At 46.3% G+C, this 57,671-nt stretch carries 50 protein-coding genes and 1 tRNA gene (1 of these 51 running past the window's edge); 23 read left to right on the top strand and 28 right to left on the bottom strand.

Annotated features, from left to right (window positions below; all coding sequences use genetic code 11):
- Positions 1 to 1,688 carry the 5' portion of a glycoside hydrolase family 9 protein gene (locus tag I3X05_RS22590; protein WP_337971292.1) on the bottom strand. The gene continues 760 nt to the left of window position 1, outside the view, so 1,688 of the gene's 2,448 nt are visible here — the first part of the coding sequence; its start codon is at positions 1,686 to 1,688; its stop codon lies off the left edge, out of view.
- A gap of 282 nt (positions 1,689 to 1,970) precedes the next feature.
- On the opposite strand from I3X05_RS22590, the gene I3X05_RS22595 reads away from it, so the two are divergent.
- From I3X05_RS22595 to I3X05_RS22610, 4 genes are all read left to right on the top strand, one after another.
- Entirely contained in the window at positions 1,971 to 2,669 is a 699-nt protein-coding gene (locus I3X05_RS22595) for a family 16 glycosylhydrolase (protein WP_082069543.1), read from the top strand.
- 41 nt (positions 2,670 to 2,710) lie between these two features.
- Entirely contained in the window at positions 2,711 to 3,931 is a 1,221-nt protein-coding gene (locus I3X05_RS22600; RefSeq protein ID WP_193251667.1) for a putative glycoside hydrolase, read from the top strand.
- Positions 3,932 to 4,111: 180 nt separating this feature from the next.
- Positions 4,112 to 5,302 carry a carbohydrate porin gene (locus I3X05_RS22605; protein ID WP_193157601.1) on the top strand — a complete coding sequence of 397 codons (1,191 nt, stop codon included), beginning with the start codon at positions 4,112 to 4,114 and terminating at the stop codon, positions 5,300 to 5,302.
- A 363-nt stretch (positions 5,303 to 5,665) separates the two neighbouring features.
- On the top strand, positions 5,666 to 7,372 hold the full coding sequence (locus I3X05_RS22610) for a methyl-accepting chemotaxis protein (RefSeq protein WP_193157600.1): 1,707 nt from the start codon (positions 5,666 to 5,668) through the stop codon (positions 7,370 to 7,372).
- A 119-nt stretch (positions 7,373 to 7,491) separates the two neighbouring features.
- Here I3X05_RS22610 and I3X05_RS22615 read toward each other — a convergent pair whose 3' ends face one another.
- Positions 7,492 to 8,577, bottom strand: a complete 1,086-nt coding sequence (locus I3X05_RS22615; protein WP_193157599.1) for an ABC transporter substrate-binding protein — start codon at positions 8,575 to 8,577, stop codon at positions 7,492 to 7,494.
- 368 nt (positions 8,578 to 8,945) lie between these two features.
- On the opposite strand from I3X05_RS22615, the gene I3X05_RS22620 reads away from it, so the two are divergent.
- Positions 8,946 to 9,998: a FecCD family ABC transporter permease gene (locus tag I3X05_RS22620; RefSeq protein ID WP_045569153.1), complete on the top strand. Its 1,053-nt coding sequence runs from the start codon at positions 8,946 to 8,948 to the stop codon at positions 9,996 to 9,998.
- Between the two features lies 1 nt (position 9,999).
- Positions 10,000 to 10,779: an ABC transporter ATP-binding protein gene (locus I3X05_RS22625; RefSeq protein ID WP_045569154.1), complete on the top strand. Its 780-nt coding sequence runs from the start codon at positions 10,000 to 10,002 to the stop codon at positions 10,777 to 10,779.
- Between the two features lie 46 nt (positions 10,780 to 10,825).
- Here I3X05_RS22625 and I3X05_RS22630 read toward each other — a convergent pair whose 3' ends face one another.
- The 7 genes from I3X05_RS22630 to I3X05_RS22660 form a co-directional block, all read right to left on the bottom strand.
- On the bottom strand, positions 10,826 to 11,086 hold the full coding sequence (locus tag I3X05_RS22630; RefSeq protein WP_039427339.1) for a DUF3012 domain-containing protein: 261 nt from the start codon (positions 11,084 to 11,086) through the stop codon (positions 10,826 to 10,828).
- A 194-nt stretch (positions 11,087 to 11,280) separates the two neighbouring features.
- Complete coding sequence (locus I3X05_RS22635) at positions 11,281 to 11,898, bottom strand: glutathione S-transferase family protein (RefSeq protein ID WP_337971447.1); 618 nt, start codon at positions 11,896 to 11,898, stop codon at positions 11,281 to 11,283.
- A 9-nt stretch (positions 11,899 to 11,907) separates the two neighbouring features.
- Positions 11,908 to 12,939 carry an NADP-dependent oxidoreductase gene (locus tag I3X05_RS22640; protein WP_337971293.1) on the bottom strand — a complete coding sequence of 344 codons (1,032 nt, stop codon included), beginning with the start codon at positions 12,937 to 12,939 and terminating at the stop codon, positions 11,908 to 11,910.
- Between the two features lie 86 nt (positions 12,940 to 13,025).
- Entirely contained in the window at positions 13,026 to 13,616 is a 591-nt protein-coding gene (locus I3X05_RS22645; protein ID WP_337971294.1) for a TetR/AcrR family transcriptional regulator, read from the bottom strand.
- A 144-nt stretch (positions 13,617 to 13,760) separates the two neighbouring features.
- Positions 13,761 to 15,137, bottom strand: a complete 1,377-nt coding sequence (dbpA, locus tag I3X05_RS22650; protein WP_193166897.1) for an ATP-dependent RNA helicase DbpA — start codon at positions 15,135 to 15,137, stop codon at positions 13,761 to 13,763.
- A 162-nt stretch (positions 15,138 to 15,299) separates the two neighbouring features.
- Positions 15,300 to 16,148 carry a universal stress protein gene (locus I3X05_RS22655; protein WP_337971295.1) on the bottom strand — a complete coding sequence of 283 codons (849 nt, stop codon included), beginning with the start codon at positions 16,146 to 16,148 and terminating at the stop codon, positions 15,300 to 15,302.
- A gap of 10 nt (positions 16,149 to 16,158) precedes the next feature.
- The gene (locus I3X05_RS22660) at positions 16,159 to 17,649 is read right to left on the bottom strand and encodes a SulP family inorganic anion transporter (protein WP_193157596.1); all 1,491 of its coding nucleotides are present in this window, start codon (positions 17,647 to 17,649) and stop codon (positions 16,159 to 16,161) included.
- Between the two features lie 508 nt (positions 17,650 to 18,157).
- Here I3X05_RS22660 and I3X05_RS22665 point away from each other — a divergent pair.
- The 4 genes from I3X05_RS22665 to vctC are packed head-to-tail and all read left to right on the top strand — an operon-like array spanning position 18,158 to position 21,731.
- Positions 18,158 to 19,066 carry a siderophore ABC transporter substrate-binding protein gene (locus I3X05_RS22665; RefSeq protein WP_193157595.1) on the top strand — a complete coding sequence of 303 codons (909 nt, stop codon included), beginning with the start codon at positions 18,158 to 18,160 and terminating at the stop codon, positions 19,064 to 19,066.
- 22 nt (positions 19,067 to 19,088) lie between these two features.
- Complete coding sequence (gene vctD / locus I3X05_RS22670; protein ID WP_158136097.1) at positions 19,089 to 20,024, top strand: iron chelate uptake ABC transporter permease subunit VctD; 936 nt, start codon at positions 19,089 to 19,091, stop codon at positions 20,022 to 20,024.
- Positions 20,017 to 20,967 (top strand): iron chelate uptake ABC transporter family permease subunit, encoded by a 951-nt coding sequence (locus I3X05_RS22675; protein WP_045569163.1) that lies wholly within the window; start codon positions 20,017 to 20,019, stop codon positions 20,965 to 20,967. The genes vctD and I3X05_RS22675 overlap by 8 nt, the downstream gene beginning before the upstream one ends.
- Positions 20,968 to 20,975: 8 nt before the next feature.
- Positions 20,976 to 21,731, top strand: coding sequence for an iron chelate ABC transporter ATP-binding protein VctC (gene vctC, locus I3X05_RS22680; protein ID WP_045569164.1), 756 nt, complete (start codon positions 20,976 to 20,978; stop codon positions 21,729 to 21,731).
- Positions 21,732 to 21,783: 52 nt separating this feature from the next.
- On the opposite strand, the gene cueR is transcribed toward vctC, so the two are convergent.
- Together cueR and I3X05_RS22690 are read right to left on the bottom strand one after the other, a co-directional pair.
- Positions 21,784 to 22,170, bottom strand: a complete 387-nt coding sequence (cueR, locus tag I3X05_RS22685) for a Cu(I)-responsive transcriptional regulator (RefSeq protein ID WP_039427353.1) — start codon at positions 22,168 to 22,170, stop codon at positions 21,784 to 21,786.
- Positions 22,171 to 22,177: 7 nt separating this feature from the next.
- Entirely contained in the window at positions 22,178 to 23,182 is a 1,005-nt protein-coding gene (locus tag I3X05_RS22690) for a helix-turn-helix domain-containing protein (protein WP_193166898.1), read from the bottom strand.
- A gap of 128 nt (positions 23,183 to 23,310) precedes the next feature.
- Between I3X05_RS22690 and I3X05_RS22695 the strand changes: the two genes are divergently transcribed.
- On the top strand, positions 23,311 to 25,314 hold the full coding sequence (locus I3X05_RS22695; protein WP_045569166.1) for a TonB-dependent siderophore receptor: 2,004 nt from the start codon (positions 23,311 to 23,313) through the stop codon (positions 25,312 to 25,314).
- Between the two features lie 59 nt (positions 25,315 to 25,373).
- Entirely contained in the window at positions 25,374 to 25,664 is a 291-nt protein-coding gene (locus tag I3X05_RS22700; protein ID WP_045569167.1) for a DUF2218 domain-containing protein, read from the top strand.
- Between the two features lie 105 nt (positions 25,665 to 25,769).
- On the opposite strand, the gene I3X05_RS22705 is transcribed toward I3X05_RS22700, so the two are convergent.
- From I3X05_RS22705 to yccS, 4 genes are all read right to left on the bottom strand, one after another.
- Complete coding sequence (locus I3X05_RS22705) at positions 25,770 to 26,018, bottom strand: YgjV family protein (protein WP_039427357.1); 249 nt, start codon at positions 26,016 to 26,018, stop codon at positions 25,770 to 25,772.
- A 615-nt stretch (positions 26,019 to 26,633) separates the two neighbouring features.
- On the bottom strand, positions 26,634 to 26,948 hold the full coding sequence (locus I3X05_RS22710) for a hypothetical protein (RefSeq protein WP_045569990.1): 315 nt from the start codon (positions 26,946 to 26,948) through the stop codon (positions 26,634 to 26,636).
- Between the two features lie 94 nt (positions 26,949 to 27,042).
- Complete coding sequence (locus I3X05_RS22715; RefSeq protein ID WP_167520827.1) at positions 27,043 to 27,204, bottom strand: hypothetical protein; 162 nt, start codon at positions 27,202 to 27,204, stop codon at positions 27,043 to 27,045.
- Between the two features lie 153 nt (positions 27,205 to 27,357).
- A complete protein-coding gene (gene yccS, locus I3X05_RS22720) occupies positions 27,358 to 29,514 on the bottom strand; it encodes a YccS family putative transporter (protein WP_139046302.1) in 2,157 nt (718 codons plus the stop codon).
- Between the two features lie 215 nt (positions 29,515 to 29,729).
- Here yccS and helD point away from each other — a divergent pair, with 215 nt between their 5' ends.
- The gene (gene helD / locus I3X05_RS22725) at positions 29,730 to 31,799 is read left to right on the top strand and encodes a DNA helicase IV (RefSeq protein ID WP_045569992.1); all 2,070 of its coding nucleotides are present in this window, start codon (positions 29,730 to 29,732) and stop codon (positions 31,797 to 31,799) included.
- 9 nt (positions 31,800 to 31,808) lie between these two features.
- Here the strand turns inward: helD and I3X05_RS22730 are convergent, their stop codons facing one another.
- From I3X05_RS22730 to torT, 3 genes are all read right to left on the bottom strand, one after another.
- Positions 31,809 to 32,264, bottom strand: a complete 456-nt coding sequence (locus I3X05_RS22730) for a methylglyoxal synthase (protein WP_045569993.1) — start codon at positions 32,262 to 32,264, stop codon at positions 31,809 to 31,811.
- Between the two features lie 215 nt (positions 32,265 to 32,479).
- On the bottom strand, positions 32,480 to 32,935 hold the full coding sequence (locus tag I3X05_RS22735) for a methylglyoxal synthase (RefSeq protein ID WP_045569994.1): 456 nt from the start codon (positions 32,933 to 32,935) through the stop codon (positions 32,480 to 32,482).
- A 52-nt stretch (positions 32,936 to 32,987) separates the two neighbouring features.
- Positions 32,988 to 34,001, bottom strand: a complete 1,014-nt coding sequence (gene torT / locus I3X05_RS22740; RefSeq protein WP_045569995.1) for a TMAO reductase system periplasmic protein TorT — start codon at positions 33,999 to 34,001, stop codon at positions 32,988 to 32,990.
- 96 nt (positions 34,002 to 34,097) lie between these two features.
- Here torT and torS point away from each other — a divergent pair, with 96 nt between their 5' ends.
- Entirely contained in the window at positions 34,098 to 36,998 is a 2,901-nt protein-coding gene (gene torS, locus I3X05_RS22745) for a TMAO reductase system sensor histidine kinase/response regulator TorS (protein ID WP_337971448.1), read from the top strand.
- Between the two features lie 47 nt (positions 36,999 to 37,045).
- On the opposite strand, the gene I3X05_RS22750 is transcribed toward torS, so the two are convergent.
- Together I3X05_RS22750 and I3X05_RS22755 are read right to left on the bottom strand one after the other, a co-directional pair.
- Positions 37,046 to 37,234, bottom strand: coding sequence for a hypothetical protein (locus I3X05_RS22750; RefSeq protein WP_039442820.1), 189 nt, complete (start codon positions 37,232 to 37,234; stop codon positions 37,046 to 37,048).
- A 24-nt stretch (positions 37,235 to 37,258) separates the two neighbouring features.
- The gene (locus I3X05_RS22755) at positions 37,259 to 39,613 is read right to left on the bottom strand and encodes a fatty acid cis/trans isomerase (RefSeq protein WP_337971296.1); all 2,355 of its coding nucleotides are present in this window, start codon (positions 39,611 to 39,613) and stop codon (positions 37,259 to 37,261) included.
- Positions 39,614 to 40,177: 564 nt separating this feature from the next.
- On the opposite strand from I3X05_RS22755, the gene I3X05_RS22760 reads away from it, so the two are divergent.
- On the top strand, positions 40,178 to 41,281 hold the full coding sequence (locus tag I3X05_RS22760) for a PEGA domain-containing protein (RefSeq protein ID WP_045569998.1): 1,104 nt from the start codon (positions 40,178 to 40,180) through the stop codon (positions 41,279 to 41,281).
- Between the two features lie 79 nt (positions 41,282 to 41,360).
- On the top strand, positions 41,361 to 43,178 hold the full coding sequence (locus I3X05_RS22765; protein ID WP_337971297.1) for a formylglycine-generating enzyme family protein: 1,818 nt from the start codon (positions 41,361 to 41,363) through the stop codon (positions 43,176 to 43,178).
- Positions 43,179 to 43,215: 37 nt separating this feature from the next.
- Here the strand turns inward: I3X05_RS22765 and I3X05_RS22770 are convergent, their stop codons facing one another.
- Positions 43,216 to 44,826, bottom strand: a complete 1,611-nt coding sequence (locus I3X05_RS22770) for a VRR-NUC domain-containing protein (protein ID WP_337971298.1) — start codon at positions 44,824 to 44,826, stop codon at positions 43,216 to 43,218.
- Between the two features lie 66 nt (positions 44,827 to 44,892).
- The gene (locus tag I3X05_RS22775) at positions 44,893 to 46,128 is read right to left on the bottom strand and encodes an L-lactate MFS transporter (RefSeq protein WP_045570854.1); all 1,236 of its coding nucleotides are present in this window, start codon (positions 46,126 to 46,128) and stop codon (positions 44,893 to 44,895) included.
- Positions 46,129 to 46,704: 576 nt separating this feature from the next.
- On the opposite strand from I3X05_RS22775, the gene I3X05_RS22780 reads away from it, so the two are divergent.
- The gene (locus I3X05_RS22780; protein WP_045570855.1) at positions 46,705 to 47,061 is read left to right on the top strand and encodes a hypothetical protein; all 357 of its coding nucleotides are present in this window, start codon (positions 46,705 to 46,707) and stop codon (positions 47,059 to 47,061) included.
- A gap of 71 nt (positions 47,062 to 47,132) precedes the next feature.
- Here I3X05_RS22780 and dcuC read toward each other — a convergent pair whose 3' ends face one another.
- Together dcuC and I3X05_RS22790 are read right to left on the bottom strand one after the other, a co-directional pair.
- A complete protein-coding gene (gene dcuC, locus I3X05_RS22785; protein ID WP_193185662.1) occupies positions 47,133 to 48,500 on the bottom strand; it encodes an anaerobic C4-dicarboxylate transporter DcuC in 1,368 nt (455 codons plus the stop codon).
- Positions 48,501 to 48,750: 250 nt separating this feature from the next.
- Complete coding sequence (locus tag I3X05_RS22790; RefSeq protein WP_045570857.1) at positions 48,751 to 49,539, bottom strand: substrate-binding periplasmic protein; 789 nt, start codon at positions 49,537 to 49,539, stop codon at positions 48,751 to 48,753.
- A gap of 187 nt (positions 49,540 to 49,726) precedes the next feature.
- Here I3X05_RS22790 and I3X05_RS22795 point away from each other — a divergent pair, with 187 nt between their 5' ends.
- The 4 genes from I3X05_RS22795 (at position 49,727) to I3X05_RS22810 (ending at position 54,784) form a co-directional block, all read left to right on the top strand.
- Complete coding sequence (locus I3X05_RS22795; protein WP_045570858.1) at positions 49,727 to 50,449, top strand: sulfite exporter TauE/SafE family protein; 723 nt, start codon at positions 49,727 to 49,729, stop codon at positions 50,447 to 50,449.
- A gap of 190 nt (positions 50,450 to 50,639) precedes the next feature.
- Positions 50,640 to 52,550, top strand: a complete 1,911-nt coding sequence (locus I3X05_RS22800; protein WP_045570859.1) for a methyl-accepting chemotaxis protein — start codon at positions 50,640 to 50,642, stop codon at positions 52,548 to 52,550.
- Between the two features lie 50 nt (positions 52,551 to 52,600).
- A complete protein-coding gene (locus I3X05_RS22805; protein WP_193166908.1) occupies positions 52,601 to 54,274 on the top strand; it encodes a pyridoxal phosphate-dependent decarboxylase family protein in 1,674 nt (557 codons plus the stop codon).
- Positions 54,275 to 54,397: 123 nt separating this feature from the next.
- Positions 54,398 to 54,784 (top strand): MAPEG family protein, encoded by a 387-nt coding sequence (locus tag I3X05_RS22810; protein ID WP_193166909.1) that lies wholly within the window; start codon positions 54,398 to 54,400, stop codon positions 54,782 to 54,784.
- Positions 54,785 to 54,795: 11 nt separating this feature from the next.
- Here the strand turns inward: I3X05_RS22810 and I3X05_RS22815 are convergent, their stop codons facing one another.
- Positions 54,796 to 55,401: an START domain-containing protein gene (locus I3X05_RS22815; protein ID WP_226978012.1), complete on the bottom strand. Its 606-nt coding sequence runs from the start codon at positions 55,399 to 55,401 to the stop codon at positions 54,796 to 54,798.
- 172 nt (positions 55,402 to 55,573) lie between these two features.
- On the opposite strand from I3X05_RS22815, the gene yqfB reads away from it, so the two are divergent.
- Positions 55,574 to 55,888, top strand: coding sequence for a N(4)-acetylcytidine aminohydrolase (gene yqfB / locus I3X05_RS22820; RefSeq protein ID WP_045570863.1), 315 nt, complete (start codon positions 55,574 to 55,576; stop codon positions 55,886 to 55,888).
- Positions 55,889 to 56,186: 298 nt separating this feature from the next.
- On the opposite strand, the gene I3X05_RS22825 is transcribed toward yqfB, so the two are convergent.
- The 3 genes from I3X05_RS22825 to parS are packed head-to-tail and all read right to left on the bottom strand — an operon-like array spanning position 56,187 to position 57,273.
- A complete protein-coding gene (locus I3X05_RS22825; protein WP_171816733.1) occupies positions 56,187 to 56,348 on the bottom strand; it encodes a hypothetical protein in 162 nt (53 codons plus the stop codon).
- A gap of 2 nt (positions 56,349 to 56,350) precedes the next feature.
- Complete coding sequence (locus tag I3X05_RS22830) at positions 56,351 to 56,821, bottom strand: RES family NAD+ phosphorylase (RefSeq protein ID WP_045570864.1); 471 nt, start codon at positions 56,819 to 56,821, stop codon at positions 56,351 to 56,353.
- On the bottom strand, positions 56,821 to 57,273 hold the full coding sequence (gene parS, locus I3X05_RS22835; protein WP_045570865.1) for a type II RES/Xre toxin-antitoxin system antitoxin: 453 nt from the start codon (positions 57,271 to 57,273) through the stop codon (positions 56,821 to 56,823). Before parS ends, I3X05_RS22830 begins: the two co-directional genes overlap by 1 nt.
- A gap of 224 nt (positions 57,274 to 57,497) precedes the next feature.
- Between parS and I3X05_RS22840 the strand changes: the two genes are divergently transcribed.
- Positions 57,498 to 57,571: transfer RNA gene (locus tag I3X05_RS22840), tRNA-Cys, on the top strand.
- Positions 57,572 to 57,671: the final 100 nt, after the last annotated feature.

Here is a 57,671-nt window from a genome sequence, read left to right on the forward strand (position 1 = left end):
AAGTTGTCATACGCATAAACATGGTTGTTCACTTTGGCGGCTTGCCAGGCTTTTTCGGCGGCTAACAGGCAACGCTCAGCGTATTTATCATCCAGATCTCTCCATACACGTGCACATTGTGCCGCTGTTGCTGCTAGGTTCAGCGTCGCTGCCGTCGTTGGATAACTCAAATAACGCTCTTTGGGATCTTTGTGAGGAGGCAAAGGCATTCCAGTCCAAGAATCATCTGCGATCTTATGGAAAACCATGCCATTCGCATTTATGGCTGTGAGTTTGAGGTTGGTTAGTTGCTCAGATTGATCGCCGACTGGTACCCAAATCTGACGATTGTCTTGCACTTGCATGGCCAGCATAAAATCCATCATCCAACGAGACTCATCCAACAGATCATTGAATTGGTTGCTGTTCTCTGGAATCTTGACTTTGCCATCAGCGAACGCGCTTTGGCCATTTTTCTTGGTAAGTTTCTCTCTTTCGTAAAAATTCATCAGAGTCCAGAGCGAAATTCCGCCGTTAACCACATACTTTCCATGGTCGCCAGCATCGTACCAGCCTCCTGAAACATCGAGCGACAGATCGCAACCGGGCCAGTTATTGCCTTTTGCGTCTTTTTTGTTGAAACACGTGGCAATTTCCGGTTTGTGACCCGCTGGTCGAGCTAAGTCGGCCCGTTGTACATATTGCTCTTCAATATCAATGCCGCTTCGCTGCTGATAAAAGAAGGAAAGCGCATCGTACTTCATATCACGGTAAATACTGTCATCAAGATCAAATGGGTGGCTTCGCTCACCGTTGACTTCGAGTACTACGCCTTTTGCCGAGGATTTGACATGGCTGAAATCAACAAGCTGAACCTGCTCGCCAGAAGCACTGTTAAGTCCAAATGGCAGCGTTTTTCCTTCGGCAATCACCGCCTCTTTCGCATCCAATAATGCCCACGTTAAGGGGGACTTTTCTTCGGTTGCTACCGTTGCATACTTTTGCGCGCTGGTAAAATAGCCAACTTGATTCACTCGCACTTTGGCCAGATCGACTTTCTTTTCGTAAACAGGGCCGGTTAGCGAAAGCTGCTTAACGCAAACGGTGGTCGGTGCCTGAGTGCCGATCTGAAAATGCAATTGCACTTTGTCATCGTTATCCGAAGGTTTAAAAGAAAAATGAAACGATTTGAACTCGTTGGCAAGTGGAACGTCTTGGACAAGATAGCTGGTGTAGGGCGCGCCATCATGTTGGACAATGGTTTTTACACTAATGGCCTTTTGTGCCATGGCATCGAAGCGGAGGGTATAATTTTCACCTTGTTTAAGAGCTAGACCAGATTGACCTAAAATAACATCCCAAGGGTTACTTCCACTCGCTGTAAAAGATATGCAACCGATATTATCTACCGCTTTTAGCGAGCCTCCCGCTGCCCACCAGCCGTCAATACCTTGCGAGAAATCGCTATTGGCCAGAAGGTTGATAGTCTTTGTGTTATTAGAACTAGATGTGGATGTTTCGGCAGTACAACCCGTAAGCGCAATTAAACCGCAGCTAAATAAATTTAGCACAAGTAACCGTTTTTTAATCATTTTAACCTCTTTAAAATTAAGAAGATAGAAAGCATAAAGTGCCGTGCTATATAAATAAACAAATAGACAGAGCAATTTGGTATCTATCTTATAACAGCCTATACGATGAGAACTCAATCGTACAATCAATAATATGTGAGTGTTGCTATCTTTTTAATACCTATGATGAAAGTCCATCGATTTATTTCAAATCACTCCAAGAAAGTTTTTCATGGATATCGTTTGAACGTGATCAAGACCAAAATTGAGATCAAAGATATTATTGTTGCTGACAAATACGAGCCTCAAATCTAGACAAAAAAAATTTATAACCACTAAAGTTGGCAACACTGTAATACAAGAAATTATTTCAAAGAGTGGTAGTGATAAAAATGCTTTAAATTAGAATTATTGGAGACGATGATGATGCTGATTAGACTGTTTATTTTTACTGTTTTGACCAGCACTGCTTTTTTTAACAGTGCGTTTGCAATGGACTGGAGTGGTTTTCAGTGGTCTGTTTCTGATGGTTGGAAGAATCAAGGAAGCGAATTCGACTGTACTTGGAGATCTGGAAATATCTGGAAAGAAAACGATCTGCTCATACTTCATGCGAAACACGACAATGGGTTTAAAACCTGTGCAGAGATGCGTACATACGCATATATGCGCAAGGGTCGTTATGAAGTTGAAATGCAAGCGGGTTCAGTTCCAGGAACGATCAGTTCGTTCTTTACGTATGTTGGCGAATCAGGAAGGGAAAGCCATTACGAAGTTGATATCGAATTGATGGGAGGAACCAACCTCTTGCATACCAATATATGGATTAAGGGGCAGCAATCTCCTGTTGATATTGATTTAGGACGTTATGGACTATCTATTTGGAACATGGAGAAATACGCATTTTCAATTGATGAATATGGTGTGACTTGGGAAGTTTTTAACCGAGATAGCAATAGCTGGATTCAAGTTCGGCGTGCAAATGCCAAGGTGAGCAGTTATATGCAGCTATTTATAAATAACTGGATCAGTGCCAATCGCCATTTTCCTCCCAGCTCTTATAATTGGCTTCCAGTTTATGCAAAGTATCGCAATGTTAAGGTTACACCCTGGGAATAATCCCAGTTGTTTTAAATTATATTTTTTATAGAGTAGAAATCATGAAATTATGTAATGGCAAAGTTATTATTCTATCTATTTTGTCTACCTCGATGGTTGGTTGTAACTTTGATAAAGAGATTAAAAATCTAGAAGTAAAACAAAGCGAAGAACTGATCTTATTAGGAACGTCAGCAAATGAGAGCTTTACTTCCTGGATACAATCTGAAAAAGATAATTGGAATCTTATGCAGGTTAATGGTGCACAGGTTTCAATGAACAGTATCGGTGCAGTGCTCATTAACAATAATGGTGAAAAAGACACCGCTGATGTCCAAGTTTCCGGAAATGGCAGTGGTATGTATATGATTAAATCAGATAGCCCACTTAATCTGGAGAAATACAGTTCAGGTTACATAGCGTTTAAAATCCGCCCGAAAAGCGCCTTTCCGTCATCATTCTCAGTCTCAATCGACAATGAATGGCCTAATAGAAGCAGCTTGCAACTGTCAAATATTCTTACGGAGTCAGGCAAGTGGGCAAGCGTAACCATTCCAGTAAACTGCATGAAACCAGTCGATGGAGCGACAGCGATAAATCTAAAAAGCGTCGCTACGCCTTTTCACCTAGATGTGAAAGAGAAATTTGATTATGAGATTACTGACATTATCTATAAGTTAAAAGAAGAAAAGCCGACCATTGATCCTATTTCGTGTAACGTTGCTAAAGATAACGATACTCCTACTGAGGTTATTCCGAGTTTACAAACCGATGAAGTTGCTTTGTATTACTTCGGAAATAAAAATGGATCACAAGATTTGAGCGAAATGTATCCAGTAAACAGTTTCGGAGCAAATGTAGAAAATACCAACCAGACTGTTCACGCTACATTTTCCCAAAATGGAGGTGTTTTCTTAGGCAAAGATGATTCAAATAGCGATCTATCGACGTATTCAGAGAATCTCTTAGCCATTGATCTGAATGTTTCAAGCTACGGTGATTCAGATAACATCCAACTTCGTATGGATGGCAGTAGTGTCGATTTTGGCCGATTTATGACTATCGAAAAATCTCTTATCCCAGAGGGCTCGGCATGGTATCGATGCCATTTTCCGATTTCATCATTGATACCGACAGAGAATCTATCTTCTGTCAATAAAGCCGTTTATCTATCGGGTGTTTGGGATAGCATGAATGGGCTGGAATTTAGTTTTACTAATGTTGCCATAAAGAAAATCCCTAGTGGTTATGACTCATCTCAAGCCTGTGAGGAAATAAAATAATTCTGTCGGAGTTATTTATTTCAGATTGGTTTATTTAACTATTGGTTTATTTAACTATAGATGAAACAGTGTATTAAATAAAATTGTTATTTAATTATGCTCAGAATTAAAAATATCTTATTACCTAGTAAAAGTAATAAATTTCACGATTAGTTTAAGCAAAATATTAAGGATAATGAAATGAAAGCAATAAAATTCATCCCTACTTGTGTTGCCGTGAGTCTTCCTCTTTTTTCAGCGTCTATTTATGCTGCCGATGTCGAAGGATTTAATTTTTCTGGTTACGCTCGTTATGGTGCAGCATTTCAAGGCAGCGATGAAAAAAATGTGAACACAGCTGGGGCATTGAATGGCAACGCAACAGGCAGGCTCGGGAACGAGAATAACGGCGGCGAGTTTAGCTTAAGCAGAACATTCACCGGTGAACAAGGCGCGAAATGGGATATTGTTGTGATGTTCGATCACTACTCTGACTCTTCGTGGGCAACAACGGGAGGGGTTAAACTCAAGAAAACTTATGCTAGTGTTACTAACTTCGTCTCTTCACAGCCGAAGTTAAGAGTGTGGGCTGGCCGCGATTTTCATCAACGGGCGCAGACTGATCTTAACGACTATTTTTGGATGATGCACGACGGGCAGGGTGGTGGCTTCTATAACCTAAACTTAGCCGGAGTGAAGCTCGATATGAGTGTTGTCGGTCAGGTAGAAGGCGATATGGTTGGCGACAGCGGAAAATATGCGCTCACCACTAAACTGCATGATATGAAAATATTTGGTCTAGCGGATCTTGCTCTGTACGCTAACTACGGTTTTGCTTCGAAAAAAGCGAAGGAACAACCTTATTACGATATCGATTCTTACCAAGTAGGTGGAGAGATTTCTGCTGGTAAGCACAAATTGGTTGTACGTTATTCTGACAATGCTAAAGACAGTGTTTTCGATATGACCGAAGATCAGAAAGCACTATTATTCAGCTTTAACGGTGAGCAGGAAGTCTCCAATGACTTAGGTGTTCAATACTTGGCAGCCTATCAGTCCTTAGACGTCGCTGACTTTAATGACAGAGTAAACTACAACGTAATTGTTCGACCTACTTATGCTTGGGATAATATGAATTCAACATGGTTGGACGCTGGCTTCAGTTTGGTTGATTACAAGCATGTTGATGCGAAAAATAGCTCTTGGAAAGTAACACTTTCACAAAATATTGCTATTAGCTCAAAAACTTGGGCACGTCCTATGTTGCGTTTCTATGCGACAATCGGCAAGGCAGACAATGAGTACATTGGCTTTGACTCATCGACAGGCCAAATGAAATCAAGCAATTTAGATACTGCGACTTTCGGCGCAATGTTCGAAGCTTGGTGGTAAGAGTTTTTTAACCAATCAGTGATGTTGCAAAAAATAATGGGTATCTAGAATACCCATTATAAAACGTTTAGGTTGCCAATGATGTCATCTCTTGTTTCAAAAATTTATGCTGGATTTTTATTTATTATACTATTCATGATAGTATCTTCTGCTATTTCTATAGTCAGTAATGAGAGGCTAATTTCCAACTTTGAATTTCTAACGAGGACATCAACCCCACTTATGATGGAATCGTCAAATTTAAATGTCAAACTGCTAGACATTAATCGTGCACTTACCCCTTTCTTTTCTTCACAATATGTTGATGAACTTCCTGGCTTTGAATCTAAAATTGAGGAAAAAATAGATTAATATAGAGATCAATTGAAAAAGGTAGAAACATTATCCTCAGATGATGAACAGTTCAGAGATAGAATAGAAGAAGGTGTTATCTATAGTGATCTATTGATTGACAAACTGCGATCTTTACTAAGTTCGTTTAAAATATATCTAACAGATAAAAATGATAATATTACTCAACAGATAGATTTCAGAGTTTTTTTGTCAGAACTTTATAACAATTTAAATGAAAGTTATAATTTTTCTTCAAAAAGAAATGTCAAAGAGTCCATTTCTGGCTTACTCCATCAAGTCAGATTCATCTCCAGTGAAGTTGACTACCTTTTCTACTTACGTGATTCGTTAGAATTCAGTTCAATCGAGCACAGATTAAATAATAGAAAAAGGTTGTTAGCTGAAGCGATTGATAAGCTCAAGTTAGATGAAATTTCACTCTACAGGGATAATGAAAAGCTATTATCAACACTTGAAGAGCAACTTTTTGATGATACTGGTGTTGTCAAAGAGCACATGAGGTTAGTCAGGCAGAGTGAAGATCTATTTGAATCGAGAAATCTGATAGAAGTAATGCTTGATAAGCAAGTTACTATCATCAATTCTCTTTTGGAGTATTCCCAAGATCTTTCACGCGTTCATTATGATAAGTCACTCAGCAGTTATCAATATTCGCTTATTTATATCATACTTATTACCATTTTTTCTGTGGTTATTTCTACTTTAATTGGTGTAAGCATTGCTCGTATGATATCAAAAGCCAGTAAAGCTGTTAACTCAACACTGAGTAACATAGAAGAAAAAGATCTATCAGTTAGAGTAAGTTACTCGCAGAACGATGAATTTGGTGCCATATCAAATAAAATTAATTCTGTTATCGATCATCTCGCCATTATGATTGCCCAGATACGAGAATCAGCAAACGATTTGAATCACGCATCGGTTGAAAATCAAGACATCAGTAAATCACTTAATTATTCTGTATTGGAACAAACGAAGCAGACTCAAATCGTCGTGGATGTAATGACTGAAATTGAAAACTCTGTAGAAGAGATTACCACTTTCGCTAGGCAAACTCTGTTAACCGTTCAAGATGCCGTTGAGAGTTCGCATTCTGGTCAGGACACGATGGCGAAGAATCTCCAATTTTTGCAGGAGTTATCTGAGAATATGCTGTTATTTATCGAGACTATTATTCAACTTGATTCTGAAAGCCGAAATATAGAAACCATTTTGCACTCGATAACTGGTATCTCAGAACAAACGAACTTGCTTGCACTAAATGCGGCCATTGAAGCAGCTCGTGCTGGTGAACAGGGAAGAGGCTTTTCTGTTGTTGCGGATGAAGTTCGCTTGTTGGCTTCTCAGTCTGCAGAGTCAGCAAACTACATTCAAAAGATAGTTAGGCAGTTTCAATCTAAATCCCAACAAGCGGTGGCACTTATTAATCACTCTAATGCTGCAATGGAAAGCTGTAAAAATCAAACCTTAGAGGTAGGGAATGTGTTATCAAAGATCCATCACATGTTGAGTGTTGTAGAAGCCAATAGCCATCAGGTTGTTATCAAAACCGATGTTCATAATAAGTTGACTTCTCTTGTAGCAAGTAATATTGAAAGTATACAAAGCTTGTCCAGTAAAAACGCTCAGTTCTCAAGAAAATTGGCTGAATCGGCAGTTAATCTGGAAGCAATGGCTGATGGTCAATCAAAACTAACCTCCAGTTTTTCATTATAGTTTTTCTCTAGCCGTATTTGAGTGAGTTCAAAAGAGAAAAACCTCATACGGCATGGATGCAGTATGAGGTGAAAAGAAAATTTTATCCGGAAAGCTTCGCTTTATCGAGACATGGCAAGTTAGCGAAGCTGAGTGACAAAGGTTCCTTCAGGCAAGACGGGAAGATACTTCTGGTAAAACTCGTGATAAGCCCGGCTAGGATTGAGATCGGCAAACAGCTCTGGATAGAGCGCCTTGGCATAAAATTGAATCATGGCGCCATCCATGATGGTGCGACAGGCACCGTGATAAGCGGCATACATGCGGTTGTTTTTCACCGCAGAGAGCGTGGACCAGCCAAGACGTTGTTTGAAGCCTTGCAACGCTGCTTGTGCTTTTTCTTCAGCAACTCCTTGACCAATAATCATTGAACTATCAGAGCTTCCAGATTCGTAACCAGTAATGACGATGACGTCTGGGTTGCTGGCAATTATTTGTTCTGGGTTCATTTGGCCCCACCATTCAACATAAGGGGTGGCAATGTTGTCTCCCCACGCTGTGGTTGCGATGGCTCCCCACATGTTTTTACCGAATGTATAGCCGATGTCATTGATGCCGCTAGCGCCGAACTCTGTGTAGATCTTGGGTTTTGGCAGGTTGGCTTTCTCTAGGCGCTCAGTGATCATGGCTGCATTTTGCGCATAGTCTTGAGCAATTTTTTCGGCTCTCTCTGTTTGCCCAGTAATAACACCAATTAGTTGGGTACTTTTGACATGTCGCTCAATGGTCTGAGCATTATAGTCAACCACAAGCACTGGAATCCCCATTTCTTCCAATCGAGTCACTTCGTTAGAGAGTGCCTTATATTGCCAATCAGCGAGCATAATCAAATCAGGGCTTAAACTGATCACTTTTTCTAGTGAAAAGGCGTTAGTGTCTACTCGGCCAATCTCAGGAATTTTGTCTAAAGAAGGGCGGTGTTTAACGTACATCTCCCAATTTGTTGGCCGAGCTTGCCAAATGTACTTTGACATTCCAACGACCTTATCAAATGCCGCTTCTGTACCAATCGCCATGTAATCCTCAGGGTAAAATCCGACGATCACGCGTTGCGCTGGCGCGTCGAAAGTAACTTCGCGCCCCAGAATATCAGTCACAGTGGTCACAGCAGAGAACGCTGCGGAGCTAAACACAAGCGAAGCGATCATCAATAGTTTTTGATGCATATACAATCCTATTCATTTATGAGTTCGTTTTTTTTAAGAGACCTGTGGTGAAGGCTTGGCATTATAAGAATACGTGCAATTAATATGCAAACTATTCTCATTTTGATTCACGTTTTTAATGATTATTGATAAACCTGATGTTACAATTTTCGGGGTACAGATAAGTTTGATTGGATGTTTTTCAAAACAATAGGTTATTGAATAAATGGTAAGTGAAAGTAAAAGCCTTAATCGCTTTTTTCGCCATCAACTCGGCATCCGTTCAGCCCTAATGGCCGATTGGGGCGTGAAAAATGAGCTACGTGAAAGTGTTTTGAGCCGCTTCTTTTGAGTAAAGCGCGGTTTGTTTTGATTGGTAGGTTGTAAACATGTCTTTAGAAATGGTCCAGCAAATCGTACTGGCACAACGTAATAGCGAGCGCCGTCGTAGCGTCATGCTGATCGTCTTTGGTCTCTTGCTGTTGAGCTCTTTTGTGCTTGATTTGATGACAGGCCCTTCGCTTATTGATGTCACTTCAGTGTTACATACGCTTTTTGAGTGGGTTGGGCTGCCATTCCAAGTCGAACCTTCTACGCAAGTTATTGTAAAAAACTTGCGTTTGCCCATCGCCCTAATGGCCATTTTTGTTGGTGGTTCGCTTGGTGTGGGTGGGGCAGAGATGCAAACGCTGCTGAACAACTCCATGGCTAGCCCCTATACCTTAGGGATGGCCGCAGCCGCTGGTTTTGGAGCGGCATTAGTGCTCTATTTGGGGTCATTAGGCATCGATAGCCATTTTGCGGTGCCGCTTGGGGCTTTTATTTTTTGTATGATTTCGGCTTGTTTTCTTTTTGCTTTAGCCTCGGTTCGCCATGTAGGGACTGGGCAGTTGATATTAGCGGGAATAGCTTTACTGTTTTTATTTCAGTCATTGCTTTCGTTGGTACAGTTCATCTCCTCGCCAGAGTTAAGTCAGCAAATTTTATTTTGGCTATTTGGCAGCTTATCCAAAGCAACTTGGCAAAATTTGACCATCACGGCTTTGGTCGTCAGCATAAGCTTTTTAATATTGCTAAAGGATGCATGGAAGTTGACGGCGCTTCGTTTAGGTGAAGAACGAGCCAAAAGTTTAGGCGTGAATATCACTCACTTACGCCTAAAAACGCTGTTCATCGTCGCTGTCATGACCGCTACTGTAACGAGTTTTGTTGGTATTATTGGCTTTGTTGGAATTGTTGCTCCGAATATCGCCAAAATATTGGTTGGAGAGGACCAACGTTTCTATCTGCCGCTCTCCTTTCTCGTGGGTGCGTTTCTACTCTCAAGCGCGTCGGTATTGTCCAAAGTCATCGTCCCGGGTGCACTTTTTCCGATCGGCATAGTTACGGCGATTATTGGTGTTCCTTTCTTTTTCTGGTTGATCATTGGGAGGCAGCGCTAAGATGATTGAAGTCAAGAATCTCCACGTGCGCTTTGGCGAGTTAACGTTAGCAAAAGAAGTCAGTTTCACTCTCAAACCGGGTCAAGTGACGGCGATACTCGGCCCGAACGGAACGGGAAAAAGTACCTTGCTAAAAACACTCTTTGGTGATGTCAACGTAGAGCAAGGCGAAATCCTCTTTAACCAGCATTCGTTATGCAAGAAGCAACTTAGCAGTTGGCGCGCTCGATTTGGTTACATGCCACAAGACATTCATCTGGATGTCAATTTGACGGTCATTGAAGTGATCTTGTTAGGACGTCTTGATGCGTTAAGCATGCGTATTGATGATGCCATGCTTCATGATGGCATTGCCATTTTGGGCAGTTTGGGCATTGAGCATTTAGCTCACCGTGATGTAAGAACCTTGAGTGGAGGACAGTGTCAGATGGTGCTGTTTGCCCAGGCGTTAATGCGTCAGCCCGAAATTGTTATGCTCGATGAACCTGTTAGCGCTTTAGACCTGCATCACCAGCATGTTTTACTTCAACATTTGGTCAAGCAGACAAAACTAAAAAACTACATCAGTATCATGGTATTACATGATTTAAACTTGGCTGCACAGTATGCAGACAACTTATTGGTGATGAAGCAAGGTGAGTTGGTCGCTCAAGGCCACCCGAGCAAGCTGTTAACATCTGAACTTATCCATCAGTTGTATCAGGTTGAATCGGATGTTCTCTTTGATGAACAAGGTGTTCCATTTATCCGCACACGGCGACCAGCCGAGACTGCACATTGACGGTGACTGAGCGCTCAGTGCCGAGATGGTGCTGAGCGCGATAATCTTAGAGCACACAATACTTGGCGTAAGAGGTCGCTTCTTTCGCTGTCCAGTCACCTTTGGATTTTTCATCCATATCTTCGCACCAACTTTGGCTGCCAACTTCATTGTTGAGTAAGCAGTGCTTGGCGAAATCCAATGTGTTTTGCGTATTCCACTCGCTTTTGGGTTTTTCGCGCATCTCATCACACCAACTTTTGCTACCAACTTCCGTACAGGCAGAAAGGGTTAGTAGACTTAAAAGGGCCAGTAGTGTTGTTTTCATTGCTTCCTCTTATGGAGTTCATATTTACCGACGCTACTATACCGAATGCTTTGAGAACTGTGTTAAATCAACGCGAAAAGATCCGTTGCTCTGCTTGAGCGAGAGGCATAAAAAAGCCAGCCGTGCTACCAGCTGGCAAAGGCAGTATATGTTTAGCTACTGAGTATATGTTTAGCTACTGAGTATGTGTTTAGCTACTGGTATTGCAGCTCAAGCGCTTGCGCTTTTTGAAAGCAAGGATGGGCGGCGAGCGTTTCGCCGTAGCGCGCCAGATTCGAGTAGTGTGCCAGCAAACCAAACTGTGCGGTGATCTCAACAATGAACGACATCATGATGTCAGCGCCAGTCAGCTTATCGGCCACAAGGTAGGTTTTGCCTTGGAGGCTTTGCTCTACGTAGCTCAATATCTTGCTGATTTCACTGTCTGCATACGGTGCTAAGAACTTAGTTTCTGCCCCGTCTTTGAGGAGAAACACTTTCAGTAGCAAGGGCAACATACCGGAGCTTTCGGCAAAGTGTAACCATTGCAGGTACTCGATGTACTCCTTGCTCTCTTTGGCTGGTGCTAAACGCTCGGCGGCGTATTTACCAATCAGATATTCCGTGATGGCGCCGGACTCGGCGATCGCTTGACCATCCTCTTCAAGCACCGGCGATTTACCCAGTGGGTGGATCGCTTTAAGCTCGGGTGGCGCTAAAAAAGTGACACTATCACGTTGATACGGGACGATTTGATACTCAACGCCCAGCTCTTCCAGCAGCCAAATAATGCGTTTAGAGCGGGATTTATTCAGGTGATGTAAGGTGATCATCATCGTCTCCTAGCGTGGTTGATTGGTTTGCACAACCAGCTTGCCGAAGTTCTTTCCTTCAAGCAGGCCAATAAAGGCGTCGGCGGCATTTTCTAAACCTTGCACTAAATGCTCACGATAATGAATCTTACCTTCGGCCAACCACTGTGACATATCCGCGGCAAATTCGCCGTAGCGATGGGCGTAATCATCAAAAATAATAAAGCCTTGCATCTTGATGCGCTTGATCAGCAGTTGCGCCATCAACATCGACATGCGATCCGGGCCTTCAGGCAGTGAGGTTGCATTGTATTGTGAAATGAGTCCACAAAGAGGCACGCGCGCACCGCTATTGAGCAGCGGCAAGACGGCATCAAACACTTTACCGCCGACATTTTCAAAATAGATATCAATGCCTTTATCACACACGCGAGCGAGCTGCTCGGCAAAATCTGCGGCTTTGTGGTCCAAACAGTCGTCAAACCCTAAGGTCTGTTTGGCAAACTGGCATTTCTCCTCGCCGCCAGCAATACCAATCACGCGGCAGCCTTTGAGTTTGCCAATCTGCCCAACCATAGAGCCAACCGCGCCTGTTGCAGCTGCCACCACTAGTGTGTCGCCCGCTTTGGGCTGACCGATGTCCAATAAACCCATGTAGGCAGTAAAGCCGGGCATACCCATGACGCCCAGCGCGTAAGAGGGATGGGCTGGTGTTTTGCCGAGTTTAATCAAGCCTTCACCGTTGGAAAGGGCGTAATCTTGCCAACCGGTGTACGCCAACACCCATTCACCCACTTCGAATTCGGCATGCTGTGAGGCCTCGACTTGGCAGACGGTACCGCCGACCATCACTTGATCAATCGCCACTGGCTCGGCGTACGACTTAGCGTCGCTCATGCGGCCGCGCATGTAAGGATCGAGTGACAGATACACCGATCGAAGTAAGATTTCTCCGGCCGCAGGCGAGGGGATATTGCTTTCAACTAAGCGAAAGTTTTCCGCGTTCGGTGCGCCCACTGGGCGTGAAGCGAGGACGATTTGACGATTTGTAGAGAGAGCCATGTCTTTTCCTTTTCTTTTATTAGACCAGTCGTCTAGTGTTGGTTGCAAAAAATCCCGTCCACAGTGGGACGGGTTAAATGAATTGGTTACGCCTGACGGCGCAGTATCTGTTTGGTGGAGGCCAAACAGTGTTCTAAATGGTGTTGGTCTTGCATTAATTTATTGAGCAAGCTTGCTCCAAGCCATTGCTGATAGAGCTGCTGCGCGGTGGCTGCGGCATCCGCAACCTCAATGGAGCCATCCTCGATACCACGCTGAATGGCCTCGGCCAAGGTGGCGATCACACGCTGTGCGCCAACAGACAATGCATGGCGCATGCTGTCTGAGAGATCAGACACTTCACCACTGAGTTTTACCACCAGACAACGGTTGGCGTTGCAAACTCCTTCTTCAACCGTTAACCAGCGAGAAAAGTAATCAAGCAAACTCTGGTAGCCTGATTGTGCGCGGTTGCCGACAATCGCTTCTAACTGTGCAAGATAATGTTGGAAGTAGCTTTCAATTAGAGCCTGACCAAACTGTTCTTTCGATTTGAAATAGTGATAAAACGAGCCTTTGGGTACGCCCGCTTCTTTGAGCAACAGGGAAAGGCCAACGGCGGTGAAGCCTTGGTTAACGACGAGTTGATAGCCAATATTGAGGATCTGCTGGCGAGTATCGGAAGTTTTGCTGTTCATGTTGTGCACTATAGATGAAATTAGACCAGTCGTCTAGTTTTGTATTTAAACAAAGTTGGCCAAAGCCACAAGCAAAAACAAACACCGCCGAAAGGTTCGGCGGTGATGGAAATCAAAACATGGCGCAAAAAGTCGTTCAGACCACTACTTCATGATGCGGGCTCTAAAATTACGCCCTTTCATTTTGCCATTTTGCAGTTGTTGTTCGGCCTGCTTAACCACGGAATTGTCGACCGCCACATAAGAGACCATCGGCAGGATATTGATTTTTCCGATCAATTTTCCATCGATGCCCGCTTCTTTGGTCAATGAACCGAGAATATCCCCAGCGCGCACTTTCTCTTTTTTGCCGCCAAGGATCTGAATAGTACGCATCGCTGGATAATAGGGTTTGTGATTTTCAGGTTGCGGCAATTTAGCCGGGTGCACATCAATACCCATGTATTCTTCAATGCGTTCAATGCGATACAGCTCTTTCTCACTGTAAAAGCTGATGGCAATCCCTTTCGAACCGGCGCGACCAGTACGGCCGATACGGTGCACATGCACTTCTGGATCGCGTGACAGCTCGAAGTTGATCACCGCATCGAGGTTATCGACATCCAGTCCACGCGCCGCCACATCGGTGGCGACCAGAATCGAAACACTCTTATTGGCGAACATGGTCAGCGCACGTTCGCGTTCGCGCTGCTCCATATCACCGTGTAGCTCGATCACGCTGAATTTACGGTTGTGCAACTCATCCGTCACGTTTTGCACTTCTTTCTTGGTATTACAAAAGACCACACAAGATTCTGGACGATGGGTAAGAAGCAGCGCTTCCAGCGCATTGTCACGTTCTTCGGTGCTTTCTAGTTGATAGAAACGTTGCTCGATAGTCGATTGCTGATGAGTCGATTCGACTTTGACCCATTTCGGCTGTTTCATCACTTTGGCGGCGATGGTTTCGATCTCGCTCGGGAAGGTAGCGCTGAACAGCAAGGTTTGGCGCTGGCTGGGCGCGGCATCGATGATGGCGTCGATGGCATCTTGGAAACCCATTTCCAGCATGCGATCAGCTTCGTCCAATACCAGCGTATTGAGCTCGTCTAAGTTGATGCGTCCTTTGGACATGTGATCCAAAATGCGCCCCGGAGTGCCAACTAAAATATGGGCGCCATGTTCGAGCGAACCGATTTGCGGCCCCATTGGCAAGCCGCCGCACAGCGTTAGCACTTTGATGTTGTGAATACCACGCGCCAGCGTACGAATTTCAGTGGCGACTTGGTCGGCGAGTTCTCGCGTTGGGCACAGTACCAAGGATTGGACGCGAAAGCGCTGCACATTGAGGTTGCTCAACAGGCCCAAGGCAAATGTTGCGGTTTTGCCCGAGCCGGTTTTGCCCTGACCGATCACATCTTCTCCTGCCAAGACCGACGGCAGGCTTTGCGCTTGAATTGGCGTCATCTCGGAGTAGCCCAAAGAATCGAGCGTTGCTAGCAGTTCATCTTTGAGTGGTAAGGTAGAAAAAGGAGTCGTCACGTTGCAAACCTCGCGTGGAAAAAGTGCGTCTTGGGGCGCGTACTATACCGAGTTCTGATGAAATAAAAACAAAAAACGCGTTACAGAACGCATTTTAGTTATTTGGAGAAAAGCGCACGAGAAAAAGAACAAAGCCCTGTCAGAGGACAAGGCTTTGGGGCATCAACGAATCAACAACATAGGCACGTGAGATTCGGCCAGTAGCCGAGTGGTATTGCTGCCTAAGAAAAACTGGCGCAATTTCGAGTGGCCGTAAGCGCCCATCACAATCATGCCCAGTTGATGCTGTTGCTGATAATCTAAGATGGCGCGATGCACGTCGCCTTGCAAAGTGGCTTGCGTGACCTCAATGCCGCTTTCACGCAATGTCGCGGCGGCTTGGTTAAACGCTTGCGCTTTACCGTTGGCATCTTCCACCATGATCAAATGGCAAGCCATTCCTGCGAGTAGTGGCGTTTTGAGCGCTTTTTCGACTAATTTCTGGCTTATTTCGCTACCGTCAAACGCCAGTAAGTAGCTGGTTGGCTGCACAAACTGGTCTGTTGCCACTAGGATATGGGCTTTGATTGAACGAACCACGCTTTCGAGTTGTGAACCGATCGCTAAGGTATCGTTTTTATGCAAATTGCCTGACTTGCCCACCACTAAAACGCGAGTGTCAGCTTCCAAATCCAGTAAGGTTTCCAACAAATGGCCATGTTTTTGCAGCTTAGTCACATCGTGCAAACCCGAGCTGTGCAGTTGCTCTTGCAGATCATTCAGCAGCGCTTTGCCATGCTGAAGGGCGACTTTGGCGCGCTTTTCATCTAACTCAATCAGCTCTTGCAGCAGGTGCTCACGGCTGCCAAGGCCGATGTTGCCCGACAGCTCGCTTGTCGTTTCTTGCTCAGATTTGTCGAGTACATGCAGTAAGGTGAGCGGGGCGTTAAGGCTTTTCGCCGTCCAAGCGCCAAGTTCAGCGACAGACTGCGAGTAAGTTGAACCATCGATACAGGCGATAATATGGGTCATGATGTGCTCCTTAATGTCCGCCCATGAGTTTTTCTACTTCTTCTGGTTTATCGTGAATGCCAAATTTATCCACGATGGTCGCGGTGGCTTCGTTCATGCCGATGAGATTCACTTGGGTGCCTTCGCGGCGGAACTTAATCACCACACGATCTAAAGACGAAACCGACGTAATGTCCCAGAAATGCGCCGCTGAGAGATCGATAGTGACACGCTCCAGCGCCTCTTTGAAGTCGAACGATTGCAAAAATTGATCTGAAGAGGCAAAAAAGACTTGTCCAACAATCTGATAAGTACGCTCTTCGCCATTTTCAGCCAGTTGGCTTTTCACCACCATGAAACGGCCAATTTTATTGGCAAAGAACAGAGAGGCGAGTAGTACGCCGACAAACACACCAATGGCTAGGTTGTGCGTCACGACCACGACAGCGACGGTAGCGATCATCACAATATTGGTCGACAGTGGGTGGGTTTTCAGCTCTTTGACTGAGCTCCATGAGAAGGTACCAATCGAAACCATGATCATCACGGCAACCAGCGCAGCCATTGGGATCTGCTTGAGCCAATCACTCAAAAACACCACAAAGATGATGAGGAACAGGCCCGCGCAAAAGGTCGACAGACGGCCACGGCCACCCGATTTCACGTTAATAATGGATTGGCCGATCATGGCACAGCCGCCCATACCGCCAATAAAACCGGTTGCGATGTTGGCGATACCTTGGCCTTTACACTCGCGGTTCTTGTCGCTGCTGGTGTCGGTCAAGTCATCGACAATCGTTGCGGTCATCATCGATTCGAGCAGGCCAACAATCGCCAGTGCAAAGGAATAAGGCAAAATGATCATCAGTGTTTCGAGTGTCATCGGCACATCGGGCCAGAGGAAAATTGGCAGGGTGTCGGGCAGTTCGCCCATATCGCCAACGGTGCGCACATCAATACCAAACGTGATGGCCACTGCCGTTAAGGAGATGATGCACACCAAAGGCGAGGGGAGCAGTTTGCCGATATAAGGTACGTATGGGAACAGATAAATAATCCCGAGGCCAGCGGCGGTCATGGCGTAAACGTGCCAAGTGACGTTGGTCAGTTCTGGCAATTGCGCCATAAAAATCAAAATAGCCAGCGCGTTAACAAACCCCGTGACGACGGAACGGGAAACAAAACGCATCAGATCACCCAGTCGCAGGTAGCCAGCGATGATTTGAATCACACCCGTTAAGACGGTGGCTGCGAGCAAATATTGCAAGCCGTGTTCTTTGACTAAGGTCACCATAACGAGCGCCATGGCTCCGGTCGCCGCTGAGATCATACCCGGACGTCCGCCAACAAACGCGATGATCACCGCAATACTAAAAGAGGCATAAAGGCCGACTTTCGGATCGACGCCTGCAATGATCGAAAACGCAATGGCTTCCGGCACGAGTGCTAGGGCCACCACGAGGCCCGCCAGCAAATCGCCTCGCACATTGGAAAACCAATCGCGCTTGATGGTATGTAACATGTTCATTCTCTATAAAAGGTTGCAATAAAAAGTGGAGCACAAAGCCATTTGCAAAAGTAATAAAGCAGAGTCAATCGCTGAGTTTACGGCTTCTCTTTTGCTGTGCTTTGTTAAAAGTGTGATCTTAATCATTGCTCACCGATAGGTCAACCTAATGTCAGAATGGTGTCAGCGATGAAGTTTAATTCGTGTGCTATTTGCTCTTTATGGCTTTTATTGGTGTGACAAGAATGGGTGGGGCTTTAAAAAGCAATCAGGCAAGCATAATGCATATGGTTATTTTCGCGAGCACTTCTGGATATTCTGCTCTTTCCCTCGCTGATCAAGCACATGGTGGCATCAAGGAACAATCAAGGAGCGTAGCTGAGCGACAGCCGCTCCTTTTGTTTACTTTCCAGAGTGGTAAACCGCACCGTTTTCCTGAATGGCAAGAGATGAGTTGAATATCCGTGTGACAATCTGTATATTGCCAACGCGCATGATAATCGGTCTCATTAAGGTTTATGATATGAAAAACTACTTAGGTTTGGTTTTGGTCACTGGGCTCTTTTCTACAACGGTTTTAGCAAACCAAGTCACCATTGAGCATCAAATGGGTAAAACCACTTTGTCCCAAGTACCACAGCGGGTTGTGGTGATCGGCAACGGTGCACTGGACGCAGTTGATTACTTCGGTATTGAGCCGATTGCTGTGGCGAAAGCGTCGGTCATTCCGAATTACTTGAGCAAATATCAACAAGCGAAATTTGTTTCTGCCGGCAGTTTTTTTGAGCCGGATTTTGAAACCATTTACATGCAAAAACCGGATCTGATTATTGTTGGCCCTCGTGCGGCGACTAAGTACAAAGAGTTGTCGGAAATTGCGCCTACGGTGGTATTTGCAATCGATCAACAACAAGGTTACTGGAAAAGTACGCAGCAGCAGTGGCGTAATCTCGGCCAAGTGTTTGCTATTAGCGACAAAGTTGAGCAAAAAATTGAGCAGCTTGACCAGCAGTTTAAAGCGCTACACGCCTATAACGAGCAGCATCAGAGTGACGCTCTGACAGTGATGAGCTCAGGTGGCAACATCACGGCATTCGGTTCTGAGTCACGCTTTGAAGCGATTTACAAAGATTTTGGTTTCAAAGAGACGGTGGCGGGGCTAAAAACGGGCAGTCATGGTGATCTGGTTTCCTATGAATTTATCAGTAAAGCGAACCCGAGCACGCTGTTGATCATTGACCGAGACAAGTTAGTCAACAAAGGCGAAAGCAAAACAGCTCAGGAGTTTGACAACGCCCTCATCAAGTCCACTAAAGCTTTTCAGGACAAACGCATGACCTATTTGGATCTCGATGCGTGGTACCTTTCGATTGCTGGTGTGACGGCGACCGAGCAAATGATCGCTGACATCAAGAAATCCGTGAATCTTTAATCCACACAGGCAGAGGTTAACTTTGAAAAAGTTATTGCTTGTTGTGTTTTTTTGCGCTTTAGCGTCAATGTTTGTTGGAGTGGGCGATGTCTCACTCCAAAAGCTGCTCGCTGGCGATGAAGAAGCCCTCAACTTATTGTTTACCAGTCGAATCCCTCGTTTGCTCGCCATTCTGCTTTCTGGTGCAGGGCTGAGCATCGCTGGCCTAATCATGCAGCAGATAAGTCAAAACCGTTTTGCTGCGCCATCCACCTCTGGCACGATTGAATGCACTATGTTCGGCTATGTGCTCAGTTTGGTTCTTTTTGGCCATGGCAACAGTTGGCTGATGGTGTTTGGTAGCGCCATGGTTGGCACCTTGATGTTTGTCTCTTTCATCCAGCACATTCAGTTTAAGAACGCCGTGTTCGTTCCGTTGGTGGGCATCATTTTCGGCAATGTTATGGAATCGGCAGCCCACTTTATCGCCTACAAATATGATGCAATGCAGAATCTATCCGGTTGGTCTGTCGCGAACTTTGCCAACCTGTTACAGGGCGACTACGAGTTGCTGTATATCGCTGTGCCTGTTGCCATTTTCAGTTATCTCTATGCCACGCGCATTTCTGCCGTTGGCCTTGGAAAAGAGTTTGCCATCAATCTAGGACTCAACTATCAGCAAGTGGTGGTGATCGGTGTGCTGCTGGTGTCGGTGATGACCGCAAGTGTGGTGATGATTGTCGGGCAACTGCCGTTTTTGGGCTTGATCGTACCAAATCTAGTCAGCCATTTTTATGGCGACAATCTGCGCCGCAACATTCCGCTTACCGCCTTGTATGGCGCTTTGATCGTCCTGTGCTGCGATATTATTGGACGCCTGATTATCTTCCCATATGAAATACCAATTTCGATGGTGATTGCCATTCTTGGTGGCGGCGTGTTTATTTATCTGTTACTCGGAGGTAAGCAGCGTGTCTGACCGTAGTAAGCTTTTGGTGATGCTATTCATCGCACTGGTTTTCGCTGTGCTGTTTCTTGGTAAAGGGTTAACGGTTGATAATTATCACTATTTCCTTTCACGCCGTTTCCCTAAAGTGCTAGCGATGATCTTAGCGGGGATTGCGGTTGCGCAAGCCTCCTTGGTATTTCAAACCGTCACACACAACCGCATTCTGACGCCGAGCATCTTAGGCTTCGATAATCTGTACTTGCTCACTCAAACGCTGATTGTGGTCGGTTTTGGCACCGTTAGCCATCTCGTTCTCAATGTGTATTTGAACTTCACGCTCTCCGCCGTGGTGATGGTGCTGTTTTCCATCGCGTTGTTTGGCTTTTATTTTCAACGCGGTGAACGCAACTTGATCACGTTGTTGCTGGTCGGCTTGATCCTTGGTCAGCTATTTGCCAACGTGGCCGCCTTTTTCATGATGATCATGGACCCGAACGATTTTGCCACTGTGCAAGCAAGCATGTTTGCCAGCTTTAACCATGTTGATGGTGGTTTGGTATTGTTTGTCACGCCGATGTTGTTGCTTGCGACCTTCTTGCTGCTGAGAATGAGCCGCGTGTTGGATGTTTTTTGGCTCGATAGAGACAACGCGGTGAGCCTAGGTATCGATGTAGACCGTGTCACCAAGCGCGTGCTGCTCTACAGTGCGCTGTTGGTTGCTATCTCCACTGCGCTGGTTGGCCCAATCATGTTTTTTGGTTTGTTGGTGACGAACTTAGCGAGGGAGATTTTCCGTACCTATCGCCATACGATTTTGCTTCCAGGGTGCGCGCTCTTTGCTGTGTGTGCGCTGCTCGTTGGTCAATGGATGGTGGAGAACGTGCTGGCGTTTCAAACCACCTTGAGTGTGATCATCAATTTTATCGGTGGCGTGTACTTTATTTCCATGCTGCTGCGTAACCGTATTGTTTAAGAAAGCTTATGATTACTTTAGAAAAAATCACCAAACATTTTGGTAAACAAACCGTTGTGGATAAGGCCAGTGCGCAGTTTGAAAAAGGCAAAGTTACCTCGATTATTGGCCCCAATGGCGCAGGTAAAAGTACATTGCTTTCAATGGCTTCTAGGCTGACACAGCGCGATGGCGGTTCAGTGTTCATTGATTGCAAAGAGTTGAGTGACTGGGACACCAAAGCGCTGGCAAAAAAATTGGCGGTGTTACGTCAGGCCAACAGCATTACCATGCGTTTTACCATTCGCGAAATGGTCGCTTTTGGCCGTTTTCCCCACTGTGGCGGGCGTTTAACCGCCCAAGATGAACAGGAGATCGATCAAGCGGTCGCCTATCTTGATCTGCAAGAAATTCAGCACAAGTATTTGGATGAGCTCAGCGGTGGCCAGCGTCAGCTCGCGTTTATCGCCATGGTAATTGCGCAAGATACCGATTATGTGTTTCTCGATGAGCCACTCAACAACCTCGATATTCGGCATTCGCTGCAAATCATGCGAACGATTGGTCAGTTAGCCAGAGAGATGAACAAAGCGGTGGTGGTGGTTATCCATGATATTAACTTTGCTTCCTGTTATTCCGACAACATCATCGCGCTCAAACAGGGCAAGATTGTGGCAAATGGTCCGGTTGATGAGGTGATCCAAGCGCAGGTTCTCGAACAGATTTACGAAACGCCCTTTCACGTCATTGAGCAGCATGGCAAACGGATGTGCACCTACTACTAATTCCTGTCCGTGGGTTCAACGCGTTTGAACCCACTCGAATTGAACGCCTAGCTTAGCGCGTCAAATCGTCTAAAATCGGGCAGTGGCTGTCGGTATTTCCCGGACAAGCGGTGATCCAACTCTCCAGTTGCTGCTTGATTTCCTGTAAATGGGCGATTTTCTGTTCCACTTCAGCCAGTTTTTCTTTGGTTCTTGCTTTGACTTCGCTGCTCTTTCGCTCAGGATTCTCGGCCAATTGCACAAACTCTTTGCATTCTTGCAGCGAAAACCCTGCCTGTTTAGCACGAGAAATGAGGTTGAGTTCCTGAATGTGCTTTGCCCCATATTCGCGATAGCCTGAATCGCTGCGCAGCGGCGGCGATATCAGCCCCTTCTCTTCATACATGCGGATCGATTTGCTGGATAATCCGGTTAACTTTGCAATTGCACCAATATTCATCGTTACCTCAGGCTGCGCTGTTTCCCTTGATTGTACTGAGTAGTGGCTTTTGTGCAATCTCATTGGGAGTGATGCCGAATGTACGCTTAAAGGCATTGGTGAAATTGGATGGATGATGGTAGCCCGCCTCATACGCTGCTTCGGTGACGCTGATCAATCCACGTTCAAGCTGAATTTTGGCGATGTTCAAACGGCGATGACGAATATAGCCGCTGATGGTCAAGTTGAGCGCCTGTTTAAAGTGGCGTTGTAAATTGGACACGCTCATGGAAAAGCGCTTGGCCAAGTGAGTCAGGTCGAGCGGCTGGTGCAAATTTGCATCAATGTAAGAGAGGATCTGTTCGATTTTGTGATAGTCATGATGTGGCTCTGAAGTAGGGCGCTCGAAGTTTTGCTCATTCAGTAAATTTAAGGACTGTGCGATCAACAAATGAGACTGGCACTCCAGTTGTAGCTTTTGCTGTAAAGAGCCGCAGACCGACATAGCGAGGATGGCGCTGATGGCTTTTGCCATGTTTTCTGCAAAAGGCAGTTCGCAGCAGGCCAAATGATGCGAAAGAAAGTGAGCAATCGGTTCGTCGCCGCTTAAACGGTGCTTTAACCAATCGGGATGAATAGCAATATTGAGCTTTTTGATCTGATTGTTGGCGAGCAGAGTGCGTCTGAACGTGGTCGGTTGGGCTAGATTGATCACCATCGCTTTTGGCTGTTCAGCAGCACAGAGCTCAAACTCGCGGTTATCAAAACCAAATTTTACTTTGCCGCTAATCAAAAACACCAAGTTCAGGCATGGCTGCGCGGTTGAGACGATTTCGCTCTCTTTGAGTTCGGTGCTGATACTGCCTTGCAAGGCAATTGAATCTGCGTAGCGGTAGTTGAGAAACTGGCCTTCAACCAGTACCGTATTGGCAGAGTTCCCCTTGGTAATAATTTGTTGTTGACCTGGTTCTCCAATTTGCTCGGTTAGGGCAATTTTTCTTCTTCTTTCTCGATTTCTTACCACTCGCGCCATTTTGACCTTTCCTCATAACTCAAAGGCGATTTTGCATAAGCAAATCCGCTTCCTGTTCATAGAAATGAAACTTATCATAACTGCGAATTATTATCATTATCACACTATTTTAAATTGGAATCTTTTAAATGGAAAAACGTCATAATCGTCAGTTCCGACCTTCTGCTCTTTGTCTTGCAATCGGTCTGATTATGTCAGGACACAGTTTTGCTCAAGAAAATGCAAGTGATGAACGCGTCGTTGTTTGGGGAACGCACGTTTCCAGCAACACAGAATCGATGGTGTCGGACGACATCTCACTTAAGCAAGCGGATCATATGTCGGATCTGCTGCGCGAGATCCCGGGCGTGGATGTTGGTGGAACGCACTCCGTGAACCAGCGCATCACAATTCGTGGTCTTGGGGAAACGGATCTGGATATTCGTTTGGACGGTGCATCACAACATGCCAACATGTTTCACCACGTCGGTAACTTAACGCTCAACCCAGACATCTTAAAAGCGGCGGAGATTCAAGTGGGGAACAACTCTGTTGCCCAAAACGGGCTAGGAGGCTCAGTCTATTTTGAAACCAAAGATGCTCGCGATTTGCTGCGCTATGACGAGTCGTTTGGCGTTCGTGTGTATGGCGGCTACGCCAGCAATGACAGCCAGCAGAGATCACTGACACTTTACGGCCTGCTCGGTGAGCCGCTTGATTACATGCTGTATGCCAACTATGTGACCCGTGATGATTTCAAAGACGGAAATGGCGACACCACGTTTGGTAGTGCGGGTGATGTTTACAATATTCTCGGTAAGTTAGGCTATGAGATCAGCAATCTGCATCGCTTGGAACTGAGCTACGATTTGTATCGTGATGAGGGCGATTACAGCCCAAGACCTGATATGTCGGGCGGTGCAAACCAAGGCTTGTCTCAGGATAAGTTGATTCCGACGGAGTACAACCGTGACACGGTGACGTTGGGTTATGAACTGCGCGGTGACAAACATCAAGGCAAAGTGACGCTCTACACCACTAAAACCAAAATTACGCGTGATGAATCTGTCATGGCAGGACAATGGCAACTTAACCGAGTTGGCAAAAACTCGGCGGAAAACCAAAACGATGGTGTAAATGCGAAGTTTGTATCGAATTTTGACCTGGCTGAGCGCAGAAATGCGCTGACATACGGTTTTGATTACATGGATAAAACCTCGTCATCAACCTATGTTGGTAAGCAATTTATGAAAGAAAGTGCCAAGTCTTTCGCCCTGTTTGTGGAGGATCAAGTTTGGTTGACGGAGCGTTTCTCCATCACCGCAGGTCTGCGCTCAGACGACTATAAACGCGAAGCAACAACAGGAACTCATAAGTTTGATGATGTGACTTGGGCTCTAGCTACCGAGTGGCAAGCAAGCGACACTTGGAGCGTATTTGCCAGCACTCGCTCCTTGTTCAAAGGCCCTGAACTGATGGAAACCTTTGTCGCTTTTCAAGACGTTGCTTACCTCGCCGATGATATTAAAGCGGAAACCGGGCAAAACACGCAAGGGGGTGTGAAATTTAATCAGCGTGTCGATAAACACGCGTTTGGCGCCAATCTGACGCTGTTTAAAACCGATATTGATGACTATATAGCCGAAGCGTACGATAAGGCTACAGAGTCATACCTTTACTACAACATGGCTGATGTGGAGATCAAAGGTTTCGAAGCGGCCGTTTCATACGGTTATGACGCTTTCAACGGTAAGCTTTCCTACGCCAAATCTGATATCAAGAACAAACAGACAGGTGGTGTAGTATTAGCGCCAAATCTACGCAGTATGGATGTGGGTGATAGTATCGCACTTAACCTAGATTACTATGCAGCGTCATGGGATGTGCTATTGGGGTGGAGCTCAATGTTGGTACTTGAGGAAGACAACGTCTCGGCTGGCGCACCAGTGAAAGAAGCGTACAACACTCACAATCTCTACGCGCAGTGGATCCCGCAGAAAGTCGATGGTTTGACCGTGACCTTTGGTATCGACAATCTGTTTGATGAGACCTACACCTCGCACGCGTCTCGCTCTGGGGTTGCCAGAGGATTTACCTTAGACGACTACGAACCGGGCCGAAACATCAAACTTTCTGCGGCCTACCAATTCTAACAACCTAAATAACCAACGCAGCTGGGGCAATTCGTTTTGTCCCAGCCAGTGAGCAAAGCATGCTAAAACAACAAACGCGTATTTTCTCTAAGCACGCAGGCAAATATCTGGTGACTCTTTGTCGTCATTTTGCGCGAAAAGTCCCCGCCCAATGGGATGAATTTCAAGGTGAAGTGAATTTCCCTGTGGGCACGTCGTTGATGCAAGTGGACGAAGTGACATCGAGCTTAACCATTATTTGTTGTGCGGAAGATGAAGAAAAACTGGAGAGGCAAAAAGCGACGATCGCCTCGCACGTACAGATGTTTTCTCGCCGCGAAGAGATAGAGCTTATCTGGCAAGATTGCTAAATCAACGAGTTATCGAGCAACAGCAATATCACTAACAACCATGGCTGGAAACAAAAAGCCCCTGAACGTGTGTCAGGGGCTTTTCTAATTCGCTTGCCGTGGCAATTAGGCTTTCTCAGGCGTCAGAGTTTTTTTTTCCTGTTGCATTTTCGCAAGAAAGTACACGTTGACACATGCAATAAAGCCGTTGGTTACAACCACTGGCCATGCATCGATCATCAGACCGTAAGCAGTAAACAGTCCACAGCCGATAAAGTTAAGGACGCGAAGACGCACAATGTCTTTCATCGTTAGCGAAATCGCCACCATGATTGAAGCCGCGTAGCCTAGAATTTCAACCATATTCATTTCCATAATTTGACCCTCTTAAATCTTGCCGAATATGTCGGTACCAATTCTTCTCTTCTTGAGATAAGTGAGGAAGCTCCGTGCCTCGAATGGTCTAATCTTGTTTTGTCTACATTGACTATATCAATGGAAATTCCGTGATGAAAGCCTCAAATCAAGGTTAAGAGAAGGTTAGCGATTACGCAAACGTTTAGAAAGAAGATACTCAATAACAGGGTTAAATTCGTTTGATCATAATTTGAGGGAATGGATAAGCCGATGCCTATTAAATCGATAGCTAGACAGAGCACTAGTCACGCGTATAATTCATTTAACGATAATTATTCTCATTTGGTGCGTTATGTTTTTGCTGATAGCTGCTTTATTTTCGATCTTATTGGCTTTGAAGCTCAAGATTCGTAAAAAGAATATATTGATCCATTTTTTGCTTAACGTTTTCTTTCTGTTTTGGCTGGGAGAACGCTACGCAATCTTCTATCTACTTTTCATGTTCTTCACCAGTCCTATGCTGATTTCACTGAAACGAAGATGGGGGTTTACACAGCAGCTGTACACCTTTGTCCCTATGCTGTTTGCTTGCGTTTTGTGGATTATCTGATGGGTGGAGTGGAATAAAAAATACTAGACTTGGATATCAAGCAAAGAGCCGATAACGTCGTTGTTGCGTTCGATAACCGTCGCGCCGACACGATTATAACGTGCAGCTTGGTTGAGCTTCATCAACGCATCTGTGTGATCACCAGAAAAGTTTGCTTTGTCTATTTTTCCCTCGGCGGGTTTGGTTTCTGCATCTACCCGATTAAAAGCAAGGGGATCCGAAGAAGAGGAAGCAGAAGAAGGTAGGCTATTTTTGTTGAGATCAACAGCAGCGTCTTCAGCCATCCGGTTGGATTGCTGAATCATTTGATATCCTGAGTGAATCCCTGAAATCGCCATTGTGCACCTGACTAAAAACTAATCTGTTAATACAAGGGTAGTGCGATTTGACAAATCTGGCAACTATACTTTGGTCTCTTTAGCGTAGGTCTCTTTATGCAAAAAGCCTAGCCAGTGCATCACGCTCTTCTCGGCTTAGAATATCAGTATTGCGTTTTACTAGTGCCAGTTGAATCTCTCCTTGCAAACGTTTTAGCTGCAAAGGAGACAGTTTTTTCAACGCATCGCGAAGTTTTTCAAAATCAGTGCTACTCATGTGTTAACCCTCCGTTTTTCAACGTCCTTTCGGGTAATTGCGCTTTAAGCTAAAGGTATGAGTAGCACTATAATTATTGAACGATGTTTTATTGTCCGAAAAATGTCAGAAAGCGTTTAGGTGAGAGTGAAATTTTTTGCTTTGATTTTCGCCTCACTTTTCGACTCGGATGGCAAATTTATTCGCCAAAGAGTGCAGCTCTGACATCATTCGATAAATAAGGTGAAGCTGTTGCAGTACCATACGCACACTGTTCTCGTCATCCTCACGCCATTCGCTCAGGCGTTTATCGAGCTCTGCTTCATCATTGATGTCCAATTCGCAGGATTCGCTATGGTGGTAAAGTTGTGCTTGCAGTGCATCCAAATGTTGATGAATGACGCGATGCGCATCTAGAACCAGTTGATGTGTGGTTTCATCATCTAAACGCGTGCGATGCGCCCCCAATGCTGAAATGTAGTTGAGCATGGCGTGATTAAGGGTGAGAAAACGAAAACTCTCATCGACCGACGTTTGGTACTTGCCCGGCTCGACCAGCATATTACTGATTGCTGAAGATAAATTTGCATCGCTGTTATGTGCGTTGCGTCTTGCTATCCGATAGGCCAAGCTGTCTTTTTTGCCGATTCGGTATTGACCAATAATTTGCAGCAGATACTGTTTATTCGCTTCCACAGCATCCGCCATCACTTTGTGTAAGCGGCGTGATTGCCAATCGGGTAGAATCCAAACCACAGCCGCAACCGCCAGTGCGCAGCCAATTAGTGTATCAGCAAGTCGTGGGAGAACCACGGCATAACCTTCGCCGAGTTGGTTGAAGCAAAACAGAACCAAGAGGGTGATAAAACCGGTGGCAAACCCATAGTTGTTGATGCGAAATGCAAAAAACAGCACTCCAGATACCACGATAAATACCAGTTGGCTCTCTTGCGAAGGGAAAAAAGTAAGCAAGGGTACGCCAATGAGCAAACCAGCAAACGTGCCTGCCACACGAGCTGTCAGCTTCTGTTTAGTGGCACTGTAGTTGGGCTGGCAGACAAATAAGGTGGTCAGCAAAATCCAGTAGCCGCGCTCAATGCCCATCCCTTGGATGATGCCGTAGCCCGCTGTCAGGGCAATTGCCATGCGAATGGCGTGGCGAAACAGCATCGAATCGCGGTGCATGTTGGCCTGAATCCGTTGCCACATGGCTTTGAGCGTGTGCGGATTGGTGTCATCTAATACCCCTTCTTCTGGTCTTTCTGCGTCCGGGTTATTGATGTTATTGAACTGTTTTTCCACCGTCGCCAAGTTATTAAACAGATAGTTAAGTTGGGCCAGTAACCTGTTCCAAGCAGGATTTTTCTGCACTTGCAAATAGCCTAATGCGTTTTGCAGTTCAGCCAAGGCTAAAATCGACTGCTGACTGTGGGCGTACTCGTTACCAAGGCGCAGCGATTCGGCGATCTCTCGGCATGCATTGGCTTGGCTTTCGAGTAAATATTTGAAACGGAAGAGAACGTCAGAGCGCTCAAACTGCAGTGCCAGATCTTGGTAGCGATAGTGACTTGAACTTACCCGCTCGTGGATGTCCTGAGCAATAAAATAGATGTTAAGGAAGCGATCGCTCGGCCCGTCAATGTGTCCGCGTTTTGAGCGGCTAAGCAGAGTGGTTTTGCAGTTATTTAATGCCGTTACCGTTAGGGCGTTGAGCCTCGCCGCTTCAATTCGCATCGGCTGGGGAGTGAGATTGGTGACCGGATGAAACAGCTTGGCCTTGGCATCCAGGTAATTGGCGAGTTGGCTAAAGACCATGGCCAAACTCTGCTGCACGGGCTGCATTGGCCAAAGGATCTGCCAAATCATCGACATCAGGTAGTACCAAGCGGCTCCTGACAGCAATAGCAGGGGTTGAAACCAGATATTGGTGCTCTCATGTGCGCCCAGCATGGTGTAAATCGCCAGCAGGAGTGAACCAAAAGCGATGCTGGCGTATTTGGGCCCCAGCACACCAAGCATGATGAAAGCAAAGGTAGAGATAAACAGGCCGATAGCGAACAGCCAAGGAGTGGCAAAAAGCAGTTCGATGGAAAAGGCCGCGATGGCAAAACAGACAAACGTGAGGATGAGGGCTTTGATCCGTCCGCTAAAGCTGTCATCGCTCTCTGCCAGCGCAGCAGCAATAACGCCAAGAATTAACGGTGTTATCAAGGTATGTTGTTGATAATACCAAGCGGGAATCACCACCCCCAGCAGCGTCAGTAAGATCAGCACACTGTAATTAATGGTTTTGTTTGCCCAAAAATGGCGAAGCCGGGATCTGAATTTCACACGTATCCTGTGCATCATTGACTAAAACGAAGTGGCTGTCAGTGTAACAGAACAAAGGTCACGAATTATGACCTAGACACAGAAAAAGTTGCAGTTGCTGGAGAATCCACCAATCAGTGCTTTGGCTGCCAGTGTGGGGATGAATGGCTACATTTTCTATTGTCATCATGGTATAACCCGACCAAAGCAAAAATGAGACCGAGAGCAATTTGTCCATGTTATTAACCGCCAATCAGACAGCGCAGTTTTTTATCCAGAATGAGTATCATCATGTCGAATTGAGCGATAACCATCTGCTGCTCGCGTCGGTTGGCAGTGAAGAACATATCCCTTTCACCGTATGGAATGGTCAGGTAAAAGTTCAACGTGGCCTATTTTGGGGAGCGCTGCAATTTTTCGCCCACGAAGTGGATGGCCGTCAACAGAGCTGGCTGGTGCAAGGCTTGCCTTGGCCAGAGTGTCGGCTTTTTGCGCGTCAAGCGGTGAATTGTTATCAAGAGTGGCATAATCAGCAATGTCGCCAGTTGAGCCAGTATCTGCCGCATTGGGAAGAGGAGTTACACCGACTTGAACATCTTCCTGCTTATCTGCCTCATTCGGCATTAGAGGCGTGGGCAAATCAGGTTACCGATCAACTGACAGAGATGAAAATGTCGCTTGAGGAAGCGAAATTGCGTCTTCCTGAACGCGTCGCTCGGCTAGAACAGTGGCTGCGTCACGGCACTGAAAAATTGTTCGAACGCAATCAAGCATGGCTTGAGCGTGAGAGACGCAACTGGGAAGTGCTGTTCAATCAAATTGAGTCCTCGCCATTAAACATCTCACAGCAGTATGCAGTCTTGCTTAATGATGATCACAACCTAGTGCTCGCGGGAGCGGGGTCGGGCAAGACCAGCGTGCTGACTGCTCGGGTTGCGTATTTATTGCAAAGTCATCAGGCGAGGGATGAAGAGATCTTGATGCTGGCTTTTGGCCGGGAGGCGGCAGACGAGCTGCGCCAACGTCTACGGGATAAAATCGGCTTGGCAGCGGAGAAAACCAACGTATCAACCTTTCATCAACTGGGGCTGTCGATTGTCAATCAAGTTGAAGAGACGCCAGTGGACATCTGCCCGATGGCGTTGGATGATAAACTGCGTATGGCTTGGTGTGTCGACTGGCTGAAGAAGCACTGGATGACGCCGACCAATTTCAAACGTTGGCAGAAACATCTCGCTAAATGGCCTATCGCCTATTTAACCGGTGATGATGAACTGGGTAGCCACGTTGAAAACCCAAAGTTGCTCTCTTGGTTGGAGAATCAAGTTTCGCAACTGGCTGCACTCGGTATTGGCAAAAAAGAAGTACAAGAACGGTTGGTGGAGCAGACAGACTACACGCGGCTAAACAGTGAGTTGGCGCTGTGCTGGCCCTGTTACAGTGCTTGGCAGAAGATGCTTAAAGAGAATAACCAAATCGATTTTCCGACCATGATCAGCCGCGCAACCCGCTATGTGGAACAAGGAAAGTTTGTGTCTCCTTGGCGATTTATTATGGTGGATGAGTACCAAGACATCTCGCCAGATCGTCTCGCTCTGGTGGAAGCGTTGAGTCAGCGAAGCAATAAACAGCCTGGTGCATCCTTGTTTGCGGTCGGAGACGACTGGCAAGCCATCTATCAATTTGCGGGAGCGAGTGTCGACCTAACAACGGGTTTTCAAGCGCGCTTTGCTCACTCGACAGTGCACCAGCTCGACACCACCTATCGATTCAACAATATGATTGGGGAAGTGGCCAATCGCTTTATTCAGCAAAATCCTATTCAACTGAAAAAGCAGTTGAACAGCTTCAAGCAACAAAAGCAGAAAGCCGTTTATACCGCGCCAAGTAACACGGTGGAAAAGATCCTTGATCAGTTGAATCGTCAAAGCAAAGGCAATAAATCGGTTTTGTTGCTTGGGCGTAACCATTACCACAAACCCGATCTGTGTGACGATTGGATTAAGCGTTTCACGCAGCTTGATATTCGTTTTATGACCTGCCACGCCAGCAAAGGCAAAGAGGCAGATTACGTGATTATACTGTGCGTCGATGAAGGTCAGTTTCCAGCGAAGAAAAAGCAGTTGCACCTCAACAATGCGCTTACGCTGTCTAGTGATGATTTTGCCTATGCTGACGAGCGCAGGTTGTTCTATGTCGCGTTGACCCGCGCTCGGGAGAAAGTGTGGATCACACACAATGGTTCAGGTTCGGGCTTTGTTCAGGAACTGGTTGAGGAGGCTTACCCTGTGATCAAACAGTCCTGATTTTTATCCTTACCTTTGTTGATAGACACAGGTTGGCGTGTCTGGAATGGTGATGGGCATCACTTCGCCCAGTTGATGGTTGCCAAACAGGAGATCGGCCGAAGAGGGATTGGTGGCAAGTGGAATGTTCCATACCGTTGCCAACCGGAGTAGGGCAATGACGTCAAATTGATGCGGATGCGCGTCGAGCGGATCCCAGAAGAACACCAAAACGTCAATCTCTCCTTCGGTGATTCTCGCGCCGATTTGTTGATCGCCGCCCATAGGGCCACTGCTCAATCTATCAAGGAACAGTGGTGTGTTCATCGATAAATATTGCGCGGTGGTTGAGGTGGCAACAAGTTGATGATTTTGCAATGCACTGAGATTTCGCTGAACCCACATTAGCAGGTCGTGTTTCATTCCATCATGAGCGACAAGCGCAATACGTTTCTTTGATGGAAGTGTTCTGGTTATCTTTTTCATTATTGGTCCTTTCCTAGCCAAAGCGATAATATGAAAATAATCGCTTAATGCTCATCTTAAGACGTCGTTGATAGGCTTGTTAACTAAATAAAGATAATTTGTTGCAGATGTTTGATGCGCGCACGTTTCCGAGCTGTATTTTTGGGGCCTTAACTCTAAATCATTCAGCAAAAAAAAGCTGCCGTGATGGCAGCTTAGAGTGTGAGTTTCTTCGCTCAGGTTCGTTCGGCGAGGTAAGCCTGATAATCAGGGATCTCAATATCCACCTCTTGCTCCAGCAAAGGCGAAGCGAAGAGAAACTTAGCCGTTGCACGGTTGGTAGCAACGGGAATGTTCCATACGCTGGCAATGCGCAGCAAAGCCTTGACATCAGGATCATGAGGTACAGCGTTCAGTGGATCCCAGAAGAAAATTAGCATGTCTATTTTCCCTTCAGAAATCAGCGCACCAAGCTGTTGGTCGCCGCCCATAGGTCCACTGATCATGCTCTTGATCGCCAATCCTGTCTCTTTGCTCAACATAAAACCTGTGGTTCCAGTGGCATAAAGAAAGTGGCGTTGCAGCTTTTCTTTGTTTTCTTTTACCCAGCGCAGCAGCTCTGGTTTGTAGTTATCATGCGCAACTAATGCGATATGTTTGTGCGCAGGCATGGTACGAGTTGTTTTTTGCATCAAAGTTTTCCGTTTGAATGACCATATTCGGTTTGCCCTTATTAAGCATAACTTAAGGTTGGGATTCAACTGCTTTAACGTGAAAAGTCGGCCTGTATGCGGATGGTGATAAAGAGTCTTCAATAGTTGAGATCTCAAGCGTGTCGGGCGTTAACGGTTGAATATCAGGGCTTAACGTTTGCTCATAAGGGGCGCTGCGCAAAAATCGCACCGCTTGCTCAACGGATAAGCGACCCTGCTTGACCATTTGGTCGGTCGGGGCGAATTCCACTTTGTGGCGCAGTAAACCGCGATAAACGCCGTGACTCAAATAGGTCGACACCAGCCCTATCTGTTGTGACTTCCCGCTGATGCGCAGCTCACTGATGGCCGCTTCAATCGCGACTGCGCTACCGACTATGTAATCAACCGTTTGTGTCTCAATCACTTGTTGCACTAAGTTACGTTGTAATTCTTTGTCATTGTCGGCAGAAAGATGAACCACCACCTTAACATCACTGTCTTGAATGGCGGCGTTGAAGCCTTGTGCGACGGGTTTGGTTCCTCCTCGGTTACTTGGGCCAAGTAACAGCGCGGTTTGAACCACACCACTGCCGGCAGGATGTTTTGTTGCCAAATAGCGCCCAGCCTGATATCCCATCCAATACCAATCAACACCAACGCTGCCTTTTAGCTGAGGGCGCTGATGCTCATCGAGCACCAGTTGATTGACGGTGGCGAAAACAGGCACCTCGCCACTCCAGCGTTGCAAATCATCGTAGAATGCGTGCGAGTCGACCGTGCCGAGCAAAATAGCCTGTGCGCCCCATTGACGACATTGCTGAAGTTGTTGCTGCTGTTTAGTGACATTGGGGTAGCCGCCGGCTTCCAAAACGCGCAGCTCTACATTCAGTCTTTGCGCCGCCAAAACCATGCCGTAGTTGACCGATAGCCAATAGGAATCTTTCAGGTGCGGATAGATGGCGCATAGCTTCTCGCTGGCAATGGCAGTGGAGGAAGTGAGAGTGGCGAAGAAAAGTAAGCCGATAGAGCTTAATGTCGAACAAAGTGGGTTGGTTTTTAACATGCAGCAAGGTCAATGTCAGTGGATTGCGGTAACTTTGCAGAATATAGCGTATTCTTTACCGCTTACCCAGTCGATTCAGCCATAGGTATCTTAAGTATGTTACTTGCCACAGCCAGCATTGGCCGCAAATTGCTGCTCTCGTTTATTGCTTTGGCGATGTTAGTGATGATCTCTGCATTGATTGGCGTATTGGGGTTCTCTTTGGTGGCGAAAACTGAGCGTAATGTTGTCGATACCGCCATTCCTGCAATGATAGAGGCGCGTCAAGTCTCCGAACTCAGCTCACGCATTATTGCCTCGGTACAAACCTTGTCGAACGCCAAAAATGAGCCCGAGCGTCAAGCGGCAGGCAAAGTCGTGTTTACCCAGTTAGATAAGTTGTTTTCACATATCAAGACGCTCGGCAGTAGTGGCTCGTTTGACCCTGACTTGCTTTTGCGTCTGGAAGTGAAGGTGCAGCAGGTTATTGATAACTTGGCGCAGCTCGGACTCTCGGTTGAGACAAGGCTCAAATTGGCCTCGGAGATCGCAGCGCAAACCGCACAAATGCGTCTACTCAGTAACGAGCTGGAGCAACTGACGCGCACGCAAGTGCTCAATACCAGTACGACTGCCGTTGCCAACATTACCCATCTGTACGCTCTGCTCTCTGCGGGGGAGCGCGAAGCAATTATCCAAGCGTTGGATGCGTTTGTTGAGGTGGATCTCGATCTTAGTGAGCGCCTGCATGAGTTGCATTTATTGGCGTTTCGCATGCTCAATCAGATTGAAGAAGCGCGCACCTTGAACAACGCACAGCGTATTGATGAGGTGAGCCGTGAGTTTGCCGCTAATCTTAAGGTGATGCAGCGACGGGTCTCGGCGGTGGAAGACCCCACACGTTTAGCGCAGATGGCGCAGCTATTACAGCAACTTGCCGAGCGAAAAAATGTCTTTTCTCTCCTTTCCCTGCAAGAGGAAAACAATCAGCAGTCTCAAATACTGATGCTAGCAACGGTGGATCTGTTTACCCAGCTAAACGGTACCGTTAGTCACTTGGTCGATGTGTCCAATCAGGCCACAAGCGAAGCGGCGCAAGCACTCACGCACACTTTGGATTTTGCCCGTACTTTACTGACGCTCATTTCGTTGTTGGGTTTCGCGATTGTTGTGTTGATCGTGTGGCGTGTGGTGTATGTGTCAGTCGTCAAACGTTTAACCGAGTACTCCGCTGCGCTGCTTGCCGTCGCTCAAGGGGATCTGAATGTCTCACTGCAAGTTCAAGGGCAGGATGAATTGGCGCAAATGGGACGCGCGATCATCAAAGCGCGTGATACCGCTCAAGCATTGAAAATTGTGGCGGAAGGTGAAGCGCAGGTCAAATGCGAACTGCAAGAACACAAAGCGCATCTCGAAAAAGTGGTGACGGAGCGCACGGGTCAGTTGCAGCTCACCAATGAAAAACTCAATAATGAGGTGCTCAATCACGCGAAAGCGCGTATTGAAGCCGAACAGGCAAATCGCGCTAAGTCGGCTTTTTTGGCGACCATGAGCCATGAGATACGTACACCGATGAATGGTGTTTTAGGCACAACGCGACTGCTCATCGATTCAGGGCTCAATGCTACTCAACGGTACTACGCGGATATCATTGAGCGCAGCGGGCATAATTTGCTCTCCATTCTCAATGACGTGCTCGACTATTCGAAAATTGAGGCGGGGCATTTACCAATCCGTCTTGCGCCTTTTGATTTGCCGCGATTGGTGCAAGATAGTTTTCAATTGATGAAAAGCCGAGCGAAAGAGAAGCAACTGGTGTTTGATTATCACCTTGAATCTGATTTAAGCCACTACTGGCTCGGTGATGTGACCCGCTTAGGGCAAGTGTTAAATAACTTAGTTAGCAATGCGATCAAATTTACCACCGACGGTGACGTGGATATTTACGTCTGCCGCGATCCTGAAGATGAGAAGCGAGTGCTGTTTGAAGTGAGCGATAGCGGTGTTGGGATCGCTCCAACTGAACTGGCGAGATTATTTGATGCTTTCACACAGGTTGGTGAAGGGCATTCTCATGTTGGCGGAACCGGTTTAGGGCTGGCGATCAGTAAGCGATTGGTCGAAGCGATGGGCGGCGAGATCGGCGTCGAATCTGAGCCAAACGTTGGCAGTCGGTTCTGGTTCAGTGTGCCGCTCGAAAGCACCGAGGTGCCGGAAGAAAGTGAAGCTCTTGCCCAGCCATGTGTGAGCACTGTGTCGGCGACGATTCTTCTGGTTGAAGACAATCCTGTGAATCGCTTGGTCGCGGAGGGTTTTCTGCACAGCTTGGGCCATCAGGTATGGGTGGCAAAAAATGGATCAGAGGCAGAAGCGCTCGCGCGGCAACACGCTTTTGATCTTGCCCTGATTGACATTAATCTTCCGGATTGCAACGGCTGTGATCTTATACAGCGTCTCAAAAGACAAGAAGGCAGCTTGAATTGCAACACGCCGATGGTGGCCGTTTCTGCGCATGTTTTTGATGAGGAGGTCGCGCAGTATCTCGCGGCTGGCTTTGATGGCTATCTGGCAAAACCGTTGCAAAAAGAAGCGTTGGCGGAAGAAGTACAATATTGGCTTTGCCAGCCCAATGAGCCGAAAAACCAGTCAGCTAGCGAGGTCATCTCTTTGCTTGATAGAGAAAGTGAATTGCTGAACGTCGAGCTGCTTAACGCGGATCTGCATATTCTTGGGCAAGAAAAGATGGTGCAAATTGTTACCCTATTTACCCAAAGTAGCCAAGAAATCGCGGCTCAAATGGCACAGGCATCGGTTGCAGGCGATGGCGAAAAAATAAAGAATTTAGCCCACAAGCTCAAAGGCAGCGCAGGCAGTTTAGGTCTCACCAGCCTGATGACGCTTTGTCAACAAATTGAAGCCGACATTTCGCCTTTGCAAGCCTATCGAACAGAGCTGCAGACATTGGACACCGTGCTTATTGACAGCATAAGGGCGCTAAATGCACAGCTTGGCCTTTAAAAAAACCTCCGCACAAAGCGGAGGTTTTTAGCGTTATCGGGCAGAGTTTAACGCCAATCGTCATCACGGTTTACGCTACTTTCCAGCGCATTTAGGTCGTCGTCGAATGGGTGTTCGATACGGCCCCGCAATGCATCCAACTGGTTTTCCAGCATATTGACGGTCTCATAATCTCCTTCGGAACAGGCGACGTAAATTCGCTGTTCCAGAGCTTCGATACGATCCCGGATACTCATGGGAACCTCCCTGACTCGATTGCTTCATCGGTTTTCAAAACGATTATAGTCGAGTAAACCAAATTCGATCGGTTGATCGTTACGATACCATTGATGCACTTTGTCACTGGTCGGCCAAAATTGCGTCGAACTACGGCGAATAGCGAATTTATCCAATAACTTAAGGTAATCTTCTTCGCTGCGTATCGATTTCAATGATTGAACGAAATCGACGACTTGTGCTTCATTGATAACAAAAAATGCTGCTGGGTAACTGCCTAGCACGCCACGCACGATAGTGAGATCGTCATTCGCAGGATCACGGTTTTTATCTTCGCTAAATAAGCTAGAGATGTTCACGTGAGCGTTATTTTTCAGCAAGGTAAACAGTTGCTCTTTGCCTGAGTGCGATGTCACCATCAACATACTGATTTGTGCAACTGGCCCTAGCGCTTCGCCTTTGACCTGATTGAGCGAGTTCAGTAAAGCTTCGTGACTCTTGCTAAGCCCAGTATCGACGATCTCATAGCGGTCATTGAGTACCGCACTCACTTGATTGCGCAAAATATCGTACAGTTCGGACTTAGGATCGTCGGTATGGTAGACCACGCTCGTCGGTTGGTTAAAAGGCGTGATGTTGCGTTGTAGGAAATCACTCAGTTGTGGGCTTTGTTGTTGATACCAACTTGAGTGCTCAACATGACGCATCTGTGCAGGTAACAAAGCAATAAAGTTGCTTTCGCCTTCCAAACGCAAGAAGTCCATAAACATTCGAGTCATCAGTTGGTGACCGAAGTTGCCATACACATCGAACCCTGCGACTAAAAGGTAGTGGATGCGCTCCAGCAGCGCGTAATCGAGCACCCAAGCCGTTTTCGGTTTTTCACCGACTAATCCCTGTACCACGGATGCACTGTCGAAATGGCGAAACACCGTTAAAGCAGCGTTGGCGTTTTCTCCATTGCCGTCCCAAATGATCTCGGTGGTCAAGTGAGTGCCATTTTTGAACCAATGATTGATGAACTCCGATTTTGCTTCTAAATAACGAGCTTGCTGCACCGAGTACTTGACCCAGTTTGTTACGGGAAGCGCATTGCTTTCCAGCTCTGCGGGTAGTTTTAGATTGTCTGCCTGCGAGTGATAGAACTCATTGACTTGTGGCATGTCCGCTTTATCAGGATCAAGGAAGAATACCCAAAAGCGGTCATTGATGACATTCAGGGCTAACTGACCACGGCAGACTGGGCCTTTGATGTAGGCCATAATGGTATTTTGCGCGTTGTCTAACATGAACTTAAAGCGCGATTTTACCGGCAGATCGATAAAGGCGGTCATGGGATTGGCGGCCACATCGGGATCATAGCTAGGCAACTGTGCGACGTGGTAATCGGCGTCAATAAACCACGCTTTCCAGTCTGAAATTCGCTTGCTGTTTAAAGCAAATGGCATGTGGGTTTTGTCCACAATCGCCCCTTGCTCTGGGATGATGCGATAGTAGACGCGCTCTACGCCAGGATCGTCGTATGGACGTCGTGTTGCGATGCGTTTCACAGGCTCTCCGGGAGGGGTGGATGAACGCACTAAGGTAAAGAAACGTGGTGCGCCCTCAAGCTCAGAGAAATAGAGGTGCGAGAGAAACAGGTGTTCGTAAATGTATCGTGCAGCGAGTTGGTTTTTAGGTGAATGTTGGTTGAGCAACTGCTCATAGCGCGAGATCTCGCCAGCGTGCGCGTTGCTAAGAGGGAGTGGTTCGTTCATGATGGCGCCATTCTCAAGCCATGCCATCAAAGTCTGGTACTCATCTGCCGACAGGTTTGGCATGCCAAAGGGCATCCCCCAAGTGGGGTGATCTTTTTCGTACTGAGCGTATTCTTCGATTGTCGGGCAGGTTTGTTCTCGATCAATCGAAAAATCAAACCCGGTTAACTGGTCTTGCTGCGGCAAAGGGTGGCGTTCTTTTTGCTGCAATAGACGGGCGACCAAGCCTGCTTCAAGGTTGGCGACGCCCGTTTGCTCACGTTCATTCAATACTGGATGGAAGCTGGCTTCGCGCCACTGCTGCGTGGTTTCGGCATCCTCAAATAAGCGAGTCGGCGCCGAGGCAGTTAATCGAGTTCCTTGATAAACCAGTGCCTTGCTAGCCCCTCTATCGATGCCCTCAACAGAAGAAAGTTTTAGCTGACAAGGGGCATCGTAGCAGGCGTGACAAACGACGCAGCGATTATCCAAGATCGGTTTGACTTGCTGAAGGAAAAAATCGGCTGGTACTGAGGCGTTTGGAGCGATGCGCTCTCTGACCTCGGCTTTACCAAATAACTGGTTATAGTTAATGCCAACATAAGTTGCACAACCTGCAAACAGGGTGGTCAAAAATAGTAGGAAAAATGTCCGTAATTTCATTTGTTTATTCTGGAAAAATGACATAACCACAATTAAAGCAGATGCCGCGCCTGACAACAAATTAAACGCCGTGGATACTCACATCACGCTGAGGGATGGATTGACAAAACAGAAGACATATTGGATTTTAATAATCAGCTCAACAGCAGGGGTTAACCAGTTTCATTTTAGTCATCGACTGGGATAAAAATTGTGGTCAAATCCCTGTACCTATGAGACTTTTTTACCTAAGTTCGAGCAAGTTAACTTATTTACTATTCACTTGTTTTCTTATTGTAAACAAGTGGGTACGCCCTTAGTGTGTCGAACTCGTAGAGAAAAATGGGCGAAAATTATGCAATTAGCTCAAAAGTGTGATTCAGTTAGGACTTTGGAAACAATATTCTCAACAGGATTGATATACAATGATTTTTCAGATGACCGTTTCAAATAAAAAATTAGGTCGCCTGGATCTCTTCTCCATGCAGATGCGGGTCTGTGTACGAGTTGGGGGGTTTTAGTTTAACGAGGGGTCATCTCCTCGTTTTGTGCGTACAGAATGTAACGTTATTTGAGCAGGGAACTATGATCAAACGTCCAATCCCAGCGCTTTTGCTTGCGCTAAGTTTTTCCTGGACATCTTCGGCGATGGCAGAAGATGTGATTCAGGCCGATCCTGTTTCAGCGGTTGATGAAAAACTGGATATCAAACAGCAGGAAATCAAAGCTCTTGAAGAGCAATACGTTGTCGAGAGCAGCCAACTAAAGGGGCTGAAGAATGACAATGTTCGCATTCAAAGAGAAGGGGAAGAGCTAGAAGCGAAGCGCAATCGCGCCAAAGCGGCCCTAGACAAACAGTATGCTCGCCTGCTTGAAGATCCTGATACAGATTTGGTCTCTTTCCAAAAGAAATATCAAGAATCTTGGGAAGCGGTGAAACAGAACCAATCTGAGAAGTTGAAAAGTGAGCAGAACATTGTTGAGAGCGAATCACGCCTTTCTCAACAAAAGCAAAAACTTGCTCGCTTAAATAGCGAATACACCAATTTACAGGAAGCCAGAGTTGAAGCCCGCGTTAAACGTCTGGAAGCCGAATTGCGTGAAAGCTCAGTGCTGGAAACACGCTACACAGCAACCTGTTCTTCAACCATGACGATTGGTGAGTGTATCGGCCAAAGTAAGTATCTGACTAAGCAGAAAGCGGTAAACACGTTTAAAGACAAACTTTTAGACCGCTTAACTGAGTCAGCGTTAGCCAAGCAGAACCTACAAGGTGTACAACTGAATATTCATGTGCAGGAAAGTCAAACAATAGAAAGTGGCTTTTCCGGCAACGGTGCTTACACCACGCACATTCAGGCGCAGTTACAGGCCAAGCCAGATCCATCCGCTGCTTGCCAGTTATTGGCAGTGTCGAGTCGTTACTGTTTGTCAAATAGTAGTAGTCACACTTCTACAAAACAAGAGAAGAAAGACTGGGTAACGGTGACGGTTCGCTCTGATCAGTACAATGATGCGGTGACCATCAATGGGGTAAGCTACGGCAGTACCCCTGTCGAGTTATTGCTGCCTAAAGGTAAACATCGCTTCACGGTCTCGAAGCCGGGGTATCAAACCTATAACCGCGAAATCTATATTGGTGGAACCGATACGGTTTGGGTTAAGCTGGTAGAAGACAAGCAGGGTTAACCCCTGCTTTTGCTTTTTTCGTTGCACGGCTGTTTCTGGTGGAATGGCGTTTTGTTGTGGTCTTATTGAAGTATTTATCATGCGTTTAGTTTTATCTGCACTGACTCTGGCGATCATGCCCATGGTCTCTGGCACTCCTGCAATGGCTCAAGAAGAAACCGTTTCTGTTATTGCCGTTGAAGATGCGCTGTTCTCACAAAACACGCTGCTTAATGAAGCAGAAAAGAAGATATTTTCTAAGCAAAATGAGCTGAATAATCAGCAAGAACAAACGAGTCGACTCGAAGCGCAGGGAAAAGAGCTGAGCTCACGCTTGCAAAATGCGAAAGCGCAACTTGCCAAAGATTACGCACGTATTAGTGATGAACCAGATTTTGATCTGGCACCGTCGCAAAATGCGTATCAAGCCGCTTGGGCCAAGGTGAAACAGAACCAGCAGCAGCGATTGGAGTCTCAGCAGCAGGAAGAGACCTTTACCGCCGAGCTACAAGCACTTAAAGCGGAAAAACTCGCTATCGAGCAAAAAATTGCCAATTTGAAAGAAGATCGCCAGCGCGCTCGTGTGGCAACCATTCGCAGTGAAATCAGCCAAAAAGGCGAGCAGACGGTGGCTTACGTCAACAGTTGTAAAACCGATATGACGCTAGAACAATGTGCTAAGCAAACCAACACATTAGCGCTGCAAAAAGCGGTCAGACAGTATCAAAGTGCGCTACTTGAAGGAACAACGGAATCTAAGTTGGCCAAACAGAATCAAGCGCAAGCCACGTTGAATATTCATGTGTTGCAACAGCAGGTGTCGAAAGCGGAGTTCCTTGGTGAAAACCAATATAGTTCGGTGCTTAAAGTAACGTTAAACGCCAGACCAGCAGAAAATGCGCCGTGTAAACTGCTCGATATTGACTCCAAATACTGTTTTGCGCCCAGCCAAGCGTCTGAGCCGGAAAAAATCAAGGAAACCGCCTGGCATTCAGTGGTGATTCGCTCAAATCAATACGATGATCGATTGATCATCGATGGTGTGCGTTACGGTTCGACGCCAGCTGAAGTGATGCTGCCTGTTGGTCAGCATCATATTCAAATCGAGAAAGAGGGCTATGTTGCTTTTGAACAGTTGGTGGTGATTAATGGCGATCAAACGTTGCGCGCTGAGTTAGTAGCAAAGCAAAACGTGGCGAAGCCGGGAGAAACCTTTGCGGATAATATCGGTAAGCACTCGGCTGCACCTGAGATGGTGGTGGTGACACAAGGCACTTATATGATCGGTGAGCGAGCAGGCAAACAAGTCAAACTCTCACGGGGTTTCTCGATTAGCACAACGCCAGTCACGGTGGCGCAATTTCGCGCTTTTGTAGACCAAACCAATTACCAGACCGATGCGGAGTTACAAAAAGTCTGCACGCGAATTGAGCAAGCGGCGATTACTCCTGTCGCCAATAAATATTGGCGCGACCCTGGTTTTAGTCAGCAGGACAACTCTCCGGTGGTGTGTGTGAGCCAAAATGACGCCCAAGCGTATGTCAATTGGTTGTCAGATAAAACGGGCTATTTCTACCGCTTACCGAGCGAAGATGAATGGGAAATCGCGGCTCGTGGAGGTTCAGAAAAAGCGTACTGGTGGGGGGAAGCATTTGGGGTTGGTCAAGCGAATACTGGCTGGGGCGGTACGCCTTGGTCTAACAATAGCTCGTCACCAGTGAAAAGCTTCGCGCCAAACGCTTTTGGTCTTTACGATGTGATTGGCAACGTTTGGGAATGGACGTCCGATACGAAAGGACTCTTAAAAGGCGGAGCGTGGAGCTTCTCTCCAGAAAAAGCCAAAGCCGAATCTCAATTGTTTATCGCTCCTTCCTCAGCCGCTAACTTTTCCGGATTCCGGGTGGTGAGACAGCTTTAAAAACAACAGAAGCTCTGCCAATTGAGCAGGGCTTCTTTTATTGATTCACATAGCAAACAGAAAAGGGCACGTTTAAACGTTGAAACTCGTTTATCCATCGCCACTGATTGTCTTGCAGTTTATCCCCAGGCCCTTTGACTTCGATCCACTCGAACCGCCCATCTTTAAATGCCACTAAGTCGGGCATGCCATTGCGATACAGTTTTAGGTCACTCAGTTGAATGCAAAAAAGCTCGTACAGCATCGCTGCTGGAAGGCTCTTTGTTGCCTGTTGTAGAAGCTCGTGACTGAACACACTCCAGTTGACTAGTGGATTAGCGATACCCACTTTGTGCTCATAAGTGGTAAAAAGAGCCGAAAAATCGCCATTTTTTATCTGTTCGAGCGCCTTATCAATCAGAACTTGGCGCTTGCTGACAAAATCAGCGTGGTAGAGATCCAGCGGGCGATGTTGATAGGGGTTGATAAATGCGCCCTCAATCGGGGCGAAAATCGCAGGCCACAGTGTCAAACCGAGCAGACCGTTAAGCAGAGCATTTTCCATGTAAAACACCGTCCAACCTTGATCTTCAAAATAACTTTTGACCGCCAATTCTACCCGCTGCTGGGATAGATTCAGTTCAAGGCGATGTTCTTGAAACGTAGGTTTCACCTTCCTAGCGATTTTTAAACCTTGTTTACGTTTTACTCGCTGCATTAACTTTTCAGCAATTTCTAGCTCAGAGATATCAATGGGCTGCTCTAGCATCTTGGTGACAATGTCACTAAAGGCCTCATTCTGTTCTTGCTTGTCGTAAATCCTAGCCTGGCGTTCTCTGCTTGGTGGTAATAAGGATTGCTTAAACAGTGACAACGCGAGATCAAGTTCACCCAAGCGCTCATAATCCCGGGCAATGTCGTTGAGTAAGTGTTGCCGTTTTCGTTCTACGTAGTGATGTTGAACAGGTTCTGGTAGTGCTGCCAGCAACAAATCCAGATTGGCCTTCCGTTTACGATCGCTCTGCCCGTAGAGATTGGCGAGTTGGCTGAGCTCGATTAAGCGATCGATTTGCTCTCGATGTTCGAAGAAACGTCTCTGCTCACTGAGCTGATACTGTTCAAATTGATGCAATCCCAAATCATCCAGCACAAATTGGGTCAGATCTTGATGGGAGTTGGCGAAGAAAAGCGTAAGCAAGACATCGATCATCTGGGCGGCATTGAGCTTAATGACTGAAAAACTCAGTAAGTTAAACGCATGAAACTCACCTTCTTCCAGCTTTTCCACGAGTGCTTGTTTACTCAAAGCTCGTGGAAGTGCAGGGTAGAGAGTGAGCAGTTCCGGTTTGGTCAATAAGTGGGCGGCCAGTTCTTGATGGCTAACTTTGGGGTTTAACTCGATCAATGTGGCTTGGTTTAGTTCATCTAAAGCTTGCGCAATATCGGGAATTTCTGCGTAGTTCAGTTTATCGCTACGAAACCAACAGCCTTTGCGACTGTATAGACGAACAAGTAGACATTGAGCGGGTTTGCTGAGTTGCTCAAATCGCGTATGCCAATCTAACTCCTCTTTAGTGAGTAAATCGGAATACCAGTGAATGGCGTGGTGAGTCAATTTACAAAAGTTTCCCAGATAGTAATCTGGGGCAAGTTCGATGCTGCTGTCCATAAGTCATTTAAATAAAAAAGGCTTACCTCATAGGGTAAGCCTTTTCTGCATTCAATCAATGCGCAATTATGCGCTGGCCTGTAACTCAGCCGCTTTTGCTTCGCTCACTGGCTTGGTAATGAAAGCCAAAACAATACACACGGCCATCATCACGGAAGAAATAGTGTAAGCCAAGCCATAACCGCCGCCATGAGTCATTGAGTAGCCGACAACCGCTGCGCCAATAGCGCCACCAATGCCCCACGAGGTGTAAAGCACGCCATAGTTAGTGCCGTAGTTTTTCAGGCCATAATATTCAGCCGTGATAGAAGGGAACACCGCAAGTAAAGTGCCATAACCTACCGCAGCAATGGCTGTGCCGATGATTAGCGTCAGCTCTGAGTCGAACGTAGCGAAGAGCACCATATTGATGCCTTGAAGCACAAACGCCAGTAATAAGGTGCGAACACCACCAATTTTGTCGGATAAGATCCCCGCAGCCACTCGACCACCTGAGTTGAAAATCGCCAGAATCGAAGCAAGGTAAACGGCATTCGGCAGATTTGCTTGCACGCTGGCGATATTGGTGATGTTACCGATGATCATCAAACCGACAGACGCCGCAAATGCATACATGATCCAAAGAGCGTAAAACTGTGGCGTTTTAAGCATACCTTTCCAACTGATATTGGCCGCTGTTTTCACTGTTTTTGGCGCTTGGCCTTGCTTTACTTTGGGTTCTTCAGGCACATAACCGCTTGGTGGGTTGTTGATGGTACAGGCAAGCGGTACCGCGATAGCCAAGACGCCAGCACCCAAAATCATAAAGCTGGTGTGAATACCGAGCTGGCCAATCAGGTAAGAAGTCAGTGGCGCTAGATAAATCGCCGCCAGACCGAAACCGGCCGCGATAAGGCCATTCACCAGACCTTTCTTCGATGCATGGAACCATTTCATCGCCGATGGAGATAGGCACGCATAGCCAAAACCGATACCCGCACCAGTAATGATGCCAAAGGTGATGTTGAGCATCAAAACGGAAGAGGCAAAACCGGAGGCAATCATGCCAAGGCCGGTCAAAGTCGTACCTAAAATCAGTATCTTACGTGGGCCCATGCGATCTTGCAGAATGCCAGCAACCAAAAGACAAACAGAGAAGGTGATGGTTGCAATGGCATAAGGTGAAGACGCGTCTGCTGCGCTCCAACCAAAATCGGTCACTAGGGCTTTGTTGAAGACGCTCCAGGCATAGAGGATGCCGAGACAAAGGTTGATACAGAATCCCGCTAGCAGAATACGCTTAGCTTTATCCATCTTGCTCATGTTTGTTCTCTGTGTTGCCTCCGAGCTAACGCTAAGAGGGGACAAATGAAAGGGTGCTTAAGTTAAAAATAAGTTTGCGTTTTTCAACTCATCGCGCAAGGAGCGCGGATTATAACCAATCCAAATGTGATTGGAATCCCTTTTCAGGCTGACAGATAAAATTATTTTTATAAGTTAAAAAAATGTTGTTACAAGGTTTGTGTTAATGATGAAAAAATGTTTTCGATCGGTAAGCGCATGAGAGAAGGGGCCTTTACTGCAAGGCGTGAGTGCTCTATTTCAATTAATATGGAACTTACTTCACATGTAGAGAAAAAAGAAAAATAATTTCCAATGTTAAATATAAGTAACAAAACTTTGCAAAAATCGCGACTTTTATGCCGAGCAAGAGAGGGAAAGGATTTTGCAAAATCATCTTGTTAACTGCTTGTAAAATCAAACGCTGCAAGTAACTTTTGTACACACTTTGCTCAGAATTCCCCTCTTGATCTCTCAGTTTGCTTTGGCAAAATATAAGGAAAACTGAGATTTCAAATATGAAAGGATGCTTTTCAAGCTGTTTATAGCGAGGTGTTTATGAAGATTTTCCTAATTTTGTTGTTTTCTTTGACTGCCGGTTACGCTTCAGCTGATCACATTCACTCTTTCTTATTGGGTCTGTACATTGCGTCTTTAGCGGTGGGTAGTTGCTACTGGTTCTCCTTTAGAAGCTCGCGCTTCCCGCATTTGGCGGTCTTTTTGCTTTTGTGTGGCATGCTGTCGAAAATTGTTGTGACGGTTGCTGGGGTAAGCTGGGGTATATCGCAAGACATCATCAGCTCGCCATTTATTTTTTCGCTCTCCTATCTGTTCTTCTCTATCGTTACTACTTATCTGTGGTTTAGTTACCGTCAGAAAAGAACTAAAGCGCCAGGAAGACCATCAGTGGTTTAACAGGGTAATTAGTCAGATAAAAGAACGCCAGCATTCAAGCTGGCGTTTTTATTGATCTTTTGCACTGAGCACTAAGCACTCATTGGCACGAGAACCATGGTTCCGATAATCACGGTGATAAGGCCGGCTAAGACAGGCACAGAGGTGCGTTTTACTACTTCAAATGGGCTCAGATGCGCCATGCCAGAAGTGGCTACAACGACACCAGACACTGGTGAAATGGTACGTCCCAAGTTAGAGGCTTGAAGCATTGGGATGATCAAGAATGCTGGATTGATGCCCATTTTCGCCGCTAATGATGGTGCCAATTCTACGAATGCATAGAAAGGGGCATTGCCAGAGCCAGTAGCAACGGCGGCGGCGACGGTCAATGCGGTGAGGATAAACATCAGCGCAATGCCACCTGCACCTGCGGTTTCAGCGAGATGGAGCAGATTGTCAATCGCTCCGATGGACATCAAACCTTGGGCGAAGACCCCAGCGGCGACCAAAAGCATCACCACACCTTTAAACGCGTCAGCCATGCCGTCGTAACACGCGTCCATATCTTCTAGCGCTTTCTTGCCATCAAACTTGTTGACCACGTAATGGATCAAAGCACCGATGAAAATGGACAGTACCACGATGGTGTAGATGTCCAACTCAAGTCCTTCAATGGTGCGACCGTTAAACAGGAATACACCAATGATCGGCAAGAAAGGCAGCAGTGCATAAAACGCAGGCGCGTCAGCTTGAATATCTGACACATCAATTTTTTCCATTGGCGTGTTGTCTTTCTTGTCCAGATATTTGTTCCAGAAGAAAGTGGCGATAGCCATGACAATGATGGCGCAGATTGAGACTGGCAGAACCGTTTGGACGGCAAAGACGTCCAGTGCCAATCCCGATTTTTCCGCTGCGATCACCACGTCGCCTGAGGTTGGAGAAAGAATGATAGCGGCAGGCGAGGCACAAACGGCGGCCGCGGCAGGGCGAGAAATACCCATCGCGGTCATCATCGGGAAAAGGGTCGCCATCAGTAACACACCCAGACCCGTTGCGGAACTTACCGCGAGTGACATCAAACACGCGACAATATAGGCGGCAACCAAAAGAACGTAAGGGGATTTGATCACAGAAAGTGGTTTGGAAAACTGTTTCACCACGACGTTGTTTGCGCCAATATGCGTCATGTAAGACGCGAACCCACACAGCAGCATGATTTGCATGCCCAAGCCGCCACCGCGATTTTGCAGCATGAACTTAACGTATTCCAGAGCGTCGGTCAGCATGTTCCCCGTTGAGGCGATTTTGCCGGGGAGTACTTTGTGGCCCAAAATGCCAGTGAGGATCAGTAGCAAAATACCGGCTGTCAAAAGGACGCCAGATGCTCGGTAACCTTTTACGATAAAGTAACCGACGGCGATGGTCACCATAGTACCTATTAAGAGTTCCAACATAGAAATCTCCACGAAATAATGAAAAATTGAAAGGAAGTGTTGCAGTTTATGTTGGGAAATGTACAGAAAAGTGCTCTGTAGCACGAGAGCGACTTGAGGTTTGAATGATCTGGGGCAAATTTTATGAGGATAAATTTATCTAGTCATATGTTTTGACTGATATCTTATAGGGCAGTGTTATGCACTGGTAAGCAATGGAAGTGCGTGCCATTATTTTGGGAGGTGTGGCGTTGTTCAGCGTTAGGAAAAACTAGAAACGATGCTTTTGGCGCAGTTGTTCAAGTTTTCCGTGCGTCTCAAGCTCATGCAGTCGTCTATTGATTAAGTCTCTGATCATCTCTCCATCGGAAAGCTTCTTAGAAACCAAAAAGTGCATAGGGGTAGGCGTTACTCCGGGTACTTCGCGCGTTTGAAAGCGATCGTTGAGATAATCTATACCCCAGACAGTTTTAAAGCCCGCCAAAACTTCTTTCCAGATCAGCACCAAGTCACAATCTTTTTGTTGTAGCGCTTGTAATGCTTTATACAGTGATACATCGACCTGCTTAATGAGACCGGTATCAATGCCGAAAGTGGAATAGCTGTACCCATAGATGCCACAGGTCTGAAATTTGTCGATGTCTTTAGCTTGGATAATCTCCGGTTCTTTGGCGTGGTTTTGCGGGGCGAAAATATACATGGGAGTAATAGCATAATAAGCGTGTGTGTAGTGATAATATCGGGCTCGAATGGCGTTGTACGAAGCGCTTAAAGCGATGTCAACGGTGCCTTCTTTGGTCGCTTTAAGGCAGCGAGTCCATGAGGTCAGTTCAATTTTGTATTTGATGCCCAGTGGGACAAAAAGTGCTTCAACCATGTCTGCGTCATACCCTGCCGCCTTGCCACCCATAAGGTAAGTGTAAGGTGGCCAGTCAACGCCATCGCCGCATATCTTAAGAGAACGTGTTATGGTCTCGTTATTTGCAGAGCTAAAAAATGGCCATAGAACGGCGAGAAAAAACGCAAAGCGCCAAAGCGATTGACCATTCCTTTTCTGCATAACGAATCCCTTCTAATGACTCACTTGCGCTAAGTATATACCTAAGCGATAGAATGCGTGGCAAATCCTCGTTAGGTCAGTTTGCTCTTGTAATACAAAGTGCCCAGGGATATGCCTCTCTTGAGCTCAGCCGAGGATGTGTGTACATTACAAGCGATAAAAAATCTCATTTCAAACAGGAATCGTTATGCCGGATCAAGTGATGTTGTTGGCGGTATTGTTGATCTTCGTCGGATCATTTGTGCAGACCGCAATTGGCTTTGGTCTTGCTATTGTTTCTGCGCCGCTGCTTATCATTATTGCTCCCGAATACGTTCCTGCCCCAATCTGTTTAGTTGCGCTGTTTATTTCCATCCTCAATGCGCTAAAACACAAAAGCAGTGTTGAAATTGGCGGGCTGAAAATGGCGCTAATTGGTCGTGTTCCCGGGTCGATTGCTGGCGGTTTTCTATTGGTTTTGGTTTCCACCGATGTACTTGCTTTGTGGATTGGCTTATTAGTGTTGTTTGCAGTCGCGGTGAGCTTACTGCCCTATCGAGTAGAGCCAACACCGCTGCGAATGAGCGTTGCTGGATTCTTTTCAGGGTTGTTTGGTACCAGTTCTGGCATCGGAGGGCCGCCAATGGCTTTGCTCCTTCAACATCAAGAGGCCAACCAACTACGTGGTAATTTGTCCGCTTTCTTCGTGTTTAGCTCGCTTATCTCGCTCATGATTCAGATCCCTGCGGGATTTTTTACTCTTTATCACTTGAAGATTACCTTACCGCTAATACCCGCAGCATGGCTTGGCTATCGACTTGCTCTATGGAGTACTCACTCATTGGCAAAAGAAAAGATCCGCTATGTCGCACTCTTGCTCTGTTTTGTCAGTGGCTTGGGAGCGCTTTGGCAAGGGATAGACTTGTCTTAGAGCTGAGAAGACAAAAATATGCATTAAATTTTTATAAAATAATTTTCATATTGTCATTATCTATAACTATCTTTATAGCGTTGGCTGGGTGTGTTTTTGGCATAATTTGCGTCGTATGATGCGTTCTTTTTTAAACCGATCACGCCCGAATTTCACTTTTTCTTTGCTGACTACTCAGCAGGGGGGCGCTATGAATTTAGGTTTTAAATCTCGAATTTATGTGAGTGTTGCGCTACTGGTTGCGGTCTCTTTGGCTGTGCTCGGTACACTCAATATCTTTTCTCTTAAAGAAAAAATGGTTTCTTCGCTTGTTAGCGAAACACAAAACAAGCTCAATTACCACGTGGACGAACTGCAACAGGCGGTCAAAACTAAACTACGCGCGATAGAAATGGGCGCAAAGCACTTCAAGAAAAGTTTGAGTGATGAGCAAAATGTCAATCAAGCTCGGCTACTTGCAGAGAGTGTTGGCATTTCCAATGTCGTCATCGCTTATGATGATGGCCGCTCATACATGTCATTACCTCAGGGAAATGGTGTAACGACAGGACAGCAAGACTTTGTTAGTCGCGACTGGTACTCACTGGCGAAAAGCGGCAACCAAGTACGATTGACGGAAATCTATACCGATAAAGTCACGGGCGAAAAAGTGATCAGCGCGGTGATGCCTTTGTATGACAAAGGGGTTTTCCAAGGCGTTTTGCTTGGTGATATTCCACTGGCTGACATTATCGCCATGGTAAGCAACATGCGTTTTGCGGGCGGTGCTGCCACGCTGACCGATCAAAATGCCGTCTTCTTTGCCAGTGACGATCCGACTGATATAGGCAGAACACCTTCACAAGTAAGCCCAGCTTTTGCGGAAATGGAGCGCGCATTTTATTCACAAAGTCGTGGGCACCTGCAGTTTCCCTATCTTGGAATCGAGTTTGATGGTTACTTTCAACGAGTCAATTTGACGACGGATAAATACTGGACGCTGATGGTGTTTGTCGATCAAGACACCGCGTTAGCGGGGGTAAGAGAAGCGCAGAGCGAAGCGCTCGTGACTGGAATCATTCTACTGTTAGTTAGCGCAATAGTGATTATCTTTACCTTAGAGCAAGCGTATAAGCCATTGTTGAAACTTAAAAAAGCGGTGCTTGACTTGTCAAAAGGTTCTGGAGATTTAACCGCCCGGCTTGCGGTTGAGGGAAGCGATGATCTCGCCCAGATTGGTGAAGGCTTCAACCGTTTTGTACAAAGTTTGCAGTCAATGATGCTGCAAGTCTCAGCGGCAAGTCAGACGATTTCTTCCAGCATTATTCAGTTGAACCAAACGGCGAAAGATAACGAGAAAATTTTGCTCACCCACTCAGCGGAAACGGACCAAGTGGTAACGGCGATTACCGAGATGAGTGAAAGTGCCCGTTCGGTGGCGGAAAACGTCATTCAGTCTAACCGCATCACCGATGGTGCGAGCAAAGAGGCGGAGCAGTCTCTGGTGATTGTCAACAACGCGGTGCAGACGGTGAGTGCTTTGGTCAGCGATGTGGAAGACATGTCTAGACACATTGTCAGCATGAATAAAGACGCCAACAAGATTAGTGATGTGTTGAACGTGATCGGCGAAATATCCGAGCAAACCAATTTGCTAGCACTGAATGCGGCGATTGAAGCGGCTCGTGCTGGGGAACAAGGTCGTGGGTTTGCGGTGGTGGCGGATGAAGTGCGCGCTCTTGCGGCAAGGACACAAAACAGTACCACGGAAATTTCAGATATGTTGGCGAAACTGCTTGATGGCACAAGTAGTGTTGTGGATTCGATGGAAAAGACCAAAGAACAGTGTCAGTCCACGGCTGATAAAACCTCAGAAGTCTCAAATAGCTTGAATGTGATGAGCAATTCGGTCAAAGAAATCGACGATGTCAGCACGCAAATTGCCTCGGCGACGGAAGAACAGAGCACGGTCGCTGCCGAGTTAAGCCGCAATATGCTGGCGATCCGCGACATCGTCGATACTTTGGTCGCCAGTGGGCGCCAGACGGTCAATGCCACAGAGCTGTTAGCCGACTCCAACCATGAACTCGATAAGCTGGTTTCCAACTTTAAGCTGCAATAAAGGAGCGGGCCGTTTGGCCCGTTTAACGCTTTCAAAGTGAGGAAAAAGCGATGCATAAAGTCATGTCCCATTCTTGGTTGGACGAAAAACATAATCGTCTGTCTGCCCGTTTTGCAGAACGGCACCAAAGTGTATTAAGGCAGTTTTTTGCCCGCGATCCCAACCTTTGGCCTTTATATAAAATTAAAGAAATCAAAGAGCTGGTTAACAGTAAAAAGAACTTGCTCACGCCTTACAACTTGGCTTTACGCCAACGACTCAGTAGTGAGAGTGTGATCCCTCAGCAGGTGAACCCCTTGGTTCGTTTTGATCCGCTAGCACTTTACGCGGCGGCAACGACCAAAAATTGGGATGATCCTGCTTCAGTGGAAAACGTCATTTCCACTCCTTGTGATCCCGCGATTCACGGAGCGATGTTGGCAACGATTGCTAATCCTAACTTGGTTTACAGTGAGTACGCTGGTAACGCGACCGAACTGGAAAAAGTGGTCGTCCGGCAAATGGCCAATTTGGTCGGTTACGATACGGCAGAAGCTACCGGTTTGTTTACTCAAGGCGGAACGTTTTGCAATCTTTATGGTTATTTACTTGGGCTGCGTAAATGCTTCCCGGACTCAGTCATGCGTGGATTTCGTGACAAGCAATTTGCGTTTATCAACTCCCAAGCGGGACACTACTCAAATATGACCAATCTCTCCTTGCTTGGCGTTAACATTGAAGAGCAATTGATTCGAGTGCGTTTGCGGGAAAATAACCAAATCGATGTCCAGGATTTGGCCAAGCAACTGGACAAATGTTTACAGGAAGGGAAGGCAGTCCCGACGATTTTACTCACCTTTGGTACAACAGATACGTTTGCCATTGATGATGTGGCAGAAGTCTATTTGACTCGTGAGCGGATCTGTCGTCAATATGCGCTGTCTTATCGACCTCACATTCATGTCGACGCGGCAGTGGGTTGGAGCCTGCTTTTTTTCCGTGATTACGATTTCGCACAGAATCCACTCGGCATCAATTCTGCAACCTTGGATGGCATCGAAGGCCATGCGTCATTGATTAACGGATTGCGATTCGCTGATTCGATTAGCATTGATTTTCAAAAATGGGGCTATGTGCCTTACACGTCGAGCTTATTGTTGGTTAAAAAACGCCAAGATATGGAGTTTTTGAAACAAGATCCCAACTACTTCTCTTATTTTGAGCCTCAACAGCAAGATAACACTCATCTACAGGCGACCATCGAGTGCTCGCGCAGTGCGGTGGGCGTATTTTCCGCCTATTCCGCCTTAGCAAGTATGGGGTTTGAAGGTTACCAAACACTGGTGGCACATGGGCTACAAAATGCCAATTATATGCGCTGTTTGTTGTCACAATGGCCGAATTGCTATGTCGTATCGGGGGAGAACCAAGGGCCGTGTGTCACGTTTCGTCTTTACAATCCACAGGTAAAAGAGAGTGCTCAAAACCAGTTTTATCGCGAACGTCGGCTGATCAAGCGAAAGGCGTATATGGAAAACATTGTTTCCAGCGCAACCTTCCATCGCAATCACTTTCTCTCACGCCAAACGCGTGAACTGAAAACCAACTGGATTACATCGATGGCGAGAACCGATTACGACGAGCAGGGGCATTGTCTATTTCTGCCCGGCGAGAAGGCCGTTTTTCTCAATCCCAACACTCGGCGCAGCGATATTGAAGCTTTTGTTCATGGCCTGTTTAGTTAGGCGCAAGTGGTGCGTAACGTTAAACTGTTATCGAATCGGTGTTGATTTTTATGCCGAATCTGCTTAAGAATGGTTTGGCGCTTTCAATCGGTGGAAGTGCTAAACCACATAAGGAAATATTGCATGGTAACTGCACTTTACGCCGCGATTTTGTCACTCATCATGATTTGGTTATCGACCAAAGTGATTGCTCAGCGCAAAGCGGAACAGATCAAATATGCCGATGGGGGCCACCCAGCACTCATTATTGCACGGAGTGCCCAAAGCAACGCGGTGGAATACATTCCAATCACGCTAATTTTGATGGCATTGGCTGAGTATAATGGCGCGCAGTTGGTATGGATTCATGCGCTTGGCGCTTTGTTTGTGATCGGGCGGATTGTCCATGCCCGAGCGATTCTATCTGACACGCTACCTTGGCGCGTCAGAGGAATGATGTTGACCTTTGGCGTGATTTTAGCTCTGGCGATAACAAACCTGATCTATTTGCCGTATGAGCGCTTATGGTAATCAACTTAACATCACTCATTAATCTCGGGGTGTTCGTCTGTTTGAAAGTGCGCTAGCTGATCTCTGAGATTCTCGAAAGTGGTGCGTGCGCTCTCTTTGGCGAGTTTATTGATCAGCCAATTGGGGAGTGCGCCGCCAGGATCAGCAAAAACCGTGTATTCAATATGCGTATTGCCATCGGTTAATTTTTTCAGTTGCCAAATTGCGTGAACGGACGTGATACGAATATAGTCAGCTTGTGGTGGCAAGATGGCTTGCGGCGCATCGCTAATTTCTAATCGAAACCCTTCGGCATCAATACGAAACTTTGAGTAAGTGAGCATATCCCGATCTTTAGCTGGCCAAGGTGCGGAGAACTGCGTATAGACAATATTCTCGCTTGGGCTTATCTGCTTGACCACCACGCTGTCGCTTACGTTATCCACCCACTCTGGGACTTTAGCGGTATTTTGCAGTAGCCGAAGAAAGCCACCATATGTCGTTGGGGTGAACATCTGCGCTTTTACCTCAACCAAGCCATCAGTTTGTTCTCGGAAATGGATGGTAATACCATTGTCGGCAGAATCGAATGTCCATCCTCGCTCGGGAGAAGCCAGTGGTTGAAAGCTCAGGAGCATGAGGGCAATACACGCTGAATTTATGCAAAAATTCATCTTGATACTCTGCCGGGTTGATGGCGCACGCCTATGTGATTTGCCTAAAGATAGCAAGTACCAATGGATAAGCCAATCGGTTTACTTTGCATAAGTAGGTTCATAATTAGAGTACAATGCCACTTGGAGGTAACCCATGAACACACCCAATAAAATTACGTTCTTTGAACGCTTTGAAAGCGACATCTTATCAGGGAAGAAGACCATCACGATTAGAGACGAAGCGGAGAGTCATTACGTTCCCGGTAGCCAAGTTGGCGTGGCAACTTTTGAGGATGATAGACTGTTTTGTCGTATTGAGATTCTTTCGGTCGAGCCGATTTCGCTGTCTGAACTGAATGAACACCATGCTAGCCAAGAAAATATGACACTGCCTGTATTAAAAGAGGTGATCGCAGAAATCTATCCTGGGTTGGAAAATTTTTATGTGATTGCATATAAATTGGTCTAAAAGTGCAAAATGGAAATTATTTTTTGCAATTTGCAATGTCATTAACACTCTAGTGCTGAATATATGAGCTTAGTTTGTCTGCATTTGCATAAAAAATGTTCATAAACATTGGGTAAGCGAGTATTTCAAAGTTGGCACACTAACTGCATTAAATAGAATGACCCTTTTAAGCCGAGGGTCACCTAGCCAACTGACGTTGTTAGTGAACCGATATTGTTCACAAGTATATACAGCCAATCACCTCATTGTGATTGGCTAATTTTTTGCTTGTTAAACAACAACTCGCGGAATTATGCCCTCAACGAGTGCTGGCACTCACATGAACGTCAAAGGCTTCACGGCCGCTAATGCTGAGATAATAGCGACCCGCTTTAACGTAGCCATCAGACTCTTTGTCGATTTGGATAGATTCATCGCTGCCGTGTGCATAGTTGCTCCATTGATTTTCTATTCGATTCAACGCTATTTAAATATTCGCTCATCGAAGGAAAACTCTAATTTCTCTGCCTGTGAAAATATATCATGCATAGATGGATGGTTGGGGTTAATCACATAATTTTTATCGCGCGGAGAAATGGCCGAAGGAACTTGCAGCGCAGCAAATTGCGGCTCGGCAACACGGAGAAACTGGTCGCCAATAATCTGCGTGGATTCAGATGGGGGAATGGCGCGCCAGTTGCTTGGCAAGTCTTCTGTCGCAAGGGTGGCAATTAGTTCATCGGGCAGTTCGATGCGATAGAGATCATACTGATGGCGGATGTCGGGGCTCTGATTTAGGTGAACAAAGACTTCTAAGCAGCACAGCGATTCCGATTCGGCAAAATAGAGGGCTTCGGTTCCTTTTGAGTTCCAGCGTCCGCCAAATAACTTGGCTCCAATGGGGTCAAACGGGCTGTCTGCAAAACGTTTTTGCGTTAAACGATAGAGTTTCATCAGGTAAAAACACCATGTTGCACTCGCCCGATAAGATCCTTTACTTGCTCAAAATCCACCGTTGTTGCCACCATATCCAGAGGGCGTTTGCCGCCTAAGCCGTAAACAGACTCACGCATCCATTCAAGGGCACGTTCTTCACTCTCGAACAGATCGCTTGCCAGTTTGACCAGCATTGCCAAACGGTACATAACGTCACTCTCTTGGGTGCTAAATCGCTCTTGCTTGGCCAGTCTGCGTTTGATGGTGCTGAGTGGAATATGGGTAATAGCATGAAACTCACTTTGAGACAGCTGGGCTCTTTGCACAATATTGCGATAAATATCCGGGGTAAAACCTTGATGTACTGACTCATTTTTCGCCATTTCACTGCTTTCAATACCGATGTCAAACCAAAAACCGCCTTGGTAGTTGGCTTGGGGTTTAAAAGTTTGAAAAGCGCTTGCACTCATACCATTTCCTTTTTTGGTTCATATGGTCTGATAATAATGGTTCAAATGAGCTAAAAAATCAAGCGGTGGATAAAAGCGCAATGAGGGCAAAAGAGCATCGCTTTGGCGTAAATTACAGCAAACAAACGGATTGTTGCTGATTTTGTTTGACTCTCTCTGCTCAATCCGTAAAGTAACCACCAAGCGGGTTAGGGCAATCCTAATGCGTTGAATTCAATATCAAAGGCGCGTTGGCAGAGTGGCTATGCAGCGGATTGCAAATCCGTGGACCTCGGTTCGACTCCGGGACGCGCCTCCATTCTCTCTTAAGTTTCTTCTCTTCTTAACTAAATTTATTTCCTCTTACCTATACATCTTCTTGTTTCACCAAGATTATTATCGTCATCACACTTTTTGTT

Origin of the sequence: Vibrio navarrensis (assembly GCF_015767675.1) — a bacterium.
Classification (GTDB): Bacteria; Pseudomonadota; Gammaproteobacteria; order Enterobacterales; family Vibrionaceae; genus Vibrio.

Excerpts from the sequence above, each read along its gene's own strand:
- I3X05_RS22595 (WP_082069543.1), top strand. The coding sequence starts at position 1,971 with ATGATGATGCTGATTAGACTGTTTATTTTTACTGTTTTGACCAGCACT.
- I3X05_RS22600 (WP_193251667.1), top strand. The coding sequence starts at position 2,711 with ATGAAATTATGTAATGGCAAAGTTATTATTCTATCTATTTTGTCTACC.
- I3X05_RS22605 (WP_193157601.1), top strand. The coding sequence starts at position 4,112 with ATGAAAGCAATAAAATTCATCCCTACTTGTGTTGCCGTGAGTCTTCCT.
- I3X05_RS22615 (WP_193157599.1), bottom strand. The coding sequence starts at position 8,577 with ATGCATCAAAAACTATTGATGATCGCTTCGCTTGTGTTTAGCTCCGCA.
- I3X05_RS22620 (WP_045569153.1), top strand. The coding sequence starts at position 8,946 with ATGTCTTTAGAAATGGTCCAGCAAATCGTACTGGCACAACGTAATAGC.
- I3X05_RS22625 (WP_045569154.1), top strand. The coding sequence starts at position 10,000 with ATGATTGAAGTCAAGAATCTCCACGTGCGCTTTGGCGAGTTAACGTTA.
- I3X05_RS22630 (WP_039427339.1), bottom strand. The coding sequence starts at position 11,086 with ATGAAAACAACACTACTGGCCCTTTTAAGTCTACTAACCCTTTCTGCC.
- I3X05_RS22635 (WP_337971447.1), bottom strand. The coding sequence starts at position 11,898 with ATGATCACCTTACATCACCTGAATAAATCCCGCTCTAAACGCATTATT.
- I3X05_RS22640 (WP_337971293.1), bottom strand. The coding sequence starts at position 12,939 with ATGGCTCTCTCTACAAATCGTCAAATCGTCCTCGCTTCACGCCCAGTG.
- I3X05_RS22645 (WP_337971294.1), bottom strand. The coding sequence starts at position 13,616 with ATGAACAGCAAAACTTCCGATACTCGCCAGCAGATCCTCAATATTGGC.
- I3X05_RS22655 (WP_337971295.1), bottom strand. The coding sequence starts at position 16,148 with ATGACCCATATTATCGCCTGTATCGATGGTTCAACTTACTCGCAGTCT.
- I3X05_RS22660 (WP_193157596.1), bottom strand. The coding sequence starts at position 17,649 with ATGTTACATACCATCAAGCGCGATTGGTTTTCCAATGTGCGAGGCGAT.
- I3X05_RS22665 (WP_193157595.1), top strand. The coding sequence starts at position 18,158 with ATGAAAAACTACTTAGGTTTGGTTTTGGTCACTGGGCTCTTTTCTACA.
- vctC (WP_045569164.1), top strand. The coding sequence starts at position 20,976 with ATGATTACTTTAGAAAAAATCACCAAACATTTTGGTAAACAAACCGTT.
- cueR (WP_039427353.1), bottom strand. The coding sequence starts at position 22,170 with ATGAATATTGGTGCAATTGCAAAGTTAACCGGATTATCCAGCAAATCG.
- I3X05_RS22690 (WP_193166898.1), bottom strand. The coding sequence starts at position 23,182 with ATGGCGCGAGTGGTAAGAAATCGAGAAAGAAGAAGAAAAATTGCCCTA.
- I3X05_RS22695 (WP_045569166.1), top strand. The coding sequence starts at position 23,311 with ATGGAAAAACGTCATAATCGTCAGTTCCGACCTTCTGCTCTTTGTCTT.
- I3X05_RS22700 (WP_045569167.1), top strand. The coding sequence starts at position 25,374 with ATGCTAAAACAACAAACGCGTATTTTCTCTAAGCACGCAGGCAAATAT.
- I3X05_RS22705 (WP_039427357.1), bottom strand. The coding sequence starts at position 26,018 with ATGGAAATGAATATGGTTGAAATTCTAGGCTACGCGGCTTCAATCATG.
- I3X05_RS22710 (WP_045569990.1), bottom strand. The coding sequence starts at position 26,948 with ATGGCGATTTCAGGGATTCACTCAGGATATCAAATGATTCAGCAATCC.
- I3X05_RS22715 (WP_167520827.1), bottom strand. The coding sequence starts at position 27,204 with ATGAGTAGCACTGATTTTGAAAAACTTCGCGATGCGTTGAAAAAACTG.
- helD (WP_045569992.1), top strand. The coding sequence starts at position 29,730 with ATGTTATTAACCGCCAATCAGACAGCGCAGTTTTTTATCCAGAATGAG.
- I3X05_RS22730 (WP_045569993.1), bottom strand. The coding sequence starts at position 32,264 with ATGAAAAAGATAACCAGAACACTTCCATCAAAGAAACGTATTGCGCTT.
- I3X05_RS22735 (WP_045569994.1), bottom strand. The coding sequence starts at position 32,935 with ATGCAAAAAACAACTCGTACCATGCCTGCGCACAAACATATCGCATTA.
- torT (WP_045569995.1), bottom strand. The coding sequence starts at position 34,001 with ATGTTAAAAACCAACCCACTTTGTTCGACATTAAGCTCTATCGGCTTA.
- torS (WP_337971448.1), top strand. The coding sequence starts at position 34,098 with ATGTTACTTGCCACAGCCAGCATTGGCCGCAAATTGCTGCTCTCGTTT.
- I3X05_RS22750 (WP_039442820.1), bottom strand. The coding sequence starts at position 37,234 with ATGAGTATCCGGGATCGTATCGAAGCTCTGGAACAGCGAATTTACGTC.
- I3X05_RS22755 (WP_337971296.1), bottom strand. The coding sequence starts at position 39,613 with ATGAAATTACGGACATTTTTCCTACTATTTTTGACCACCCTGTTTGCA.
- I3X05_RS22760 (WP_045569998.1), top strand. The coding sequence starts at position 40,178 with ATGATCAAACGTCCAATCCCAGCGCTTTTGCTTGCGCTAAGTTTTTCC.
- I3X05_RS22765 (WP_337971297.1), top strand. The coding sequence starts at position 41,361 with ATGCGTTTAGTTTTATCTGCACTGACTCTGGCGATCATGCCCATGGTC.
- I3X05_RS22770 (WP_337971298.1), bottom strand. The coding sequence starts at position 44,826 with ATGGACAGCAGCATCGAACTTGCCCCAGATTACTATCTGGGAAACTTT.
- I3X05_RS22775 (WP_045570854.1), bottom strand. The coding sequence starts at position 46,128 with ATGAGCAAGATGGATAAAGCTAAGCGTATTCTGCTAGCGGGATTCTGT.
- I3X05_RS22780 (WP_045570855.1), top strand. The coding sequence starts at position 46,705 with ATGAAGATTTTCCTAATTTTGTTGTTTTCTTTGACTGCCGGTTACGCT.
- dcuC (WP_193185662.1), bottom strand. The coding sequence starts at position 48,500 with ATGTTGGAACTCTTAATAGGTACTATGGTGACCATCGCCGTCGGTTAC.
- I3X05_RS22790 (WP_045570857.1), bottom strand. The coding sequence starts at position 49,539 with ATGCAGAAAAGGAATGGTCAATCGCTTTGGCGCTTTGCGTTTTTTCTC.
- I3X05_RS22795 (WP_045570858.1), top strand. The coding sequence starts at position 49,727 with ATGCCGGATCAAGTGATGTTGTTGGCGGTATTGTTGATCTTCGTCGGA.
- I3X05_RS22800 (WP_045570859.1), top strand. The coding sequence starts at position 50,640 with ATGAATTTAGGTTTTAAATCTCGAATTTATGTGAGTGTTGCGCTACTG.
- I3X05_RS22805 (WP_193166908.1), top strand. The coding sequence starts at position 52,601 with ATGCATAAAGTCATGTCCCATTCTTGGTTGGACGAAAAACATAATCGT.
- I3X05_RS22810 (WP_193166909.1), top strand. The coding sequence starts at position 54,398 with ATGGTAACTGCACTTTACGCCGCGATTTTGTCACTCATCATGATTTGG.
- I3X05_RS22815 (WP_226978012.1), bottom strand. The coding sequence starts at position 55,401 with ATGCTCCTGAGCTTTCAACCACTGGCTTCTCCCGAGCGAGGATGGACA.
- yqfB (WP_045570863.1), top strand. The coding sequence starts at position 55,574 with ATGAACACACCCAATAAAATTACGTTCTTTGAACGCTTTGAAAGCGAC.
- I3X05_RS22830 (WP_045570864.1), bottom strand. The coding sequence starts at position 56,821 with ATGAAACTCTATCGTTTAACGCAAAAACGTTTTGCAGACAGCCCGTTT.
- parS (WP_045570865.1), bottom strand. The coding sequence starts at position 57,273 with ATGAGTGCAAGCGCTTTTCAAACTTTTAAACCCCAAGCCAACTACCAA.